Here is a 57671-nt window from a genome sequence, read left to right as displayed (position 1 = left end):
TAGTTTCCATGACTCACTGAAACCCAGTTCTAAAATTTCTTGAGCACCTATGGCATAGAGGGCCCAAAGTCCTGCTCCCATTATCAAAGCAGTAGCCGCTTTATTGATATGAGTATTGTGTTCTAACACAATTAATAGATAACCGAAAACAAATATTTCGATCATTAAATAGTACATCATCATTAATAGGTGTTTAGATTAAAATGAAAGCAATAGCCAAATTAGTTGAAGATTTTTGATTGAGGTAGTTTTACAATAAAAAACTCTTAATGCTGCAAAATTACTATTAAATAATGCATATCAATATTTATTCAGTACAAATCTTAAAATTTTATAAAAAAATCCTCACAAGGCATTACTGCAATGTGAGGATTTTATTGACTCAATATTTATTAGGTAAGTGGTTTAAACTTCAAATCCAACCACTAGAATATCATCTACCTGGGATGTGAAATGGTCTTCCTGACTCATCCACTTTTCAAGGGTATTTGTGATCTTATTCTTTTGGTCTTCCATAGAAGCTCCTAATGACGTATCTCTTAGCAACTCTCTGAATTTTTTCACCATGAACTTCTTATTTTCACCTCCACCTGTCTGATCTTGATAACCATCAGAGAAGAGATAAAACTTAGTGCCCTCGGTTGGAATTACATGAGATTTGAATTGAGGTGTTGTTCTCTTATAATTTCCACCAATTGAGAAACTATCACCTTTCACTTTTATTACTTTACCGTCTTTTACGTAAACTAACGGGTTCTTTGCTCCAGCAAAAGTAAGTTCACCTTTCTTCTTATCAATACGCACCAAAGAGACATCCATACCGTCCATATTGGCATTCATTTTCTGTTTCAGAATTTCAGAAACTTTTTTATCAGCTTCCAAAAGAATGTCTTTTGGATCACTTACTCCTTCTAAACTTACAATTTCTGTCAGCACTTCATTTCCCAACATACTTAAGAACCCACCTGGTACACCATGTCCTGTACAATCACAAGCGGCTAAGTATAAGATATCATCTTTCTCATGCGACCAATAAAAGTCACCACTTACAATATCTCTTGGCTTATAGAAAATGAACAAATCTTTCAGTACTTTTTTCAACTGGTTTGTATTAGGAAGCATCGCATCTTGAATTCTCTTTGCATAATTGATACTTGCCTTTGTATTCTCATGGGCTTTCTCAATTATGTTAGACTGCATTTTTACAGTTTCAAGTGTCGTAGACAACTCTTCTGTAAGAGCCGTCAGCTCTGTATTAGCCTCAGAGAGTTCATGTGTTCTTTGATCTACTCTTCTTTCCAACATCACATTTTGCTCTTTGATCAAAGTTTCATTCTGTTGTAAAGCTTCCAATACATCTAATTGAGCTTGTTCTTTCTCTTCTTTTAGTGTTTTCAACTTATCTGCTAAAGCAAAAGAAAGGAATAATACTTCTATACCTGAACCTATTTGCATAGGATTTAAATACATACTCACTTCCAAAATATTCACGCTTTCTAAAATGGCTGCAATAAAACCAGCATTCAATGCACCCCAAGCTATTAAATAATACTTAGCAGGTTTGTATCCTCTCTTATAAGAAATTAAACTCGCTATTAGTAGTAAAAATCCTAAAGTAAGAAGTCCAGCCTGAGACATCATCAGTGCTTCTACTTTATAGCCTAAGAGAATACTTGCAATAATAATGAAGCCCCAGATGATATAAAGCGTAAAACCTTTGTTGACAAAAGAAGGCAACGTATCTCCTTTGATAAACTTCTTTGTGAAAATTACCGCAGTGATTTGTGTAAATGCAGAGCTAATGACCACAAACTCATTAATGATTGGTGTTTGAGGCCATAAATATTCAAACATATAACCAAATACAGCGGCCATAAATACGGTGATACTCAACACGTAACAAACATATACTAAGTAAATGTTATCTCTTGTAGAGTACCAAACAAAAAAGTTATAGAAGAACATCAAGAGCATAAACCCAAAGTAAATACCTTGGTAAAAGTCAAAGTCGTGCTCAAATGCCGCGAAATCTGTAATTGTTCCTGCTCTTAATGGAAAGAATAAAGGCTGAAGAGATGACACTTTTAGATAAACAGTAGAATTTTGTGGTTCGGTTAATCGAAATACAAAATTTCCCATATCTACTTCTCTTGAAGCAAAAGAATACGCATCTCCTGTTTTTACTGTTTTCAGCAACAAACCATCTTTACTTACTTCATAAAAATGCAATGTATCTAAAAAGGCACTACCTACTTCAATATAATTATGCTCAGGGTCCAACACATCCGTCTCAAACTTGACCCAATAAGCCGACTTTGTAGACTGGAAATTCGGAATTTCCTGATTATAAAATTTGAATAGGTGATCCTTATTCCCTGAAATTACATCCATTTCTGTAAAAGAGTGGGATGCATCTTCAAAGATCATCACTCGAGTACCAATATTCTCAAACGTTGGCTGTTCTGCAGAAGCATCATAGCCGATTAAAATTAAAAATAGTAGTAACAAGTAGGTAAATCGTGCTGGTAAAAACATAAAAAGAGAATTAAAAAAAATGAGTGCGTTGCGTTATTCTTCAATAACTCCTAAGAGAGCGTGTTGTCGTTCTATGGACTTTTGTAAACTATTTGTTAGTATTTTATCTGCAGCTTGTATACCTGAGATAACTGTTCCTTCCATATAGCCTACGTTCAATCCAAAATTGATCCAATCTCCCGTAAAGTAAAGGTTTTTATATTCGGTTTCATCCGTTTTCAACCTATATTTATTGGTTCCGGGCTGTGCTAACACATAATGCATGCATGGATCCATGTTGGTTACAAAACATTGGTTGTCATATTTCACCATCGGATCAGCATCCATGTTCTTATCACATAACAATGAATAATCAAATTTGTTCCCCTTCATTGCTTTTGGCCAGAACCAGCCCATGTAGTTATCCATCCAGTCTTGTGAGACTTTTTTCAATAGAGCGACCTGCTCCTTTGGATAATTGGTATTGCTTCTAGGAGGTTCAGGATAATTGGTTGGCCAAGTTCCACACCAGTAACTAATTTGCTTAGCTTCAGATTCTGGCTTCCAATTTTCATATGGAGCAATGTATGTCATGGATGTCCATGAATACAATGGGTCTTCGTAAATAACAGTATTGGCATAAGAGCCTTCCTTCATACCCCATTCTCCAAGGTCCATTCCTAAACCTTCAATATCTTTATTCAACCAGAATTGAACGTTGAGTGTAGCGGTAGCTTTTACCTTCTCCACCATATTTTTCCATTTTGGTTTCTTTTCCATGATTTCTGAACAGATATACTCTAATGGCTTTATAGATGTAGCCAATACAGCAATGTCGAAATCTTCTCCTTTCTTCAGCTCAAGAGACTCAACGTTTTCCCAACCTGACCAATGTGATTCTATATCAATATTTTTCTCTTTGATCTCTGCCGCCTGTGCTTCATTAATCTGAGATAAGTCAGGGTGAAGTGTCCATTGGAATAATCCTTTCTGCTTCACTAATGGTTGATACTTTGTTAGACCATCTTTCAAATCCACTTGCTTTCCAACAATAATCTCTTCGATTTCATCCGTCTCAGAATATTTTACTTCATCTAAATGATGGAAGAAATGGAAATTGACTCCTCTGTCTTCTAATGCAACATAAAGTGGGGCTGTAAAAGTTCCCCCAGTACCACCTCTTAAGTTCCAAACGAAGCTTCCTTTGTAGCTTGGAATCATCAACATCATTCGTACTGATATATCTGCTGCCACAGTTCCTTTTTCTCCATTGTACTTATTGGCAAATGTACCTTTGTACAAGAACCTCACGATAGCAGAGTTAATCACCTGCTCACTTGCGCCGTTCATTCTCAACCAGTCTGAGAAATCATAGCTATTGATGTTTTCCCAATCGTATTTTCCTGTCTCAACATTGTAAACGTCCTTGAAAACACCTTCAATACAAACGAGCGACAACTGTACTATTTCTGAAATTCTTCTAAGATGATTTCCTCTAAAAAGAAATTTGAAGAACCATGTGTTCAACAGCTTTACTATTCTATCTGAATATTTAATCAGATCATCTACAAGGTCTACTCTGTCATCCAGGCGTTCTAATTCATCTATTTTTTCTTCTAGTGTTTTAAAACGTTTTGTATGATTATATTTTCCTTCTTTGATACTTAATTTTTTAGCAAAACGCAATGCAAGCTTTTCTAAAGCTGAATACTTCTTAACTTTCTCTGCGGCAATCGGTTGATCAAAGAAAAGATGAGCAAGCAAGTCATTCCAGAATCCTACCTTTCCTGATGCATTCTCTTGATACGGTGACCCAATCAGCACTTCCAACCCCAAAGCCACAAACTCTTTAATCAAAACAGAAGAACTTACCGGTGCACCTGAACCTGGTACTCTATCATTATTAGGAAAAACAAATGGCCAGTCAATCCAGTTCCCATTTTTATCTTTTTCCACCATAGAAGTCACAGGGTTTGGATTAAATCCGTCTCTCCATGTCTGAAATGCACCATCAGGGTTCAGATTATGTTCTGCTATGTACTCATAAACTTCTTGTACCATTCTGAAGGCGTTGTCGTACCAGCCTTGGAACATATGAATACCTCTCTCTTCTACTCTTCCTTCTTCACCCAATCCTGTTGTAGCTTTTCCTCCACATCTCCATCCAGATTGATAAAGATGAATCTCATATTGGTCTTGCCAGTTTTTAATGCTTGATAGTTCCCAAGCTGTTGTTAATCCAGAGATACCTCCTCCGAAAATTGCAATTTTCTTTTTAGTCATAGTATTTAAATTTGGGGATAGGTTACCTTATTGTCGACGATAAATTTTTCGAGTTCAGGAATGTCTAATAATTCTGATATATATGAATAGATCTTTTTAAGATTTCTCTTTATGATCAGTTTATCCAAAACATAGGACATCAGCGTACCAATATCAAAACCGATATCAAGTACGTTGAGCATATCTTTGAACTTTAAAGGGTAATTTTCAGGGTATAAATCTTTTATCTTCACCAAAATATCAACAGCAGGCAAGCGAGGATTAGCAAGTATTTTACCAATACTTCCAAAGATTTCTGTTTCTCCCTCTACCATTACTTCAGCATAGAGCAAACGATCCAAAACTTCATTTATAAAGTACTGTTCAATCCATGACTCTTTCTCAGCCATGTCTTTATATTCAATATATCCATGAATAATACTTGTATTGTGGGCTTTATACCAATTGCTTGAACATGGATTTTTGAGATAGTCCACCCACCTTTGAACAGGCTGAGGAAGCTCAACATTTTCTAATTTTTGTTCGAAGACGTAGGAACCTAATACAGAATAATAGATAAATTTAAGATTAACGTTATACCACCAACGAGCGTGATATTCCGCTGCCAGTACTCCTCTTTCTACTTCCCACTCTAAAAAATCAATTTCAGAATTACCGAAACCGTATTGATTTCCATCAGCAAAACCATATTTTAAGTAATACTCCTTTCTTGAGGTTAACCTTTCTTCAGGACTATTCTTGATAGTATCAATATAGGCCATCGCTTTTAGCTCCAAAGATTGAAAGTCAGAGAGTTGGTGCTCAGTCAAGTTCATGATAAGTTAAAAAAAGTAGTTCATAGTCTGAATGTAAGTCTAATGTAAGCATATTTCTGGAATTATTTAAGTCCTACAAAAAACTTCTTTCAAAATCCACGTGTTTTACTACTTCTTTACCCCTCTAAAAACAATCAAAAACCTGACAATGAACTCCTTGAAAAAGGTTATCCTACGGCATTCAATAAAAATGCAGTGGCTAAGCTAAAATAAATTAATAGTCCCGTAACATCCACTATAGTGGTTATGGCTGGACTGGCTACCACAGCAGGGTCTCCTTTTAGTTTTTTTACGATAAGCGGCAAGCCTGCTCCAATCATTGTGGAGGTTACTACCTGTAGTGCTAAAGCTAAGGAAATAATAAACGCTACATAGGATAACGTCAATTCTCCCGGTAATAACGTATTGAAGGATAATAAGGTCACTTTTATGAAAGCTATACTAGAAAGGCAAACCGCTAAAAGCAGTGAAATTCTCATCTCCTTGAACGTTATTTTCCACCAATCTTTTGTCGTAACTTCACCTAACGATAGTGCTCTAATTACTACTGTACTGGCTTGACTACCAGCATTTCCTCCTGTATCAGCAAGCATTGGCATATAAAGGGCTAATATAACCATCTGATCTAGAGCATCTTCAAAATGATGAAGGATTAAACCGGAAATCATACCTATCACGGCCAAAGAGACAAGCCATAATACTCTTTTCTTGAAATGTCGGAAAACAGAGATGTCCATATACCCTTCATCATCATCCTCATCAGCAGAAGAAGTAATACCCATCATTTTCTCCATATCCTCTGTCTGTTCGGCTACAATGACTTCAATGGCGTCATCATGACGTACAATACCAACCAGCTTTCTCTCCTCATTAAGAATTGGCAATGCCACTAAATTATACTTATCAATCCTTCGGGCCACCTGTTCTCTATCTTCATCCACCGTAGCAGCAACAAAATCAACTATCATCAGATCTTCGATTTTATCATCAAGATCAGCAAGAATAAGATCTTTCAAGGTCACAAAACCCAGCAAAACTTTCTCATCATCTACCACATACACGTAATAGATCATCTTTTTGCTTGGTGAATCTTTCTTTACCTTATCCACAGTTTCACGGACTGTCATCCAATTTCTTGCTGTTGCAAAGTCAGTGGTCATAATACCACCTGCAGAATCCGCATCGTACCCACTCAACTCCACTACATTGCTTCTCACCTGTTTGTTAAGATAAGGCAATAAAGCAGACTGTTCATCCACTGTAAGTTCTTGATAGAAATCGGCTCTTTCATCAGAACGCATGGCTTCAAAAACTTTAGAGAACAACCTCCTCTCAAGGTTATTGAAAAGATAATATTGAAGGTCTCTATTCAGCTCACCAAAAATTTGAGCTTTCTCTTTGTTAGGAAACAGCGTAAAAGCGACTAAAAGATCTTTCTCTTCTAGCTTTTCAAGGATTTCTGCAATTTCTACAGGAGGAAGTTTTAATAAAACCTCTTCTAATGCATTCCAATTTTCATTGTCAATCAATCCCTTAACAATCTCATATCTTTGTTCTAAATTGGTAACAGTCATAAACAAGAAATGTAGGTAGGTACAGTAATTTGGAATAAAATGAATTCAAGTAAGTTTGAAACACACACTCTATATCAACTATAAAATATGATTGTTCTCTGTGAGTACTTTTTTGTCATCACTTAATACACAAAAGTAAAACTTCTATTCGTAAATTTGCCTAACTTGTATCGTAATAATAATTAAACCATAGTCATAGAATGTTTACAGGAATTATAGAGGCACTAGGAACCATTGTCGATATCCAAAAAGATCAAGAAAATACAATATTTACAGTTGAATCTTCTATTTCAAACGAATTGAAAATAGACCAAAGTTTAGCACATAATGGTGTTTGCTTAACTGTAACTCATATTGAAGACAACAAACATCAGGTTGTTGCTATTCATGAAACTTTACAAAAGACAAACTTGGGTGACTGGGCTGTTGGTGATGTGGTGAACTTGGAAAGAAGCATGCCTTCTCACGGTCGTTTTGACGGACATATTGTTCAAGGTCATGTTGATCAAATTGGAGAGTGTATTGATGTGGTAGATGAAAAAGGCAGCTGGAGATTCACATTCCAATACGATCCTTCTACGAAAAACTTTACAGTTGAAAAAGGTTCAATCTGCGTAAACGGTGCAAGTTTGACTGTAGTAGATGATGCAAAAGGTCAATTCAGCGTAGCAATTATTCCTTATACTTTTGAGCATACAAACTTCCATAAAATCAAAAAAGGTACTAAAATCAACCTAGAATTTGATATATTAGGAAAATACATTCAAAAGTTAAAAACATTAGAACTATAGTATGGCCGATTTACAATGTGTCATAGTTGATGATGAAGAGGTGTCTCGTATGGTAGTGAGAGACTTTATCAAAAGAACCAATGGATTACAATTAATTGGTGAATTTGATAATGCCGTTTCTGCTTACGAAATGCTTAAGGATACAGCCGTTGACCTTCTTTTTTTAGATATTGAAATGCCTCAGATGACAGGGATTGAACTCGTTCAGTCGCTGGAAAAACTGCCTGAAGTAATTCTTATCACAGGGAGAAGAGATTTTGGTGCTGAAGCCTATGAATACAACCTTACGGATTATTTGATCAAGCCTATCACTTATCCTCGTTTTCTTAAAGCGGTAGAAAAAGGGAAAACATCTATTGAGGAAAGTGATCAGAAGTTGGTGGAGAATAGTGAGGATGATACTTTGTATGTAAAAGCCGATAATAAAATCATAAAACTTTCTCTGAAGAATATTTATTTCGTAGAGGCTTTATCAGATTACATGCTGATTAATACTATTGACAAAAAGTATGTCATCCACTCTACCATGAAAGCTTTGGAGAAAAAGTTTCCTGATAATTTTATAAGAGTTCATCGTTCCTACATCGTCAACCTCACAAAAGTAGAAACAATAGAAGATTTACAGATTGAAATGCCTCAGAAAAGTATTCCAATAGGTAATTCCTATAAAAACAATTTTCTATCGAAGTTGAACTTCTTATAAGAAAGATTCTCTTAAAACCATAACTAAGAAAGGCCACATCAATTTAATTTTTGATGTGGCCTTTCTTGTTTTATCTTAAGCTGTATTATTCTACAGGGTAGGTCACTTTGAAATTATAGGTTACGTCATCTACTTGACCTTTAATATCCGTGGCAGTAATTGTCAATGTATAGAACACATCGCCTGTCACTGGAGGGTTAGCATCTATGGTAAATGCAGTGTTGAGCGTTGTACCTAAATCAACAGGATAAGAAGTAAATGCTGAAGGATCATCCAAAGCACCACCTACAGATGGTATTTCTTCTCTATCACAAACAAAACTATATTCAATAGAGGCTAAACCTACATTTTCTTGTACTTTACCTTCTACGGCAATATCAATGCTATTTTTACCGATTAATCGATCTGTCAATTCCAATTCCTCATCTTCTGGAACATATTCTTTGGTACCGTCAATAACCAAATCTGCGATTCTGATGATTGGCGCCAAATCTTCTTTAGCTACCAATGAGAACCTGAAGAAGGTTGCTTCCTCCCAAGTTTGCTCACCATCTTTCACTGTAATGTTGATAAATATCGTTTCGCCCGCTTGAGTGTCAAGTAAATCAAAGCCAAATTGGAAGTTATCATTAAATACCTCAGCAAGATCTTGTTCGTTGACTCCTTGAAGGTCTACTTCTATTGGAGGGTCATTTGTAACAGGAGCAGGTTCTCCAATAGATGGTGCTACACCAATTCTTGATACTTCAAGTCTTGCTGAATCTAATCCACCCGCATCAGTAAACACCAAACTATTGAGTTTGAACTGCTCACCAGGGAAAAGAGTTACAATTCTATTCGAAGGAATTTCGATACCATTCTCTTCAGTATACGAAACAAAAACTGCAGGCTGATCATCACAGTTTACATCCACTTGTGTTGTCACTTCAGCAGCATTTCCAAAAACATCCTCTGCAATTAATTTTAAATTATAAGTTCCGTTTGTCAAGCTATCAGAGATGAATAACTGTCTTTGCACAATATCTGCAACATTTACAGTATCACTGCTGTTGACTTGAAAGTATCTAGGAGTGGCATCAGCAATACTGACACCAATTCTCTTTACCGCTACATTATCTAAAACTGAAGCATTGACTACAATTCTTTCTCCTCTACAAAATGCATCATTTTCCAAGTTTCCTTCCACTACAGATGTTACTGAAAGGTTTTCAATAGTTGGAGCTTGAATATCTGTGCCAATGTAAAAATAAGATGTATCTGCAATGAAGTTTTCACCTGCATCCAAGTTACTCACCTCCATCATGTATTTTCCTGTTCTGATAAATGACGGTATAATGAAAACACTGTCAAACTGCAGTTGACGTGCCTGAACATCAGTAAACGTTCTTTCATATTCAAAAACCACCGTATCATTAGCAACGGACTGCGGATTATCGAACTGAAATTTTACTTTTCCCTCTTGAATCAATGCATTATCCTTGAATGTGATACTCACTGGAAATGAATCATTATAATAGTAGATCTTATCAGTTAAAACATCAGTAGTAACAGTAGGATCAAATTCATCCTCTAAGGCGATGCAGGAGATAAATGTTGAAAAAGCAAAAAGATATAAGGCTAGATTCTGAAGTTTCATAAATTATTACCGTTAGTCAATCTGCAAGTTAGTAAATGTTAATCATAGTTAATAGATTTTTTACTCAGAATGAAAGTTTTTTGTTGAATTTACAAATAATTACATACTTGGTATCCGTTGGGTAACACCTCTACATTTTTTAAGTAATTTTTTATTATAACTCTTAAAATATTGGTAAACTTTCCATTTTTAGATTAAAAAGCATAAATACCTTCAGTAATCCTTCTCTAAACAGCATATTTGTAATGTACCAAGAAGGAATTAATGACTGCGTTGGACTACTTGAGTAGTTGCAACAAATCATTTAAAGAAAAACTATGTTAAGCAGCATAGAAGTCAGATGAATAGATTGAAGAGAGAGCTTGGAGAAGGCTAGTTTTTTTGAGACTAGCCTTCTTTTTTTGTCTAAAATTTAATCTTGCTTTTCTATCAGATCTTTCCCCCATTGATCCATCAGATTTAAAATTCCTTTCAGAGAATAACCTAGTTCCGTCAACTCATAATCTACCCTTGGTGGCACTTCAGGATACACCGTCCTTTTGATCAATCGGCATTCCTCTAATTCTCTTACTGTTTGTGTAAACATCTTATTTGAAATCTCAGGAATTGTCCTCTGTAGCTCCCCTGATCGCATTTTTCCTTCCAATAAATGAAATAGCACCAATGGCTTCCATTTGCTTCCCACAAAGTCCATGGTGAGGTGAAGGGAACATTCATATTTTTTATTAATCATCTAATTTTTATTTGTCTAATAATCAGTATTTCACACCTTTTGGTAACTATAGCACTAATTTGTAAGATATTGATTTACAGAATACTTATATTTAATATTGGACTCAAAATAAAAGAAAAATATATTATGAGTAAAGAACAAAGTTACCCAAGATCATTTTCACACATTGGTATCACCGTACCTGATATTGAAAAAGCTGTTGAATTCTATTCAAAAATCATGGGATGGTATGTTATAATGCCTCCTTCTGATGTTGTTGAAGAAAACGAAACAGCCATCGGTCAAATGTGTATTGATGTGTTTGGTAGTGGTTGGGGCACTTTCAAAATTGCACACCTAGCCACTTCAGACGGTATCGGTATTGAGCTGTTCTCATTCCCGACAACAGAAGCTAAGAAACCAGAATTTAACCCCTTCAATGCTGGCCTTTTTCACTTCTGTGTACAGGATCCTAACATTGAAGAATTGACACAGAAAATAGTAGATGCTGGTGGGAAGCAAAGAATGCCAATCAGAGAGTATTATCCGAACTCTAAGCCTTATAAAATGGTGTATGTGGAAGATCCGTTCGGAGTAGTATTTGAGATTTATACACACAGTTATGAGCTTACGTACTCTTCTGGTGCTTATACGGAGTAAAGGAGGGATGAATTAAGAATGAAGATGTAATACTTGGTATGATTCCTAAACTAAACTACATCCCTTTTTCATTCATAAAAACACAAAAAGGTCAGCTCTCTAAAGAACTGACCTTTTTATTTTATCTCTATATTTCAGGATTATACTAGAAGCTGATTGCTGCTTCTAACATGAATCCGTTGAATTTACCGTCTTCGTAGATTGCGTTACTTGATCCACCCATTGCACCTTCTGGAGCAGCTTTGTGTGTATCAGCATAAACATCATATCCACTGTAAGTATGGTGTACGTAACCAGCTTTCATCATTACGTTTCTAGTCATGAACCAACCTGCAGCTACTTCAAGTCTAGTTTGACGTAAATTAGCGTTCTCAACTGACCAGAATTCACCTACACCGTTTCCTTCAGCATCAAAGTACTCACCACCTTCGTTTCTGTTAGTACCCCAAGCTGTGTTGTATTTACCACCAACATAGAATTGCTCAGTGCTACCAAATCTGTAGATTAATTCAGCATTCAATTGGTTCCAGTTTCTTGACTCGATATCACCGTTCTCGTTGAATTCGTTTTTACCTGAACCATTTGAAATTTCATAAGTACCGAAGAACTCTAAACCTTTGAACTTAACGAATGGGTTAATCATGAATGAAGTGATTTGACCATTGAAACCTGGATCTACACGACCATTCTTGTAAGAAGAAGTAGTTGAGTGACCTGGTACGTCCATTACAGAGTAGAATCTTGAACCAGCTCTATCACCAGCATACAAGTTAGCGTTTGCTAAGTTTGAGTTGTGGTATAATGAACCAGTCAAACGAGCTCTTAAATCTTCATTGATTTGCTTATCAAAACCTAATTTACCGTATACTGACCAGTTACCTGTTGAAGTAACGTTTTGGTTTAATTTACCATTTGAAACACCACCAACTGCAAGGAAACCGTTTTTCTGTGCCATTACTTCCATTGCCATTTCAGTAGCAAATGCATCCATGATTGTGTTACCGAAGAATGCGTTACCAACAGCATAAGCATTATTTGTACGACGGAAATGTTGATCACCATAGTTCAACTCCATTTGACCTACTTTAATGGTTAAAACGTCCATTAAGTTATCAGCGAATTGGCTGTTAAGGTTTAAGAAGTTTAAGTTATCGATTTGCAAATAACCACCCATTACCCATGCGTCATTGTGGTGACGAGATGAAAGGTAAGTTTGTAAGTGAACTCTCACACCATCTGCTAATTGAGCATCTACGTTTAAGTTCGCAGTTGGTAAGTTAAAACCTGGGTGAATATCAGCTAATTGTACTACACCACTGTTAGAATGAGACAAACCTTGCATTTGTAAAGCGAAATCTGCACCTACACGTACTTTCATTCCGTCAAAACCTACAGTATCTTCTTTAGTAGTCTCAAACACATTGATTCCACGTTGATCATTGTAACGCATATATTGCATGTCACGATCAAAAACTCCGTTTACTTTTTGGGCCATAGCATTCCCTGCAAGCATTGTTAGAAGTAAAGCGAATACTCCTGTAATCTTGTATAGATTTTTCATAATAAATCTGATAATAAAAATTAGATATAAATATTAGGTAGGTAATTGAGAAAGGAGATTGAGACGGTTATCTCATAAAATTCCTTTCCAAAATTTCTTGATTTTAGTTGAATGAAGCCGAATAATCGATTGTCACTTCATCACCTGTAGTAATTGTTCCAAACATTGCTGTAGGAGGGTCAACATTGTAAGAAGACATGTTGAAAGTAGTTTTACCTTCAAATTTCACTTTTCCGCCTTCTACAGTAGCGTCAGCTAAAAGTGTAACGTCTTTTGTTGTTCCTGCAATTGTCAACTGTCCTTCTGCTTTTACAGCTCCGTTAGCATCAATTGTTGCTGAAGTTGACTTGAATGTTATAGTAGGATTACTTTTTTCTTTTAAAGCCGAATAGATGTTCTTATCCATGGCTCCTTTGCCAGATTTGATACCTTTTACAACGAAAGTTAAATCTAAACCGTTTACAGCTGTTACTTTGTCACCATCAATTGTAACATCAGCATTACCAGTCACATCATTTACATCACAGTGCCAATCATGAAGTGATGAAGTCCCCTCAATTTTAATTGCACTGTTATCTTTTGAATAATTCTTCGATTGTGCAAATACACTAAATGTAGTAAAAATTGATAAGATGAAAACTAATAATGGTTTTAGTAGTGATTTCATGTTTTTCAAAGTTTGATAAATATGGATAATTATTTTGTTAGGTGTCTATCTTCTTAATTATAAAGTAGATGTCTGCGTCGTTGATCATCGAATGCATGTGCAATGTAGTAGCTAATTTTTGATTTATATCAAGTATTATCGTTAGTAACAGTGAATAAACCACAACAAGTGTAAACAAGGGTTGCATTTTACAAAAGTCTTCTACAGATAATGACAATGGTCATTTATTTAAAGTGATTAACATTATTAACAGCCTAAAAATTAGATGACTTAAGTCGAAAAGACTTTTCAGATGAAAATATTTATTGCAAAAAAAAGAGTAACAGTTTTAACCATTACTCTTTTTATAAATATCTATTTAGCAAGCCCTAAACTTTTATTCTCATTTGTATTTAGTCTTGACTCTCATGTGATTTTTCAAACTCAGTAAACTTATTCTGGAAAATGAGAATAAATGTCACCCCCAAGAATATAGCGGAATCTGCAATATTGAAGACAGGACTGAAAAATAAAAAGTGATCTCCTCCTATCATTGGTATCCATGCTGGGAAGTTCCCTTCTATCATTGGGAAATACAACATATCGATGACTTGCCCATGGAACCAAGGTGTACTAGAACCCGGTATAGCGTTTCCTTCAATTAATACACCATAGAAAATACTGTCAATGGCGTTTCCAATTGCTCCACCCAATATCATGGCAATACAAATGAGAAAACCTGGATGTGTGGGCTTTTGATACAAACTATAAATAGCATATACAATACCCCCAGATGCAATGATCCTAAATACAGTCAATAAGAGTTTTCCATACTCATTTCCGAACTGCATACCAAATGCCATTCCTGGGTTCAGCAAGTAATGCAAACGGAACCAATCACCAATCACATGAATTTCTCCAAGCGTACCCATTTCCATAAAATTATGGACAAGGATTTTACTGATTTGATCTATAATGATGACTAAAATGGCCACACCATAAATAGCCGACAAACTAATTTTCTTTTTATTTTCTTTCACTACTTCTAACTCCACTATTATTTATTTAAAAAATTGCTGTTTAGAATTATTTTAGAATCTACTCCAAAAGTATGGTGTGAAGATAATCATTACTGTAAACAATTCTAATCTTCCCAGCAACATTAAGAAGGATAAAACCCATTTTACAGCATATGGCAAGTGTGCAAAGTTGTCCACAGGCCCTACTGATCCAATACCAGGACCAATGTTGCCCAATGAAGTTGCCACAGCACCTATAGATGACATCAAATCTACACCCAAGGCCGACAATACTAAAATACCAATTCCGAAGATTAAGAAATAAGCCATAATAAAAGCGAGCACATTAAATGTAATTCCTCCTTTTACGGCTTTATTGTTGAATCTTACTGGAATAATTGCCGTTGGATGCAACTGTCTTTTCAACTCAAGGAATGTATTTTTAAAAAGGATAATATGACGGACAATCTTTACACCTCCGGCTGTAGACCCTGCCATACCCCCGCAGAACATCAACACAAAAACGACCATTGTGGCATATGGTGCCCAAGCTGTATAATCGGCAGAGACGTAGCCTGTGGTAGTCATTATAGATACAACTTGGAATAAAGCATCTCTAAATGATTTTTCTATTCCCAGGTTTGTGGTGAACGTTAAAACTCCTCCAATGGAAACTGTTGCAAGAAAAATAATTCCAATATAATACCTGTATTCTTCGTTGGTCCAAATGGCTTTGAACATTCTTTTAAACAGGAAGTAATTCAACGTAAAATTGGTTCCTGCTAAAAGCATAAAGAAGATCAATATATATTGAATGTACGGGCTCATTGATGCCGCACTGTCGTTGTACGTTGAGAAACCGCCTGTAGCCATTGTAGTTAATGCATGATTGAGGGCGTCATAAAAACTCATACCACCCGTCATCAGTAATATTGTCTCTACAACTGTCAAGCCTGCATATACCCACCAAAGTCTCTTGGCTGTTTCTTTGATTCTTGGTTGCAATTTATCTGGTGAAATACCTGGCGCCTCTGCTACAAAAAGCTGCATACCTCCAATTCCTAAGAAAGGTAGTACTGCTACAGCCAATACGATAATACCCATACCACCGATCCACTGTGTCAGGCTTCGCCAGAATAAAATTCCTTTGCCTACTCCTTCAATATCGGTAAGAATTGAAGCACCTGTTGTAGAGTATCCTGAAATAGTTTCAAAATAAGCGTCAGTCAAAGAGGGGATTTCATGGCTGAACAAATAAGGTAAACTACCAAAAAATGCCATTAAAGCCCATCCTAGAGACACGACGATATATCCATCTTTTTTCTTAATTTCTCTTTTGTATCCTCTATGTTCACCATAAAGAACCGTCAGTCCTCCTGCCAGAATACTAATTACTCCTGATTGCAATAATGCAAACCAATCTTCTCCTCCAAAATAAAAAGAGAAAGGCAAACATGTAAACATGAAAATACCATTGATCACAATCAGAATACCCATGATTCTAGCAATCAACCCAATATTGAATTGGCTTTTACGTTGTTGAAGTTGTTCTCCCATAAAATTTCAGCGCTTAACGGAAAAATGCTTCTACTTTAGAAATACATTCCGGACGTGTCAATACCACGGCTCTGTCATAAGGTTCAAATTGGAAATCACCTTTAGGAATATAAGCTTTTCCTTTTCTGATTGCTCCACCAATAATAGCGGATTTAGGGAAGCCTAGTGCTCTCAATTCCTTTTTAGTCACTGGAGAATTTTCGTTGACTACAAATTCTAACACTTCTGCGTCAACACCATGAACGTTTGTTAGTGATATAATTTCCCCTCTACGGATATATCTAAAAATAAAGCTTGCTGCTATTAGTTTTTTATTGATCAATGTGTCCACACCCATATTTTGAGAAAGGTGGATATAATCCATATTCTCTACAAGGGCAATTGTTTTCTGGACACCGTGCTTCTTCGCCACTAGAGAAGTAATGATATTGGTTTCAGAGTCACCTGTTACAGCAATAAACGCATCTGCTGTATCAATTCCTTCTTCCTCCAATAAGTCTACATTCCTACCATCACCATGAATGACCAAAGTATTTGGTAGTTCCTCCGCCATTTCAATGGCTTTATCTCTGTCTTTTTCAATTAAGACCACATTGTATTTGTGGCTCAGCGAACGAGCAGCATAGAAACCTACTTTTCCACCACCTAAAATAATTAATCGCTTAATTTTCTTAGACAGCTTTTTCCTTGTCAATTGCAAAACACTCTCTACACCCTCTGGCTTGGCGATATAATAAACGTGATCACCGAGTTCAAAACGTGTATCTCCTCTTGGAATGATTGTTTCATCATTACGAAGAATGGCTACGGTTAAGAATTTGAAATCTTTGTTCAAATATGCCGTTTCCTCTAGTGTTTTTCCACAAAGTGGTCTTTCCTCATCAATGGTAATACCAATCAGAGATAATAACCCCTTCTCAAATTCAAATGTATCAGTAATTGCCGCCTCTTTCAACAGGCGCTTGATCTCTTTTGTTGCCAGCAATTGAGGTGAAATCATTTCGTCCACACCCATTCGCCTCATGTCTAGAACCTCACGAGAATGCAAGTATTCACTATTGGTGATTCTTGCAATAGTCCTCTTTGCTCCCAACCTTTTCGCTACCATTGCAGTGATAAGGTTAGTTTCCTCTGATGAAGTGACTGCTATTAGCATGTCAGATTTACTCACATTTGCATCATCCAATGTTGCAAATGAAGTAGACGAACCCTTGATTGTGGCAACATCAATATGATTTGCCGCATGGTTTAAACTATCCTCATCAGTATCGATAAGGGTAATATCGTGATCTTCGTGTGCCAGTAGTTTACCTAAGTGGAACCCTACATCTCCTGCACCTGCGATTATGATTTTCACAAGTTAAATCTCTTAATTGATAGTATGTATCTTCTATAATAGTCGGAAGACAATGCAAATATAATGTGATTTTTCGGATAGCGATAATTTTTAGAGCTTGTTTGGAATATCCTCATTGAGAGGAGCAATACTCCACTTTTATCCCTCTGCCCAACTCTCTCTATCTAAACTTCTATATTGAATTGCTTCCGCAATATGCTCTGCTTTAATGTTCTCACTTCCTGCAAGATCTGCTATTGTCCTACCAACTTTCAAAATTCTGTCGTAAGCTCGTGCTGAAAGACCTAAACGGTCCATTGCAGCTTTTAATAAGTTCTTACCTAATGCATCCAGCACACAGACCTTTTTGACCAATTGAGAAGGCATCATAGCATTGCAGTGTACTGCGTTCGTAAAATCCTTGAACCTTTCTTCTTGAATTTTTCTCGCCTCAATTACTCTCTCTCTTATTGCCTCACTGCTTTCTGCAGGTTTCACTTCCGTCATTTCTTCAAAAGAAACAGGCGTAACTTCCACATGCAAATCTATTCTATCCAAAAGTGGGCCACTCACTTTATTCAGATAACGCTGTACCGCACCTGGAGGACAAGAACACTCCTTTTCTGGATGGTTATGATAACCGCATGGACATGGATTCATACTTGCAATCAGCATAAAATTAGCAGGAAAATCTACAGACATTCTCGCTCTTGAAATTGTGACTTTTCTTTCTTCTAAAGGCTGACGCATTACTTCCAACACTGTTCTTTTGTATTCTGGCAATTCATCCAAAAATAAAACACCATTATGTGACAACGAAATTTCTCCTGGCTGAGGAATTCCGCCACCACCAACCAATGCAGCATCACTGATAGTATGATGCGGTGCTCTAAAAGGCCTAGTGGAAATCAACTGTCCATCGGCACCCAGTTTTCCTGCTACAGAATGAATTTTAGTTGTCTCCAACGCTTCCTGCAACCCCAATGAAGGCAAAATTGTTGGTAGTCTTTTTGCCAGCATTGTTTTTCCTGCTCCTGGAGGGCCTACCATAATGACATTATGACCACCGGCAGCAGCAATTTCCATGGCTCTTTTCATATTCTCCTGACCTTGTACCTGTGAAAAATCCACCTCATAATGGTCAAGTGTATCATTGAAAAGCTCTCTAGTATCTATTTTTAATGGCGTAATTTCTTTATCTCCTTGGATGAATTCAATAGCTTCCAGCAATGTGGTTACTCCAATCACATCAAGATTATTGACTATTGCCGCCTCCTTTGCATTTTCTTTGGGAAGTATAAAACCCTTGAACCCTTTTTTACGGGCTTCAATGGCTATGGGCAAAGCTCCTTTGATGGGTCTTAATTTCCCATCCAAAGACAACTCTCCTAAAATGACATATTGATCAAAGTCTCTCGCTCCAATCTGTCCTGAAGATTGAAGAATAGAAAGAGCAATAGGCAAATCAAACGCTGCTCCTTCTTTTTTGGCTTCAGCTGGTGCCAAATTCACTACCACTTTTTGTCTTGGTATAGCATAACCGTAGTGTTTCACAGCAGATTCTACCCTGTGTTCACTTTCTTTGATGGCACTATCAGGCAATCCTACCACATAAAGGTTCTTGCCATTAAGCACGTTCACTTCTATTTCAATCAGTGTAGCATCTACTCCATATACGGAGCTTCCAAAAGTTTTTGAAATCATAGTTTACTCGTAATTTTTAGAATCGTCAAACGATATCGTTAAGGATTTATGATTGCACTTCTCCTGTTGTAGAATTTTCTGTATTCTCTTCAACCGGTGGTGCATATAGTCTTCTTAAAGTCGCCTTTAAATTAACTAATGCCAATCGGGCGTCTTTATAAGTTGGGTCTATTTCTAATGCTTTCTCGTAGTTTTTTCTAGCTTCAGCATAGTTTCTCAACACATACTGATTGGTTAGTCCAAGTTCATACCAAAGTTCTTTTGTCTCTGGTGTATGTTTTAATGCCTCTAAAAATATTTTATTAGCTTCCAAAGGTTGTTTTCTTCTTCTGAAAAGTTTGCCTAACTGTCTTGAAGATTTCCAATGAGCAGGATTTTCTTTCAGTACTTCCTCAAAGACAAGAATAGCACTATCATATTGATCTTGTTCACTTAATATCATACCATAAGAATATTCCATATCAGGAGAAGTTAAAGACATTTTTTTTGCTTCCTGGAATATCAACACAGCTTTATCTAAATCATTCAGAAGGATGTTTTCCTCAATGATCCCCGCATAAGCAATAGAATCTAAAGGGTCTAAATCAATGGCTGTTTGATAATTGATGATTGAAAGTTCTGAATTTTCCATTCTAGCATAAGTTTTACCCAATGCTCTATACGTTTTACTGTTTTGAGGAATTTCTTTAAGAGAGTTTTCTAAAAAATAAATGGCACTATCAAATTGATTCAAGGCAGTATACGATGAGCCAATAAATGTTTTCAGCTGAGGGTGCCTGTAACCCAACGCTATTGCTTTTTTACCGTTGGAAATTGATTCCTCCATATTTCCTAGAAAATAATGAGAAGAAGCAACACCAAAATAATACATCCCTTGCGTAGAATCCAGTTTAATGGCTTGTTCAAGGTCTTCCAACGCTCCAGTATAATCTTTCTTTCTCACTTTTACTCCGCCTCTTTTGGCATAAAGTGAGGCATCATCAGATTTCTGTGAAATAATTTCGTCTAGAAAAGAGATTTGTTTCTCATAAAATTCATCTTCATGTGCAGAGGCATCCACTAAACCTTCTAGCGTGTTTTGTTTTTTCTGACAGCCTAAAAGGCAAATTAAAAGTACAAATGGAGTAAAATATCTTCTGAACAACATTTTTATGGAATGCAATTGATGAATTTTAAAAACTTAGCAAATCGTTTTACTAAATGATGAAAATGCAAAATGCACAAAAAAGCTCACTTTGGGGAGGAAGTGAGCTTTAAATGTATAGTATTTTGATAAAAGAATTATGATAACTTATTCTCTCTTTTTCTTAGAGCGCTTAATTCTTTCTGTAATTCTTCACCTTTATTTCTTTCAGTAACTAGTTCTCTACGCACCTGCATTTCTCTTTCCTGTGCTCTAGTTCTGAAATCATCAAACTCTGTCTGTAATGAATCATGATCTTTTTTGATCACGCTTACTGCTTGATTATTAGTCTGGAAACGAATTAATAAAACGATCACTACAATAATTAAAACAGCAATAACAGCAAAGGCAGTATACATTACCGAATACTTTGGTATATCCATACCAATGAGGTTAATGTAATCTCCCAGTTCGATTAATCTATCTTTTTCTCCTAAACGAGATTGCATTTCTTTTACTTCCTGCTGTGCTAAAGCTGTTTCTTTACGAGCGTCAATAGCATCAGAATAGGCAGTTTGAAGAGAATCTTCCACCAACACCCAATAATCATCCAACCAAGATTGTTTGATCATTCTATATTCTTTCCAACGTCCACCTCGTTTAGACATGAATTTATAACCTTCTAACAGGGTATCATCAGCAGGACCAGTCGGTTTAACTTTTGTAGTTGTATTAGTGGATGTCGTTGTTGTACTAGTAGAAGTACCTGAACCTGCAGTCTCTTGTGCGTAAGCTGTGGTTAAAGTCACCATCAGCACAAAAGTTGTAACTAATTTAATTATTCTTTTTAACATGCTAGTAATTTTTTTTAAGCTATCATTTTACAAATATAGAAATAGCAAACAAAAAAAAAGCCTTATAGCGAAAAACTATAAGGCTTTTGTTGTCCGACCAGGTCTCGAACCTGGACTCTTCTGAACCAAAATCAGACGTGTTGCCAATTACACCATCGGACAGTGTTTCAAAGAAAGGTCTCAAATATTTTCGGTAGTTGTCCGACCAGGTCTCGAACCTGGACTCTTCTGAACCAAAATCAGACGTGTTGCCAATTACACCATCGGACAATCTTCTGAGGCCGTTTCTCTGAAATGCGATGCAAATGTAGAGGGATAATTCTTACTATCCAAATTATTCTGAAAAATATTCCACAAATAAATGTAAATATTTAAAGATTCATTCGGGAGTGCTTACTGTTACCCATTACAATTTCCGTATTAATTTGTTGAATAAAATATTGTATATCAGTCTTTTCAACCTCTATAAAAAATTGATTTTGGGTACCATTCTTAAATTTCACCTCTAATTGAAAATTTCCTACAAATCCGAAATAAAATAACAATGATGCCCCCAGAAAAAGAGATAATCCAGTAAAAAGCGAGACACTTCCTATGTTGGCTGCTACCAATGATAAAGGTCCAACTATTCCTCCAACAAGCAGAGGAAGTATGAGTTTCTTTTTCTTCAAAGCAACAGACTGAATCATTTTCCTTTCGAATTTCCGATGGGTAGTGGGCAAAGAAATCTCTAAAAAGAAGCTAGAGAGTTTTAAGAAAAAATAGGAATCCAACTCATACTTTAAGTCTTCATTTTCCTCCATCTTCACCCAATTGTATTGGTAACTGTAAGAATAATAATAGCCATTGTTATCTTGAGTTAGATCACTTACGGTATAATCCTTTTGTACTGAAAAATATGGTTCTTCTTGAGACAATGCTTATTGGTGGACTCTAGTTACTAAAAAAAGATTTACAATCTACTTTACACCTAAATATACAATTGAATCTTGGTGCTTGTTCAAATAGTATATTTATTCCTATAAATTATTATTCCAAAAGTGACTTATATAAAATCTTTCTTCTACTTACACAACTTCTCCATTGAATTCACTCTTCCTCCACCTCTTACTGGGCTTCCACCAAAAACATAAATGCTTCCTTTATATAAAATAGCATTTGTACCATGTCTTCCTTCAATCATATCAGGCATAAGTGACCATTTATGAGTAGTCAGTTCTAAAATCTGTGTTTTATTAGATGCTTTAGGCTGAGCATTTTCACCTCCCATATATATCAGATAATTATCTAATTTCACAATACCTCCTGCGGCACTTGGATAAGGAAGGCGGTCTTCCAGTGTTACCCATTGCTGTGTATTAAAGTCATAAACATCAACAAAAGGATTTGTATACTTAAAGAATGCCGTAAAGTTATTTTTATAATGTACACTACTATTTCTTCCCCCAATAAGATAGAGCTTATCATTGGCCACAACTGCGTTGAAGTGATCTCTTAAGTGAGGAGCAGAAGTTAATTGTTTCCATGTCTTGGTCATTAAATCATAAACATCAAAGCGGTTGGAACAGCCTGAAGTATGGCCGTTGGTGATACCACAAGCAAGGTAAATTTTATTCTGATATAAAACGGCTCCACCACCACCTCTTCTTACTTCTTTAGGAATGACGCCTTGTTTTTTCCATTCATTTTTTTCAGGCTGATAAGTCCAAATGTGCTCTAAAGGTGTTTCTACTGGATAGTTCCCTTTCATGGCTCCCACAAAATAAATATGGTCTTGATAAGAAACCGCTTGAAAATGATGCATAAAAAAAGGAGCTTCACCTATCTTTTTCCAAGTATTAGAAGACGGGTCAAATACTTCTACTGCTTTTGATTCACGACCACCTATCAAATAGAATTTATCTTTATGAAGTACAAAAGAAGTTTCGTGCCTTCCTTGAACTATCTGATTTTGAGTTACGGAAGACCATTGATATTTTTCTAATAATTGACTTTGAAGGTCATTTTTCTGAGCAAAAACACTCAGTGAAACAATGAATAAATTGATAGTAATTAGAAGCTGTTTCATGTTCAATACTTTGATTAAGTTGAAAGAAAATCTGTCACTATGTCAATATGATCAAAAATGTCTGATTTAAAAAAAACCATCTTCACTGTCAATGCTTAGTATTTAGTGATCTGTTTATGTCTATATTGAAAGGTTGATGCATTTTCGTTTTTAATAGTAGTCCAATCACTCTTTGCAATGAATAAAAACGACATTAAAATCATCAAAACAAACTCTGAATCAAATAACTAAATCAAAAATAAACAATAGCTTGAAGACATTCCACGAAGTTTGAGTACTTAGAGAAGAAGATGACAGTGCTAACAAATTCGAAATTTGAATCAAATTGCTTGTAGAGAAACAATAATAAATTAATGAAGTATTGTAAATTTACTTCAAATTAGATTCAATGCATGCAAGAACTAAATTTACCTAAGTCAAAGGTCCGCTTAGAAGAAAAAAACGGAAAGCAGTATATTTTTGATCCAATACGGAAGAAAATGCTCCAACTTACTCCCGAAGAGTGGGTGAGACAGCAGTTTCTACAAATGTTGCTTTCCATGGGTGTTTCCAAAGGATTAGTAGGGATTGAAAGTGGACTAAAGGTAAATAAAAAAGCAAAGCGTTCGGATCTTCTCTTATATGATAGAAATGGTCAGCCATATCTGCTGATAGAATGCAAAGCTCCGTCTGTAAAACTAACGAATGAAACTTTTAAGCAAGTGGCCGCTTATAATGCCACACTGAAGGCTCCATTCATAGGTATCACCAATGGTCTACAGCATTATTTCTGCAAGATAGATTTTGAAAATTCTTCGTATCAGTTTTTAAAAGACTTACCATTACCTCCATACGTTAAAAAATAAGTTGTTCATAAAATATGGAATACTATAAATATACTTTTGTTCTACTTTTCTTGATTGCTTTAGGCTGTGGTGTAGAAGAAATCACGGGGCCAAGATTAGAACTGACTATTGTTTCTCCTAAAGTTAACCCTGTTACGGCACAAGCATTAGTCACAACACAGGACACAGTAGTCTATGAAGCAAGAGTAAGAGGCGGCGACACTACTTCTTATCAATGGATCGTTGACGGTGAAGTAATTGCCAATGGATTAGTCTCTGAACCAATTATGTATACGGAAGAAGGACAGCATATTGCAAGATTCTTTGCTTCAAATGAAAACTATGAATCTTTTGCTGAAATTCTCATCAATGTCATCAACAAGATTGCCACTTTTGAAGATTTGCCATTAGAAGATTATTCATTTTGGATTGGCAGTGGAAACACAGAACCTACTACGTTCAATTCTGGAGGTATCGACTTCCTCAATACCCCTCCTTCAGACACAACAGAATATGCCAACTTTGGGTATTCCAATATTATAGATTCTACCAAAACTGATTTTGTAGAATATGGAGCATATATTCTAACACAAAGCCGAAATCAATTTGGTATTGCTAGAATGGATACTTTACAGGAAGATATTAAAATCACTTTTGATACTTTATATTCTCCACTGAGTATTTCGCTGGCCAATAGTCCAAAAGTGGTTCGCTATGCAAGAGGTGATATATCTCCTGATTCGGCTTTCACAAACGGAGATTATTTTGATGTTGTCATTAAAGGTATAAATAATGACGGATCTATTACTTCAGACTCTGTTGCTACACGTATGATTGATAGAAGTGCATTTTCTTTAACCGTAGTAGGAGACTGGACTCCAATCGACCTCTCCGCATTAGGTAAAGTTAGAGGGTTGCAGTTCAGCATCAATACAACTGCCGTACATGAGAATACGGGTATTGAGTACATTGACAAGCGTTTCTGTATTGATGACCTTGTATTGATAGAAAACTCAGAGAGATTTAACAACACACCTTAAAAACTAAACACATGCTGAAAGTAATTGACTTGAAAAAATCTTTTAAAAGTTCAAAAGGAGAACTTGAAGTCATTAAAGGTATTTCTTTCGAAATCAAAGAAGGAGAAATTGTAGCAATTGTAGGCACTTCGGGTTCTGGCAAAACGACTTTACTTGGCCTTACGGCAGGCTTGGATGCACCTACTTCTGGACAAGTGATTTTAGACAATATCGACCTGACAACTCTTTCTGAAGATCAAAAGGCTGATATCAGAAACCAAAAGATCGGCTTTATCTTTCAAAACTTTCAGCTTTTACCTTCGCTTACTGCACTGGAAAATGTTTTGACGCCATTGGAATTAAGAGGAGAGAAGAATGTTAAAAATAGAGCGAAGGAAATTTTAAGTGAAGTAGGATTGGAGGGAAGAGAGACACACTATCCGCATCAACTTTCTGGTGGTGAACAGCAAAGAGTGGCTTTGGCTAGGGCTTTTGTCAGCAAGCCAAAAGTATTATTTGCTGATGAACCAACGGGCAACCTTGATGAAGAAACAAGTAGTCATGTAGAAAACCTTCTTTTTGAATTGAATAAAGACAAGGGCACAACGCTTATCATTGTTACTCACGATCAGGAATTGGCTAAAAAAGCCGACAGAGTGATTAGAATTAAAGATGGGTTGGTGGTTTAGTTTTACAATCATCCACCCCTGTTATTCCTGAATTATCACTTCTAGACTTCTATAACTTCAACTTTTCTAATTGCTATTTTTTTGCTGTATGTAACTTTACTTTTTTAACTGAATGAAATGAAATTTACTATACCATTATTATCACTTTTCTTGCTGATTAATTTTCAATCCTTAGGAAATACTGTTGAAGTAGATTCCTTATTAAAGGAACTTAAATTGGTGATGGAGAAAAGGGAACAGTATGATGAAATAAAAGAAAAAAGGGTATTTGAAATCAAAAAACTGCTGAAAGAATCAAATGTAAACCTTAATCATCAGTATGTTATCAATAAAAATCTGATCAAAGAGTATTATTCTTTCTCTTTTGATTCTACACTGCATTATATCAAACTTAATCAGAAGGTCTCCAAAAAGATGGAAAATGAAGAATACATCTTTGAGGCCAATTTGGAGTTAGCTTACCTACTTGCTTCCTCAAGACATTATAAACAAGCAGAAGATATATTGCAGGAAATTGCATTGGGCCGCCTGACGCCTGAGTTAAAGCAGAAGTACTACAACTGTTATGTAAAAATCTATTCTGATTTGGATTATTTTGCTTTAGATGACTCAAAAAGAATTTCTTACAGAGAAGAATATCTGCATTATGCTGATTCTATTGCTCAATATATCGATGAAAAATCAGATGAATTTCTTTATGCGAAGGAATGGAAGTATCTGGAAGATAAAAGATATAAAAAAGCGTTATCTGTCAACGCCGTTCGACTCGCAAAAACATATTCAGGAACTGAGAAATATTCCTATATCACATTTCAAAGGGCGATGATCTATGAAATGAGCCGTAAAAACAGGGATAAACAGAAAAAATATCTTATCCTTTCTGCAATTTCTGATATCAAGTCTTCAAGAAAAGATAATGCTTCACTAGCTAAACTGGCTTACCTAATTTATAATGAAGGTGATGTGGAGAAATCATATGAATTGATCAAGTTTTCTTTTGAGGATGCTCTATTTTATAATTCAAAAGTGAGGTATACTGAAATCGGAAATATCTTTTCCATTATTCTTGATACTTTTCAGCTTTATAAAAAAGAGGAAGATACACAGCTGAAATATGTGATCATCATTATTTCAGTGTTGGTAATCGGTCTTATTATTCTATCTGTATTTCTTTTCAAACAAATGAAAAAAATCATTGGGGTGAGGGATGAATTAAAGGAATCCAATGAAAAGATGGCTGTCGTAAATGAAAGACTGGAGAACACCATGGAACAGTTGAAGGTTTCTTATTCTAAAATTGCGAAAGCCAGCAGTATTAAAACCACTTATATTGGCAACTTCGTAAATATCTATGCTCAGTTTATTGATAAATTAGACAATTACAGACTGGATGTGAAAAAGCTGGTTACAGGTAGAAAGTATCAGCAATTATTAGAATTAGCCAAAGACAAAGAAAATATCAATGAGGAGATCAAAAATTTCCATCAGATGTTTGATACGACCTTCTTGAATATCTATCCAAACTTCATTGAAGAAGTCAATAAACTGTTGGAAGATGATCAGCATATTGTACTTGAAAACGGTGAGATCTTAAATACTGAATTAAGAATTTTGGCTTTGATCCGATTGGGAATTAAGGACAGTGCTCAAATTGCTCACCTTCTGAAATTCTCTGTCAACACCATTTATAATTATAGAGCCAAAGTGAAAGGGAAAGCTAAAGGGGACAGGAAAGAATTTGAAAAACAGATCCTGAAAATTGGAGCTTCAACCGACTTCAATGAATTACCTGCTGTAAAATAATTTTTAAGAGCATGAGGTTTAGAAAAAATCCCTCATGCCTCGATTCTTTACCAAATCCAAGATAATAAAAGTGTTCATAATACATATAAACCTAATTATTAAGGTCAATAATTACTGTAATTGATCCACTTTATGAAGTCAACAAAATCTCATTAATCAACTAATAATCAATGTTTTAAATATTACAACGATCCACTTTTTAACTGTATGAAGTATTTTTTGATTTTTTAGCCTTCTACATTTGTAATGATCAAAACAACCAAGGTTTCGTCGGAACTTAAAGTATCAGAGTAAAAGAAAATAAAGCTTTTGCTTTAGTACTTACATCGTAATCTATTTTTAGTATTACATTTTACAAAACAATCTATGGAAAATCTGTACTATTCACTTAAAGTAGTTAACAAGAGAACTATGGCCATAGGTATTTTATTTTTTCTGAGTCAAATCCTTTTCGCTCAAGAAAAAAGTTTAACTGGAGTTGTCAAAGATGATTCTGGAATGGAAATACCAGGCGTAAATGTATTTATTAAGGGAACAAAAAAAGGTTCTATTACTGGCTTTGATGGAAAATTCAAGATACTAGGGTATGAAAAAACTGACGTTCTTATTGTCAGTTATGTTGGAATGAAAACAAAAGAAATTCTTATTGGAGAGCAAACGCACATTGATGTAGTTCTTCAGGAAGACGCCCAACAACTAGATGAACTAATTATTGTTGGGTATGGTACTCAAGATAAAAAAGACATTACAGGGGCTGTAGGTCTAGCCACAAGTGAAGACTTTGAAGACCGCCCGAATCAACAGATCGGTAACCTGATACAAGGCAAAGTGGCAGGTGTAGAAATTGCATCTTCTTCAGGTAGCCCTTCACAAGGGTTGAGTTTGAGAATACGTGGTACCAACTCGTTTAAAGGTAGCAGTGAACCGTTATATGTAATTGATGGAGTTCCCACTACAGATACTCGTTCGCTAAACCCTGCCGATGTTGAATCAATTTCTATCTTGAAAGATGCCGCTTCTGCTGCTATTTACGGTGCACAAGGTGGTAATGGTGTAGTACTCATCACTACAAAACAAGGTAAGGTAGACGGTATGCATGTAAGCTTAGATGCTTATGGTGGCGTTTCTCAGGTCTGGAAAAAAATGGATGTTCTGAATGGTGATCAATATAGAGAATTGATGACTGAAATGGGACGAAATACAGACTGGGATCAATACAATGCCAACACTAACTGGCAAGATAAAGTATTCCAAGATGGAACCACACAAAACTACCAACTGTCGCTTTTAGGAAAATCCAATAAGACAAAATATTATGTTTCAGGTGGATGGATTGATGTAGTAGGTGCTGTAAGAAGTTCTGAAATGACAAGATCCAACTTCAAGATGAACTTAGATCAAGAAGTCAATGACTGGCTGACTTTAGGTACTAGAATCACTTATTCAGATTACAGTGATATATCTGTCAATGACAACTCTCCTGCTTCAAACGGCGGTGTTTTAATCGGCGCAATCAATACACCTCCTGTAATTGGTGTTTACAATGAAGATGGCACTTTCACTAGTAACCCTTTCCAGAACTGGGAAAACCCTCTCGCAAGTACTGATGGTTTAGATAGAAATTTCAATAGCAACAGAATGCTCGGTAATGCCTTTGTAGAGATCAAATTTCTTAAAGACTTTTCTTTCAAAACAAACTTAGGTATCGAGCAAAGTACAGGTATTTACGAATCATTCCTTGATCCTTACAGAACAAGTTATGGTAGAGCACTTAATGGAGAATCAATCAGTAATGTAGGCCGTTATTCTTATCAGATTTTTGATAACATACTGCGATACAACAAAGTGGTTAACAATCACAATATTGAAGTGATGGCGGGTCATGTTTATCAAAAATACTACTGGCAAGACAACTATGTCACAACAAGAAACTTTGCCAGTGATGGTATTACAACACCAAACGCAGGTTCTGAATTGATCACCGCTTCAGCAAGTGCCTCAGAAAAAGCCAACCTTTCTTATATCAGTAGATTGAATTATGCTTACAACGATAAATACCTTTTGACAGCCAACTTTAGAGCAGATGGTTCTAGCGTATTTGGACCTAATAAAAGATGGGGATATTTTCCATCAGTATCAGTTGGATGGAGGTTAAGTGAAGAAGGTTTTCTAAGAGACTCGGACTTGATCAGCAACCTAAAACTTCGTGCAGGATGGGGTATAGTTGGTAACGATAATATTGGTTCTTATGCCTATTTAGGTAGAGTTGGATCTGGTGCTAATTATGTTATTGGAGGGCAAGTTCTTCCTGGTATTTACCCTTCAACAGTTGAAAACCAAGACTTACAGTGGGAACAATCAGAACAGCAGAATATTGGTATTGACCTTGGTTTATTTGATGGAAGATTAGAATTCAATGTTGATGCTTATATCAAAAGAGCAAGTCACTTATTAGTAGATGCACCAATCCCAACTACTTCAGGTTTTGATAGAGCTGTACAAAACTTAGGTGCACTTGAAAACAGAGGTATGGAATTCAACATCAACTCTACAAACATTGATAAAAATGATTTGAAATGGACTACCAACTTCAACATTTCTTTCAATAGAAATAAAGTTATAAGCCTGCAAGGTGAAGAGGTATTCGGAGGCTATATCAACGATAGAGATAATGCAAGTATTGCGAGAGAAGGCCTTCCTTTAGGAACACTTTACGGTTATGTTTTTGACAAAGTTGATCCTGTAACGGGTAGAGCTTTATATCTCACTAAAGATGGAGAATCAACAGATAATCCTTCTGCTGATGACCGCACAATCATTGGAGACGCCAACCCTGATTTTATTTATGGTATGACCAATACCCTTACTTACAAAGGGTTTAGCTTAACAATTTTCCTTCAAGGATCACAGGGCAATCAAATGCTGAATGCCACTCGAATTGAAGGTGAAAGCATGAACACACCAAGTAATCAACTGACCACCGTACTGAACCGCTGGCAAAAGCCCGGTGACTTTACAGACATTCCTGCAGTTGAAGCTAGTGGAGGGGTAAACAACTCTAGAGTTTCGACAAGGTTTATCGAAGACGCCTCTTATCTAAGATTAAAAACGCTTTCATTGGCTTACACTTTACCTCAAGATTTATTGGATAAAGTACATGTAAAAGGTGCTAAAGTATATGTGACAGGTGAAAACTTATTTACCATCACCAACTACTCTGGCTTTGACCCTGAAGTGAACACTTTCGGTGGTGACAATCTTGCAAAAGGAATTGACTACGGTACATACCCTCAAACAAGAACCTTATTATTGGGTGTAAATCTCAAATTCTAAAATGAAGGATAAAATGATAAAGAAATTATTAATATCACTCGCTGTTATTTTGGGATTTACCCAATGTCATAGCGTATTGGACCTCAAACCAATTTCGGAAGAAACCAGTGAAACGGCTTATGAAAGAGGAAGTCAGGTGGAAGCAGGGCTAGTAGGGGTTTATGATACATTTGGCTCTTTGGAATACTATGTCTGGGACAAGTTGAACTTCCAGGATATGAGGGCAGACAATCACTACGCAGGTGGTGATACACCTGAACTTTTTGCCATTGATTTACTTGAAGTTGCCCCTACTAATGTAAGGCTTTTCGATACTTGGAAAGGTTTATATGATGCCATTTCCAAAGCCAACAATATTATTGAGAAAGCAGAAGAACTACAAGATCCTACCTTCTCAGATGAAAGAAGAGAACAGGTCATTGGGGAGGCGAAATTCTTAAGAGCATACCATTATTACAACCTTGTAAATATGTTTGGCGGTGTGCCGATCACATTAGAATTCATCAAGTCTGTAAGCCCTGAAGCATTGCATATTCCACGTGCTTCGGTAGATGAAGTATATGCTCAGATTATCACTGATCTGGAAGATGCCGTGAAAGTATTGCCTGATACATACGGTGGTGATCCTAGTGTGAATAAAGCTAGAGCTACTGCCGGCGCTGCCAATGCAATGCTAGCAAAAGTATACCTCCAAAAGCCTAATCCTGAGTATCAGAAAGCATTGAATCACATCAATGCAGTAGAGCAAAGCAGTGCAGGCTATAGATTGATTGACTACACGCATCTTTTTGATGGAATTCACCCTAACAACGCCGAGTCAATTTTAGAGATTCAGTTTTTAGGTCCTAATGCCGGAAGTTTTGGTCCTCAATTATTATTACCTCCTTCTATTTCAGGTGATACATGGAGAAAATTCCTCACACCATCACATGACCTTATCAATGCTTATGATGCTGAAGGTGATGCGATTAGAAAAAACGCTTCCACACTTTTTGAAGCTGTAGACTGGGTAGATGAATACTGGGGTAATGCTGTAGGCAGTACCATTCCTTTCTCTTATAAATGGAAAAATGCCAACGGATGGCAAAGTTCTGATAACGCTTACTTGATTCGTTTTGCTGATATCTTATTACTGAAGGCAGAAGCACTCGCTCATTTAGGACAACTCGGTGAGGCCGTCAATGAGGTGAATAAAGTAAGAAGAAGAGTAAGCTTGCTTGGATTGACAGCAGATAAAGTAGCCAACAAAGAGGTATTGCTTCAAGCTATTCTAGACGAAAGAAGATTGGAACTTGCCGCTGAAGGACACCGATGGGATGACCTTGTACGCTTCGGAAAAGCAGTAAGCACCATGAACGAGTTAGTTGAAATTGACTTGAGAACAGGAGAGAAGGTCAATTACAATATGACTGAAAATAAAATATTACTTCCTCTGCCACAACAAGAATTGGATCGTAATCCAAACTTAGAGCAGAACCCATTGTAATGAATTGAATAAACAACTAAGAACATGAAAATTAAAAATTATTACTTGATCGGAGCTTTTCTTTTTGGTTTAACAGCATGTAGTTCAGATGACGAGGGTGTCACTGCAACAGCTCCAAAAGCAGACTTTAGTTATACAGTTTCTGACAGCCAAGATGGTACGGTTACATTCACAGAATCTTGTGAAAACACCAAAGACTATGTTTGGGACTTCGGAGACGGTTCGGCAACTACCACAGAGCCTAATCCTACACACAAATATGACGAAACAGGTAATTATGATGTGTCACTAACAGCCATCGGAGAAGCTTCTTCTGATATGATTACAAAAGAAGTAGCCGTTACCATTGAGGCAGGAAGCGGAGAACCAACTTATGGTGAAAACTTAGTGAAAGGCAGTGAAATGGACAATGAAGCAGACTGGACTTTCAGACAGGTTTGGGATGGAGAAGGTAATGAAGTACTTCATCAATTTAAAGACGGAAAATTTGTTTTCAATATCCCTGAAGGCAACGAGTATTCTCAATCTTACCTTTATCAGGAAATTACAGGTCTTGAAGCTGGTAAAACATACAAATTCAATGCTCATGTAAAAGGTGCTGGAACAAGTGCAATCTGGTTTGAAACTTATTTCACCAACTTAAACCCTGCGGATTCTGATTTAGAAGGACAAGCAAGAGTATACTTATCTAGCTTCGGAGAGGAAGGTTCTACTTGTATTGTAAGTGAGTTTGATGGTGATATCAATGAAGTTTCTCAACAAGGATGTGCTAGTGCTGATGAAAGCCCTGTATTGATCAATGCTGACGGAACGTTCACACTTACTGCTGAAGAGTTAACTGAAAGTGGTTCATTCTACTTGGCATTCAAAGTGGGCTCAGGATGGGGTGAAGTCAGCTTCGGTAATGGAGTGGAACTAGACAACATCAGTATAGTAGAAGTAATGCAATAAATTATTTAAGAGGTTGCCACAAACAACATGTGGCAACCTTGAATATTAAACGAAACAACCTTTTCTATGACTCGCTTAGTACTGTATTTTTCAATCATTATAATGACTGCCTATCAAGCAGTTGGGCAATCAAAAGTAATTTTTTCAGAGAACTTTGAAACTAACAATCAGTTTTGGCTTCCATTATCCCTCGACGGATCTAATGGAAATTCTGTCATTAAAAATAACTCGCTTATTATCACAGCTGAAGAAAGCGGTAGGTTTGCCTCTTACTATTCTGATCAAACTTTCAGCGGACATTTTCATGTTGATATTGAGTTTTCAGAAGACAATCATATCGGGCTAGCTTTATTTAAAAATAAAAATGGAGCCCCTGACTTAGAAAATTACACTTTGCTTCAGGTAAAAAGTGATGAAAATAATCTTGTGACTGTTAACCTTAAAGATGTTCAAAACGGAGAGAAAAATGTACTGGACAATACAGGAAAAGTTAAGAGTGAACTATACAAACACACACTCACAGGAACAACGTATTCTAATCCTTTTACAGCAACTTCAAAAAAGCTAAGAATACTTAGACATGAAGGAGAACAATTTTTCCACTTTTATTATGGTGTAGGCAAAGAGGTGTATGGAAAATATGCTGAAAATTGGATGGAATTGCCTCCTTCAAAACTATGGGGAGAGGACAGCGAGTATTTTGTGGGGTTAGTAGGCGTGCATGGAGAGGCTGTTTTCAATAAAGTAACGGTCACTCAAGCTCCTTTACATGATCAAAGTGACTTGGAGACAGGTTTTAAAGCTACATGGAGAGAATACAATTGGTCAGGCTATTCTGGAAACGCACTTGTTGTCTCATTTGATGACAACTTTGAATATGCAAAGGAGGATAAGAAGTTTATCTTGTGGGAACAATCTAATTTTGTACCTGCATGGCATATCAACAAAGACACACATTATTCTTATGAATTTGTAGAAACATGGTGGGATGGTTCAGTAGGATGTTTTGAACCTATGTCAGACCGTTTATTAAGTCATTCAAAAGTAGAATTATTAGAAGATAATGCAATCCGTAAAGTGATTCACTGGCACTATGTTTTAATGGATCCTGATTATAAAATTCCTGACTACGAACACGGAACTCAGCTTCCTGAAGTGGACGAGTATTATACGATTTATGCCAACGGTACGGTCATCAGACGCATTGAATACACTCCTAAACTGGATACTAGTTTTAGAAAATGGCATGAATTAACGGAACCTATGTTGATCGCTGGAAACAATCATAAGCCTATTGACTTATTAAGTGTTCCTGCAGTAAGTCTTTATTCTTCTTTTGAGGATAAAATGACCTCATTTGACATTAGAACCAACAAAGATTATAAAAACGACGATAATCTAGGCCCAACGATCATATATGGACATATCAAAGATGAGCCAGATGCTTTCAACGTATTTTCTGATGATGCTAGCGTTCCTGAAACTTTCGGAGGGAACAAACTCAATTATAAAATTGACTGGCATAATGCCAACTTAAGGTTCGCCCATTGGCCTATAAATAAAGAACCTTACGAAAAACCACATAAATCATGGGCGAGATGGCAAGAGCAAATTGCACATACGTCACTTGTTGGGATGGGTGTTTACGGAGGAACTGACTGGAAAAGTAACTACTTGGAAAGAGAAAACGGTAGAAAATACAGAAAATGGTTGATGATGGCCGGCCTATCTCCAAAAAATAATACGGCTTATGCTAAAGATTTAACGCAGTCATGGTTGTACTCCGGTTTTGTCATTATGCAAGATGACTCCTGTCAGTTCAAAGGATATTCTTATGATGACCGTTGGTTTGAGTTTACTGCTTTGGAAGAAAAAGCGAGTGCTTACTTTAACCTTTCTCCGGATAAGAAAATGGTACAGCCTCTTTTCAAAATCAACGAATGGAAACAAGATGAGGTGTATATTAATATCAATGGAAAGAATGTCAGTTCAGAAGATTATTACTTCATCAAAGAAGACAATTATATTATAGTTCAATTGAAATTAGACATCAACGAAAGCTCTAAAATCAAAATTTCAAGCAGTACCATCAAAGAAGAAAATCCCATTACAGATCTCCCTTCTAATGATTTGGGACAAAAAGTAAAAGTGATCCCTAACCCTGTACTTGGGGATCACTTTTCAATAGAATCTCAACTTCAAGGCAAACAGCACCTTCAAATTCTAAATTTAAGTGGCAGTGTATTATTAGAAAAGGAACTTCATTCTGTAAAAAGTACAATAGCAGTAGACGGATGGACGAAAGGAATATATATCGTAAACCTAATACACGACAGAGGTATGGTCTCTAAAAAAGTCGTCATGAAATAATCATTAAAGTAATTAATAGAGATGTGTGACCTCTTTTTCAAAAAGAGATAGGGCGGTTACACCCTTCAAATAAAAAATCAACTACAGAAATCATGAAAACAATCTTATTTTACCTGGTCAATTTACTCTTGATCGCTCAAGTAGCATTAGGAAGTAATAGTGAAATAATACAATTACATAAAGGTTGGAGTTTTAAACAAGTCAATACTACCAAATGGCATAAAGCGTCGGTACCAGGAACGGTACATTCTGACCTTATCAATAACAAAATTATCAAAGACCCTTTCTACAGAGTAAATGAAAAAGCCGTGCAATGGGTAGGGGAAAAAGACTGGGAGTACAAAACGAACTTCACTGTCAGCAAAGTAACTTTAGCAAAAGATAATATCTCCCTTAATTTTGACGGATTAGATACTTACGCAGATGTCTACATCAATGACATTTTGGTCTTAGAAGCCAACAATATGCACAGAGGTTGGAAAGTGGACTGCAAAGAATTACTGAGAGAAGGTGAAAATACGGTAAGAGTTTATTTTCACTCTGTCTTCAAAAAAGATATGCCCAAGTATTTAAATGCTCCTTTCAAACTTCAAGCATGGCCAAATAACGATCAAAACTCTGAAATTTGGTTGAGTCTTTATTCAAGAAAAGCAGGTTTCCACTTCGGTTGGGACTGGGGACCTCGATTAATCACTTCTGGTATTTGGAGACCTGTTTATTTGGAAGCATGGAACAACTTCAAGCTGGAAGACGTCCAAATTACTTCAGAGAAAGTAAGCAAGAAACAAGCTACAGTAAAGGCTGTTTATGAAATCATTGCAAGTAAAGCACAAAAGGGAGCAAGCCTTGAAATTGCCCATAAAGGAAAAGTATATGGCACTAAAACTTTTGATTTAAAAGAAGGACAAAACTTAATTCCAGTAACATTCAATATTAAAAACCCAAAACTTTGGTGGTCAAAAGGCTTAGGTGATCCGCATCTTTATACTTTTGACTGTACTGTAAAATCTGCCTCTAAATCTGTCACTCAAAAGGTAAGAACAGGTATCCGTTCTATCAGAGTGATTAAAGAAGAAGATGCTATCGGCAAAAGCATGACAGTGGAGTTGAACGGAGTGAAAGTGTTTATGAAAGGGGCAAACTATATTCCTCTACACAATTTACAAGATCAAGTTACGGAAGAGAAATACAGATACTATATACAACAAGCTGTAGATGCCAATATGAACATGTTGAGAGTTTGGGGTGGCGGTATTTATGAAGAAGATATTTTCTATGATTTGTGTGATGAAAATGGCCTATTGGTTTGGCAAGATATTATGTTTGCATGCGGAATGTTCCCTGCTGATCAAGACTACTTACAATCTGTAACAGAAGAGGTAAAATATAATGTCAAAAGGTTAAGAAATCACCCAAGTATTGCTTTATGGAATGGTAATAATGAAAACGAAATCTCATGGCATGAGTGGGGATGGAAACATAAATACACTGATGAAGAGCAAAAAATTTATATCGGAAACTTAAAGAAATTGTTCTACAATGTCATTCCTGATGCTATTGCCACAATGGATCAAACGAGACATTATCACCCTACTTCTCCAAACACAGGATATAACAACATTTCAGAAAATTATGGTGATGTTCACTTATGGCATACCAAAGGGGATACACCACTTACGGTTTATGATGAAGTAGTAGGGCGTTTTATGTCTGAATACGGTTTTCAGTCTTACCCTGAAATGAAGACGATCAAGAAATTCACTCAGAAATGGGAGAGAAATAAAACATCGGAAGTGATGTTTGCACACAATAGAGCCAAGCAAGATCAGACAAGAGATCCAAACTTTGGCAATCAAGCCATTGAAAGAAAAATGGAAACCTACTATGGTATTCCAAAGGATTTTGAAACTTATGTGTACCGAAGTCAGATCCTTCATGCCAAAGCAACAAAAATAGCGATTGAGGCACACCGTAGAAATATGCCGAAATGTATGGGTACGTTATACTGGCAATTGAACGATTGCTGGCCTGCGATCTCATGGTCTACCATTGATTATTATGGTAATTGGAAAGCACCTCATTATACGGTAAGAGATGTTTATCAAGAAGTGATTGCTCCAGTGATTATCGAAGATGGAAAATTGAACATCTACTTGGTTTCTGACCGTTTGAAGGACATCAAAGGAGAATTAGTTGTGACTTTAATGAAACACGATGGAACGGTATTAAATGATCAGAAACTAAATGTTCTAGTCGAGAAAAATAATAGCAAGATCTACTTTGGAGCAGATGCTGAAAAATTCTTGAATAGAGCACAAAAGAATGATGTTGTACTTCAAGTGCAGTTGCTTGAAAATGATAAAGTCATTACTGAAAATCATTTTGACTTTGTGGTTGAAAAAGAAATGAATTTGAAAGCTGATGTTGTAAAAAGCAGTGCTAAAAATATGAATGGTACGATCACTATTACACTTTCTGCTTCAAGTTATGCGAAAAATGTATTCCTATCTTATAAAGAAGCGGAAGGTCATTTCTCTAACAATTACCTTGATCTTCTACCCAACCAGGAAGTAGAAATCACTTTTACGCCTAAAGAAGGAAGCACTCCAAAAGATTTGATTATCAGATCTTACGCAGACTTCAACAACGACAATATTCTGAACCAATGATAAATCGAAATATATTGAAAGGTTTGCTGGCTATTTTACTGGCAAGCCTTTTCTCCTCTTGTGTTTCAAAAGCAGTCGACAAAGATCATATCACACTCCAAAATGATTTTTTAAAAGTGATGGCGAAAACACATGGAGCCGAACTAACAAGCATTTATTCTGACAGCAAAAAAGTAGAATACTTATGGCAAGGCGACTCCATATCATGGGCAGATCATGCCATATTACAATTCCCAATAGTTTGTGACTTAAAAGACGGATTCTATAAATACAACAATAAAGACTACCCGATGATGTCGCATGGTTTTGCACGACTCAGTATTTTCGAAACAGTACAATCGAGCAATACGTCTGTCACTTTTCAATTAAAAAGTTCTGAAGAAACCAAGCGATATTATCCATTCGATTTTACGTATGAAGTGTGCTACACATTGCATCAGAATCAATTGAATGTCGCTTTTAAAGTAGTCAATGAAGGAGAGGAAACCCTATACTTTTCATCCGGCTATCATCCTGGGTTTAATATTCCATTACATCAGGATGAAACATTTGAAGATTATCAATTAACCTTCAGTAAAGTTGAAAATTTAAAGAGCTTAACGTTGAAAAATGGATTAATCAGTGATCAAGAAAGAGATTTCCTTAACAATTCATCTTCTCTATCACTTTCAAAATCACTTTTCAAAGAAGATGTTTTTATTGTTGAAAATCCTCAATCCTCCACCATCAAACTTTCAAATAAAAACAATACAAAAGACAGTTCTTCTATAGAAATGACCATCGAAAATGTTCCTTATTTAGGCGTTTGGTCACCTTCTAATGAAAGTCCTTTTGTTTGCCTAGAACCTTGGTATGGTTTACCGGATTATGAAGATTTCAATCAAGATATCACCAACAAAAAAGGTATTAAAGCATTGGGAGCGGGTGAGGTTTTTAGTTGGAGTACAACAATGACTTTCAATTAAATCATATAATGTAATAGATGCGTGTCTTCCTTCATGGAAGTTTTTAGAGGAAAGGGTTGTTTTCAGCTCTTTCCTTTTTATACATTCAACTTCTACTAAAGTATTACAAATGGGTTACTTAACAAGATTTGATAATGACCTAGGTATTTCCACATTAGCTATATCTAAAATAGAGTCAACATTTATTCCTACACTATCAACAGATTCTAAGGTTACATAATAATAGACTATCTCATTATTGATATTCAATATACTATCAATATTAAGAATCTTAGTAAGGTGCTTTCCCCCGTTAATATGAGACATTTCTACATAGGTACTCGTTTTTTCTGAAATAGTTTCGGATAGACCTAGTGGCATTTTCAATTTTGCTTTATATACGAAGTCTGCTTTTTTATGTAACTCAATTTTCGCTTCAAAATTAGAATCCCATTTTCTTGTGATAAAGAACAAACTGCAAAACAATACAAGTATCAAAATTATCAATATCCCTAACCTCATCATCCAAGGTAGTTCTTGATCTAATAATTCTTGAACTTTCTTACTTCTTAAAAGATGGTTTTTATCAAATGTGTTCATTAATCTCCTAACTCTAATTGGTTTTTTACAAGATGATAATATGCTCCTCTGACCATTGTTAACGATTCATGATTACCTATTTCTTTTACCTTACCTTTTTCTAAAACAACAATCTGATCAGCATATTTTACAGTACTAAGTCGGTGTGCAATTACAATAACAGTTTTTCCTTGATAAAAACTTTCGAGATTTTCGGTGATTTGTTTTTCATTATTTGCATCTAGAGAATTTGTAGCTTCGTCTAAAAATAAAAAATTAGGATTTTTATAAATGGCCCTTGCAATTAATATTCTTTGCTTTTGCCCTCGGCTAAGCTCTTGTCCTTCTTCTCCAATAACAGTGTCATATTTCAGAGGTAAACTATCAACAAAAATATCTATACAAGCCATCTTTGAAGAATATAATAACCTTTCAGCATCAAACTCTGAACCTACAATAATGTTATTCGCTATTGAATCAGAAAAAATAAAACCTTCTTGCATTACTGCTCCACATTGATTTCTCCATATATCAGTTTTAAAATTTGATAAGTTTGTATTTCCAACTTTTATTTCTCCTGAACTCACTTCGTAATACTGAAGCAATAATTTAATTAATGTCGTTTTACCACTTCCACTAGCTCCTACAATTGCTGTCACCTTCCCTTTAGGAATAAATAAAGAAATATCCTCCAGTGCAAATGATGAGTACTTGTTATATTTAAAAGAGAGATTATTAAGGATCAAGTTATCATTGTCTATTTTAATACTTCTATCTTCTTGATCATTACTTCTATTCTCGTTTTTCTTTAAATGAATATCATTAATTCTTTCTAAACTGATTTGTGTATTCTGGAAATCGTATATAAAACTTATTACCTGATCAATCGGTGCTTTAAGCTGTCCTATTATATATTGAATGGCCAACATCATACCCAAAGTTATTTCTCCATTAACCACTGAAGTGGCAGCGATAATAGTAATCAATATATTTTTAGATTCATCGATAAGAACATTACCTGAGGTTTGGATCTGTTCTAACTTTAAAAAGCTAATATTAGTTTTAAAAAGGTCTGTCTGTAAATCTTCCCATTCCCATCGTTTTTGTTTCTCGTAGTTTTGAAGTTTTATTTCCTGGATACCAGATATCAATTGGTAAGTTTTACTTTGACTAAGTGCTTTTTGTTCAAACATTTTATAGTCAAGTTCTCTTCTCTTTCTCAAAAAGAAAAAAATCCATAGGGTATATAAAAAACTACCAGCTAAAAAAATTGAGAATATTTTAAGGCTATAAACAGCTAATACAGAACCAAATGCAATGAATGTAAAAAATGAATAGACAATGTTTTGAATATGGAAAGATAAAAATTGTTCAACTCTATCATGATCACTTATTCGCTGTAAAATATCACCTATTAATTTTGTATCAAAAAAGCTCATAGGTAGCTTCATCAACTTAATAAAGAAATCTGAAACCAATGATATATTAATTCTTGTACTGATATGTAGTAAAATCCATTTCTGAATAAAATCTCCAAACATCCGACTTATTATTAGCCCCATTTGAGCTATCAATATCAAATATATAAAATCGATGTCATGGTTTTTTATTCCAACATCAACAATTGATTGAGTTAGTAAAGGAAGAAGAATCTGGATAAAACTTGTAAGAAGGATACCAAAAAATAGCTGTAGAAAGTATTTCTTATACTTTTTTAGATACAGTAAAATATACTTCAAACTCATTGAAAAAGATCCTTCTTCTTCTATAGATTCAAAATTTTCAGAAGGGGTAGCCAATAGAACAGTTCCAGAATGAAGTGTGTCATTTGCTTTTTCACCCCAATATTTTAAAAAATCATTTTTCTTAAAGCTTTTATAACCCGCTCCAGGGTCTGCAATGTAGAACTTAGATGTATTTGAAAATGTATCTTTCTTAATCTTATATAGAACGACAAAATGGTTTTGTTCCCAATGCAAAATACATGGTAAAGGAACATCCTCTTCTAGTTGATCAATACTAACATTACAACCTATTGTAGAGAAACCTAAAGATTTTAAAGCATCGTCAATACCTAGTAAAGAGACCCCATCTGTAGCAATCGAACACAATTCCCTCAAAGAGTCTAATGAATAATTTTTCCCATAATATTTAGTAAGCATCCTAACGCAAGCTGGCCCACAATCCATTTGGTCATATTGCCTATATAATTTAAATTTTCTCAACATTTTCAGATAAAAACATACTTAAAATAATATCATCTTTTTTAGCCTCGTCAAAATCATTTACACAATAATCTTTGTCCACGTGTTCTATCATATTTTGACTACAGCCTCCTCCACAAATAGGTAATATTCTACATTCAAGGCATGCTTTATTTTTAAGCTTATGTTCCATTCTAAATGTTCGCTTTTCATTCCACTCAACAACTCCCTCATCATTTAGTATACCTTCTTTATTCTCATCTGTGAAATCTCTGGCATTGCATTTATAGACATTCCCATCATAATTTATCGTTGCCTGATTAAATTTATCAGCATAACATGAATTTTCAACACGATCAGATAATAAAGCATCTGGCAATGAAAATCCTTTATTTGTAGCTAAGGATAAAAATGTAGAAACTTTTTCACCTAAATTATTATTACTCTCCTGCCATACTTTATTCAAAGAGAAGGTAATCAATGACCTGTACTCTAATTCTAAATCTTCAAGGTCTTCAAAAACTAAATCTAATTCTTTAAGGTTTTTCTCAGTGTAATTGATTCTCAATACAACTGACATTTTATTACGGACTATCTTCTTAATATTCTCAACGATTTTATCATATGATCCTTTGGTCTTTGAAACAAAACGAACTTTATCGTGTTCATCCCTATTTCCATCCAAAGTGATTTGAAAACCATTAACCTTATACTTTAAGAAATCCTGAATCATATCATCACTAATGAGATAACCATTCGTTGTGAAATTTAATAATAATATAATACCTCTTTGCTGAGCTTTTTTAAAAGCATAATCCATAATTGGCAATACACTTTTCTTGTAATCAAGTAATGGTTCTCCTCCAAAAAACTGAATAGTATATTTTGTTATTTTCTTATTTTTTTCGAGGGTATTTTCTATAAACTTTTTTATTTTTTGTAATGAAGCATCTGAAATATGGGAGTTTTTTTTGTGAGTTTCATAGCAATACCAACAACCAAAATTACAGTTCATAGTAGAATTGATTATCAAATAATATTCTTCTTCATTATAGTTTACTTCATCAATTCTTTGTCTAACTTTTTCTATCTCATTATCAGATTGTTTTACAAAGAATCCTAGTTCCACTAATTGTTGATAGAAATCAGGGTGAATTTCCCTCAAGCCTTCCAAATTGTCCTCATTCTTAGCCGCTTCAATCAACTCTTTCAAAAGAGGATTAAGATACATGAATTTGTTAGTGAAGGCATTATGCAATATATAGTTGTTTTTATAAGAAAGTATAGAGTTAAATTGGCTGTATAGCATAGTAAATAAATTGATAGAACATCAATGGAGAAGATAAACTTCTCCATTGAAATAGTTAGAAATTAGGCCATTAATTAGTTAAATGGCTTTAATTTAAGAACATGTACATGAACATGAACAATTTCCTGAAACTGATACAGAAACAGAATCTGTTGATGGTAATTCTTTAGCTTTTAAAGAAGAAAAAGCTACGAATCCACCCTTCAATTTTCCTAATTGATTTTCTTCTAATTTGGAAAGTTCTTTTGCAAGTTGTTCTAACGTTTTTTTAGATTTCATTTTAATTAAATGATTTGGTTATGACCTACTCATTGCTGGCTTTTCGGTTTCCGCCATTATAATCTATGTTTATTCTGATTATTCGAAGTGTTACGTTTTTTCTTTGATGATTTATTCTTGGAGTTAATAGTATAGCTTAGCCATAATACAATACTTCTTGTGTTCTTTTTCTGATAGAAATCAAAGTATGAATCTTGAAACTCGGATTCATTTCTAACTCTAATTGAATTCAAAATATCAGTAAGATAGAGCCTTGTATTAAGCTTATTATTAAGAAAAGATTTCTTGATAATAAGATTTAAAGAGTAGTTTTCAGCATTAAAATAAGTTCCGCTTAAAAAGGGGGACATATAATTTCCAAAAAGATCAATAGACATTGTTTTATTCAATGAAAAGCCATTGTACATATAGAAAAATGCTGTAGCTTGATTGAGATTTTGATTAACTATTTTTCTTTCGAAAAGTTCTCCTATCAGTTTTATTTTCCACCACTCCGTAATTTTTTTGTTGTAGTTATATTCTACACCGTACTGCTGGGTAGTCCCATTATTCACATTTTGATGAACAGCAATATCGTTTTCCATACTCCACAACCCTGTAATTACATCTTTCTTGTGATTAAAGTAAAAAGATAAATTATGATTTCTTTTCGAGACAGTAAACTCATACTTATCTAGCAATTCAGGTGTTAAGTTAGGATTTCCAATATCATATCTATAATCATTAATCTTGTTCACGTTATTATTTAATATTCTAAAGGAAGGTCTTGTCAACCTTTTAGAATAACTCAATGAAATAGATATGTCGTTCTTTAGCTTGCTAGAATAATATATAGAAGGAAGCCATGTCAAATAACTACCATTTACCTTTGAACTATTGGTCAGATCATTGTTTTCAAATTGTGTATGTTCACCTCGTAATCCAATTTTTATATAATTCTCATCTAAAGCATAACCAATAGAAGTATATGCAGAGTTTATATATTCTTTATTTTTAGAATGGTTAGTTCTTTCATTAGGCACAAATTGTCCATCAATAACAGTCTTGGAATCTAAAACATTATCTCTTAAAGTCGAAAGATGTTTTATACCTACTAAAAGGTTTAATCCGCTTATAAACTTTTTATTCAAATCAGATTGAATGGAATACATTTCAGTTAAATTATTGGACTTATTCAAATCTTCCACACCATCATATTCAGGCGAGTCATACTCCGATGAATTAAATAAATCATTATTATATGTATGATTTATATAATCACCAACGAATGTAACTTTGCTTCCCAAGGTGTCTAACTTGAAACTATAGTTCAATATGAAATCTACCATCTGAGTCGAAATATCATAAGTAGAATAGGTTTTCCCTTCCACTTTTGGAATATTATTAACATCAGAAATTAAAAGATTATTGTTATTATTTAGTCCTAAATTATCATCCTTAATATAAAATTCTAAACCAGCTTCTTGTTTAGGTGAAATTTTAAAAATTGTACCAAGTCTGCTATTAACATTATTATTAATCTTATGATCATAATAACCTTCAGTAGTTTGATTTTCTAAAGACTCTTTAATCAAAAAGTTAGATTTATAATCTTCTTTACCTAATTCATTTACTAGTCCTAGTGTAAAATAAAACTGCCATTTACTTTTTGCATAATTAAATGACATAGAGTTATTTAAATCATACAAATTATTAAAATATGTACTATAATAAGTTTTCAGGTTTAGATTATAACCAGCACTTTCTTTTTTCAATACTATATTAATAACACTACCAGTTATATCCCCATCGTTTTCTGCCGAATTATTCGTTTGGATCTCAATCCTATCTATATCCTTCGTCAATAGACTATTTAAATAATCGCTTAAAGCATCTCCTTTTAAGTTTAATCTTCGACCATTTATAAGAATAGTTGCAGCTTCTTGCCTTAATAAGATTTGATTGTTATGATTTACCCATATCATAGGTACTTTCTGTAACATCTCAATAGATGAACTTTCTTTTTCTAAAGGAGAATCACTCACATGGAAAATAAATTTATCTTCTTTTTTCTCAAAAATATTCTGATCTCTTACAACTACTTCCTTCAATTTTTGATCAAAAGACAATACTACCTCTCCAAGGTTGTGCGTATTACCAACTTTCATGGTCTTTGTAAGGTAACCTACTGAACTTACCTGTAAAATTACATTCGGTAGATTACTTGATACTTTAAAAAAACCAGTAGAATCAGAAAATGTTCCATTTATAATTGAACTATCTGACTCATTTAACAATACAATATTGGCATATTCAACAGGAGCATTTTCTACATTTACTACCTTCCCATCAAACGTGGATTGAGCGTATAAAAAATTCGTTGTTATTGAAGTAAATAATATAAATTGAATTATTTTAAACATTAGTTAGCTGTTTACTAAATATCCCTTTTCATTATCACGGAATATTTATATTTCGATAGTTAGTTTATTTTTAAATAGAATAGCTTTTGCTATTTACCTTAGAAATTTATAAAATCTACTTCAAGTATAATATTGGTTTTACATACTAAGAGCAATTATAAAACGAATTTCAAATTTCATTAAAAAATAGCCTTAATACTCCTACTGTTTTAGTTATTTAAGTTTAAACATGAATTGAATTGATTATATACTTTTCTTTGGTGTTCGCTATTTAGACCTACTTACTATCTTTTTGCCACCACCAACAATATATTATTTAACTTTTATTAAAAATATAAAGTCAGTCAACTCAATATGAACTACTTTTTTTTCTTCACACTAATCAAATACACCCCAATAAAAATAAAAGCAGCTGCAATCACTTGCATTGCCTTTATTGACTCATCTAAAACTAATACAGCCACAATTGTTGTAACCATAGGTTGAAAATAAATATAAAAACTAGCTGTTGATGCATTTACTACTCGCATTGCCAAAGCATAAAATAAATAAGCGAGGAAAGATGTACACACCACCACGTAAGAGATTGCTATCCAAATAGATGCTGGAATAGCTTCCCAATCTGTAGCTTGCACGTCTGACCATGTGGCTACAGCTACAAAAGGTGTAGCCATGACAAATACCCATTTCATTACTGTAAATGGATGATATTTTATCAAAAGAGGTTTCGAAACCACCAAATAAACACTATAAAATGCGGCATTGACAAAAACCATAAAGTCACCTTTCATAGACCCTGAATGAAAAGCCACTCCGTTAAGTCCTATCATCATAATTGCACCTATAAAACCCATTGCTATCCCTGTTATTTTCAAGGGAGTCACTTTCTCTTTTAAGAAAATAAAAGACAGTGTAAGCACTATTACGGGAGAAGAAACTACAATAATAGAAGCATTGATGGGACTTGTCTGAGATAGTCCATCGAAGAATAATAATTGATTAATACAGGCTCCAAAAATAGCTGCGGCTAAAAACCGAGGTAGATCTTTCTTATCCTTGATTTTTTCTTTTACAGTAAATTGATGTAAGAGCGTAAAAAGAATTGCTCCACCTGTTATTCTTAAAAAAATAAAGGCGTAAGGGGTGATGTAAGCAGGCATTGCCAGCTTAGAAATCACAAAATTGCATCCATAAATTACAGACGCACCCATCAAGAAGAGGTGAGCATGAAGTTTTGTTAGTTTAGTCATTTTAGTCTTCCAATTCTGCGATTGGCTCAAATTTGTCGAAAACAAAAGCAGTATGAGGAGCGTCTTTCATTTCTGGTGTCAGGTCTTGCCCTGCCCAGTGCTGATAGTGCTTTCCATCTCTCCACAACCTTGATTTGGTCATATCATAGATTTTCCCTTCAAAAGCTACCCAGATCTCCTCTTTGTCCTGACCGTTTCTCAACGCTAACTGTTGTTTTGTATATTTTTCCATAAGGATAAAAATAATGGCTTTGTTAAATCGAATATAACAAAGCCATTGTGAAAAAGTTTATGTCATTTGAATTAAATCGGCACATTTACGTGACGCTCAGCATGGTATGATGAACGTACTAATGGGCTCGACTCAACGTATTTGATACCTCTTTTTAAACCTTCTTCTCTGTACATCTCAAACTTGTCTGGGTGGATGTACTCAATTACCTCATGGTGCATTTTAGTAGGCTGTAAGTATTGACCTAAAGTCATTACATGCAAGCCTCTTTCTGCAAGGTCGTCCATGATTCTGAATACCATCTCGTCTGTTTCTCCTAAACCAAGCATGATACCTGTTTTAGCACGACGGCCAGCATCCACAATTCTTTTGATATGCTCTAAAGAACGATCGTATTTTGCTTGAGGACGAACGGCTCTGTAAAGTTCTTTCACTGTTTCCATATTGTGTGAAATCACTTCCTGACCACCTTCCATCATTCTATACAACGCATCCCAGTTTTTTCTTGTATCAGGGATTAGCGTTTCAATAGTTGTTTCCGGATTGAGCTTCTTCGTTTCTACTACAGTTTGGTACCAAATTTCAGCACCTCTGTCCTTTAGCTCATCTCTGTTTACAGAAGTAATTACGGCATGCTTTACCTGCATTTTGTGGATTGCATCCGCAACACGTTTGGGCTCTTCTGCATCGTATTCGGTTGGTCTACCTGTTGCTACTGCACAGAAAGAACATCCACGAGTACATATATTTCCTAAAATCATGAAAGTAGCTGTACCTTCACCCCAGCATTCCCCCATGTTCGGGCAGTTACCGCTTTGGCAAATAGTATTCAACTTATGCTGATCTACCAATTTACGCACTTTAGCATATTCCTTCCCGATAGGTAGTTTTACACGCAACCAATCCGGCCTACGTTGAGGCTTTTCTTTTTTCTCCGAAGAGATTACTGGTAGTTCTATCATTTAATTTCTCGTTTTCGTTTTCGATTACAAGAATAACTCATAATCAAGGACAAAGTTACAAACTTGTTTCAGAATTATGAAATCATGTCACTAATTCAATATATTTCCTCTTTTTGGAGGTCGAATTGTTAATTTTGACTGAAAAAGCTGTTTGTTTTCCCTATTTCTTTTGATAAGAATCTGCTAAATGTTTGTTTTGCCAAATATTGTGATTACACACAAAATATATTTGATCATAAAAAAATCAATCACGATGGAAAATTCAACACAACAAGCAGGACGTCCAAAGCAAAATATAACGATATATACAGAAGCGAACCCTAACCCGAATTCCATGAAATTCATGTTGAGTTTTATGTTATTGAAAGGTGGTGAGAGCTATGATTTCCCAAGCATCGAAGAAGCAGAGGTTTCTCCTTTAGCAAAAGAGCTTTTCGAAAAGTTTGAGGAAGTAGAGCGTATCTTCTATATGAGTAATTTTATCACAATTACAAAAAAGGAGGGAAGTACAGACTGGATCGAAATCATTCCTAAGTTCAAAGAGTTCTTATTGGAGTATTTCGAAGCTGAAAAGCCAATCTTCGAGAATATTGATGAGACTATCGTAGAAAAGGCCGAGTCTGAAGCCATCAAAAAAATCAGAGGTGTTTTAGATGAGTACATCAAGCCAGCCGTTGAAATGGATGGTGGTGCTATCAAATTCCACTCTTTTGATGAAGAAACTGGAATCGTAAAAGTATTACTTCAAGGTGCATGTTCTGGTTGCCCTTCTTCTACTTTCACACTTAAAATGAGCATTGAGAACTTACTGAAAAGAATGGTTCCTCAAGTGAAAGAAGTAGTAGCGGAAGGCGTTTAATACAACAGCACTTTTTGAATAAAAAATTAAGAGTTAAGGATGAAGAACTAAAATAACTGTTCTTTATCCTTAACTCTTTTTTATGGTATTGACCCCTGTTATTTTTCTATAGATAATCCATATTTAATTTCGCTCTTAGATCAATCAAAGAAATAATGGAAACTAGAAATATCGTATTTATTGCAAAAAGTTTAGATGGTTACATCGCTGGCCCAGAAGGAGAGCTAGATTGGCTAAACAGTGTACCCAATCCTAACCATGAAGATGTTGGGCTCCATCCTTTAATGGAAAGAATTGATGGTTTGATCATGGGACGAAATACATTTACAATGGTTTGTAATATGGGAGGTGAATGGCCTTACCAGAAACCTGTATTTGTTTTATCCAATACTTTAAAAGAGGTTCCTGAAGAATTCGAAGACAAGGCAATTATCGTCAACGGTCCTTTGCATGAGTTAATCAACGACCTTCATGCTGAGGGATTTTATCAATTGTATATTGATGGAGGTGTTACGGTACAGAACTTCTTGAAAGAAGATTTAATTGACGAGATGATTATTTCAACTATACCTATTTTATTGGGTGGTGGTACTCCTCTTTTTGGAAGCCTTCCAAAGTCGATGATGTTTGATCATGTTGAGTCAAAAGTACTGCTGAATCAAATTACTCAAGATACTTATTTTAGAAATAGAAGTTAAATACTATTTATCTCATCACTTCCACAAATTGAATTAGATAAATAGTATTTAGAAATCAGGAGATTTCTGATGATCTGTAGGACACGAATGACGCTGGCGCTTAACATTCGCACCAGTGGTTCTACTACTTTTCCCTAGCGCAAGAGTTAAGCGATAGCGTCTCTTGTGTTTGGAAGGTCTTTAGAAGTCTTTGACTTCTAGCAAATAGTATATTCTGTCCTAATCATTAATTCTTCAATCAAAGTGCTGTTCACTAGATTAATATTACTTTTCCAAAAGGTGATCATTAATCAAAATAAAATCAGCTCTATCTTTAGGTTTGTCATTTTCAAAATGAAGATGTTGTGCAGGAAAATAAGTAGTATCATATTCTTCCTTTAAAGCCTCTTCTGATAAACCTTCTTGATTCCTTACCAAAGCACGCTCAAAGGCGGTTTCAAAACTACATTCTACCCAAATTCTATAATCAAAATCAAACTGTTCTTGAAAAAGGAAAATACCTTCTACTAATATGATCTCTACATCATTGATATCGTAATGAAAGTCTATCAGTTCTTCACTGTGATCTGGAGCTGAATGCTGAGCGATAAAATCAATTTTACCATCTGATTTTAATGGTTTAATCAATTTCTCGTTCATCTCTTCAAAACGGAAAGACTTTTTATAAAAATGCTCGGCAGGTTTTTCCTTAGAAAAACGACGAGAAGGAGGTTCCAGCCATCCATCAATACCAATCAACTCACATTTTACACTTCTTGAAGTTAATCCATCAAATATTTTTTGACCAATGTAGCCTTTTCCTGATCCATCAATTCCTGATATTCCTACCATCAGAGGTTGATGATATTTTGCTTTTTGTTGAAGTGTATAGAATAGGTTATTCATTATGTATTTTTTTATAAATGTAAAAAGGTTGGCCTGTATAATACAAACCAACCTTTCCTTTAAATGCTATATTAAGAATTAATACTTCGTAGGCATTAAGTCTTCGTATGCTTTACCTTTCGCTTTCTTACCTCCAACAATTGTCATTTCATCAACAATGTTTTTAGCACCATATACTTTGTCAATTGTCCAAAGTACATAACGTACGTCCACGTTGATACAACGCTGTAATTCTGGTTCGAATGCGATGTCACCGCTCATTGCTTCCCAGTTTCCATCAAAAGCTAAACCGATTAATTCACCGTTGCCGTTGATTACTGGAGAACCTGAGTTACCACCTGTAATATCATTATTAGTGATGAAAGCAATACGCAACTCACCATTTTGATCTGCATATCTGCCAAAGTCTCTCTTCACTACTTTCTCCTTGATTTCTTTTGGTAAAACAAACTCATGGTTTTTAGGATCTTCTTTCTCCAATAAACCTTTTGAAGTAGTATAGTAAGAATAGAACATTGCGTCACCTGGAATATAATCTTTTACAGTACCATAAGTCAAACGCATTGTTGAGTTGGCATTTGGATAGTATGATTTATCTGGATTCATTTCACGAATACCTTTCACATATAATCTGTTACCATCTTCTACTTTCATTTCAGCTTCTTGCTCACCTTTCGCTACTGATAAGTAAGACTGGAAGAATTCGTTGTGCAACTGTGTCAACATATCCTCTTCATAAACAGAAGCAGAAGGGTTGCTGATAAATGCTTCCAAACGACCTTGATCCGTAAATACTGAAGTTGTGAATGCTTTTTCCACATATGCTTCATAATCTCCGCTGAACTCTCTTTCAATTAATTCATATACTGAAGGAACTGGAAGATTTTTGTTTTCAGGACGACCTAAAACTTCTTTATACTTCTTCAATAACACTACTGCCAATTCTTTATCTGTAGCGTAGTCATAGTTTTTAAAGAAACCTTTTGCCTGCTCTAAAGCAGTTTCTTTAGCATCTTTGATCACTGTCTCTGATACTTCTTCTGCAGAAACCTCACCTACAAAACGAGCTGCTTTTCTTGCTTGCATCACCGCTTCAATACGGAAACCACCTTGCGTTAAAAGAACCATTGCTACACGGCCGTCTCTTTTACCGTCATAACCTTCTTTCAACATATCAGTCACAGTACCATATTCTTTCTTACGGTTGGCATCTTTTGCAATCCAAGCATTAAATTGACTTTCTTCTGCTTGTTTTTTCTCGATGACGTGTTGACGCTTCAGACCTTTTGTCTGACCGATAAAGTATTTCCAATAGTTAGCCGTACTAGCATATTTTGATGCATACTGTAATCTTACTTTCGGATCTGCATCCATGTGCTTTCTCCAAGTTTTCAAGATTGCATCACGCATTTCAACAAACAATGGGTTAAATACCTCAATTTGTTGTTTTACACCTTCAGAAGTTAAATAACGATCTGTAGACCCAGGATAACCCATGATCATTGCAAAGTCGTCTTTCTGAACACCATTGATAGAAACTGGTAAGTGATGTTTTGGTGTGTAAGGGATGTTATCCTTAGAGTATTTTGCTGGCTTGTTATCTTTGCTAGCGTATACACGGAAGATAGAGAAGTCACCTGTGTGTCTTGGCCACATCCAGTTATCTGTATCACCACCAAATTTACCAACAGCCTCAGGAGGGTTACCTACTAAACGGATATCATCATAACGCTCATAAACGAACATGTAGAACTCGTTTCCTTCAAAGAAAGATTTCACAACAACCTCATAGCTGTCGTTGTTTAATTCACCTTCTTTTTCTGCTTTGATACCTGCCATTACTTCCTGTGCCTTTTTAGCTCTTTCAGCACCAGTAAGACCTTTTAATTCTTTATTCACTTTTTCAGAAACATCATCCATACGCTGTAAGAAACGTACAAACAATCCTTCGATTGGCTTTTCTTCATCGTGACTTTTGGCAAAAAATCCATTCGTCAAGTAATCATTTTCTACAGTACTTACCGATTGAATTCCACCATATCCACAGTGATGGTTTGTAAAAATTAAACCTTTGTCAGATACGATTTCACCTGTACAGAATCCGCCGAAGTGAACGATTGCATCTTTAAGAGAGCTATTATTGACACTATAGATCTCTTCAGCTGTAAGCTTAAGACCTTCTTTTTTCATGTCTGTGTAATTCAGACGTGACACAAACATTGGCAACCACATTCCTTCATCTAGTTGCTTTTTTGGACCTAAATCAGAGGCAATTACCTGTGATGACAACATCAAAACAAGTAAAACTTGAATCCATTTTTTCATTATTCTCGTATGGTTAGTAAATATTCTTAATTATTCTATTGCAATTCTACCAAAATCATTTAACAAATCACATTAGGACCAAGATTTGCATTAAGATTATATACTCTTAATCTCTTAGTTTAAGATAGATTAACTTAAATTTTTAAAAGCATACGTTCTTACGCATGCTCCCGTAGAACTTGTATAATAAATACTTGTCTTTTGTTATGACGAAAATAATCAAATACTTATTATCCTCTGTCGTCTTTTTTATCTTCTTATCCTCAAATAGTTTTGCTCAAAATTTTAATACTTATTTTGCAGACGGAAAAGCAGCTTTTGACCAAAAAAATTATAATAAAGCAATTCAAAAATTCCAAACTGCTAGAAGTGTAGGGAAGGAAACAATAGGTGAGACGCACCCTGACTATATTCTTAACATTGAGTTTCTTGCCAAATCTTATGAAGCACAAAAAGATCTGGGCAACGCCAACATTTACTATACTTCTCTTGAAAAATTATTAGTAAAGTCTGGCAATGCAGTCTCTAATAAAATGGGTGATACTCAAGAAATTATTGCTGACAATAGCCTGGTAATGAAAAACTTTCCTCAAGCTGACGTGTACTATCAAAAGGCATTGACAACTAGAGAGAAAACAAGTGGAAAAACATCTAAAGCCTATGCTACCACATATCACAAGTATGCAAGATTGTACTTGAGAGGTCGTAAATACAAGGAAGCCGAAACAATGTACAGAAACCTTGAAGACCTTGCTGAAAAAACAATGAAAGGCTCTGATGAATATGCCCAAATTCTTTCAGAACAAGCTGAGGTATTCATGGGACTCAAAAGAGTTGATGAGGCAACAATTCAGCTTAGCATGTCCATTGTTGCTTATGAAAAAACAAAAGCTCCTAAGTCAACTTATGTACAGCTTTATCTTCAAGAAGCTTCTTTGTTAGAAAAAACAGGGCAGAGAGATGCTGCAATCAAATCGTATTACAAGTATGTAGATAATTTAGCAAAAGCAATCACAATCCAAAATCCTAAATACATTACTGAGGTTGAACGTTTGGCTATTCATTTGGATGAGAAATTAAGTGCTCCTGAAGATGCTTATAATTTCATCAAGAAAAAGCTTGATGCTAACATCGCGACACATACTGAAAACAGTACCCAAGTCGCTGCAACTTATATTGAATTAGCTGAAATTGAAATTACTCAAAATAATGTTCCTTTAGCTGAACAGTATTCTAAAAAGGCCCTTGAAACGTATCAAAAGTTAGGAAAGGAAAAATCACCTGAAGGCATCATCGCTACTATTACTTTGGCAAGAGTAAACAGTAAGCAAAAGAAAGATACAGAAGCTGAAAAGCTTTATAAGAAAGCCATTGCTGATGCTGAACAGAATTTATCTGACAAACATTCCAGTTATGGTCAAGCCCTAGATAGTTTGGCCTTCTTCTATATTGAGAGAAAAAGATTTGAGGATGCTGAGCAGGAAATCCAAAAAGGACTTGATACCAGAGAAAAAAATATGGGTAAACAGCATATTGACTATGGTAATTCTCTATATAGTTTATCAAGACTTTATTCTTCTCAAGACAGTTTAGTGAAAGCTGAAAAAGCATTGAAAAGTGTAGCTAAAGTAAGAGAAGGGTATTATGGAGCCTTAACCTTAGAGCATGTTACATGTATAAAAGAACTAGGTGATCTTTATGCTAAAATGGGAGAGGAGAAAAAAGTTGTAGCTCTGAAAACTTACCGCAGAGCAATTTCTCTTTATGAAGGCATTGGCATGAAAGACAGCCCTGTTGTTAGAGAAATTTATTCAAAAATTGATGTGATCAATGCTCAATAAATAAATTTGATGAAATAAAAAATGCTTCAATTAATGATTAATTGAAGCATTTTTTATTTCATCTAAATCAATTTTAGATGAATGCTTATCACAATCCATATTCAAGAAATTTAAAAAGGTCCCTCTTAATAATTGGAGTTCTTTAATTTTCTCATCCAATTCCTTTACTTTTTTCAGAATAAATTCTTCGTGAAACCCCTGATCGTATTCTTCATTCTCAATAACTGACAACACATACTTACACTCTTTCAAAGTCAAACCAAATTTCTTCATGGTAAGAATCATCTGTATTCTTTCTACATTTTCATTTGCGTAATCTTTATAGTTATTATACTCTGATGGTCGTGTGATATTTATAAGCATTTCCATCTGCTCATATAAACGTATAGTATCTCTCGACACTCCAGTTTTCTCTGCTAACTGACCTACTCTCATATTTTTTGAAAAAAAAGTTAGAAAAAGATTTGACCATTGACCATAGTCCACGGTTTATATTTGCATAAACTTAATTAATAATACTATGGAAATCAAAAAAGTCATTCTAACAATCATCTTCTTAGTACAAGGGGCTATGTATTCTTCATTCGGTCAAAACATCGACCCTCTAAAATCTGAAGTAAAATTTTCCATCGACAACTTCAAGATCAAAACAGTAACAGGTTCTTTTAAAGGCCTCACGGGTGAGATCTCTTTTGATGAACAAAAACTTGGAAATGCATCAATGAACGTCTGTATTCCTGCAACGTCTATCAATACTGAAAATAAAAAAAGGGATGAACATCTAAGAACAGAAGACTTCTTTGATGTAGAAACCTATCCTCTGATTTGTTTTGAGTCGAAGAAAATTGAGAAAAAAGAAGAAGGATACATTGTCACTGGAAACCTTACATTACATGGAATAACAAAAGAAATCACAATTCCATTTAATTATGATCACCAAGTATTCAAAGGTGAAACTTCGATCAATAGAATCGATTATAAAGTAGGAGGGAACAGTACTTTCACTGTGGGCAATGAGGTGAGATTATCTATTACATGTAAACTTGAAGAGTAAAACAATGCAGAAAACAGCTTTAATAACAGGAGCTACAGACGGAATAGGAAAAGCTACTGCAATCTTGTTAGCACAACATGGATACATTATTCATGTATTAGGTACAAACTCAAATAAAGGTGAAGTTGTATTAAAAGAACTTAGAAACATTAGTGGGGAAAAAGAACATCAATTATTTATATGTGATTTATCCTCAATTAAAGCTGTAAATCAGTTTTTAGACCAATACCTACTACAATTCCCTTCCTTGGATGTACTCATTTTAAATGCTGGTATACAACCCAAAGAAGCATTACTATCAATTGATGGTATAGATAAGTCTTTTACTACAGGTTATATTTCAAGGTATCTTTTTTCTGTGAGGTTAAATCCATTGCTTCAAAAATCACCTATCAAAAAAGTCATTCATATCAATGGATCAATAATAGGTAAGATAAAATATCAACAACTTGACAACCCCCAATATAGTATGATTACAAAGGTGTGGCAAAACTCAATAGGAAGTGCTTTATTGGTTTACAATTGGAAAATGATTTCTCATACAGATGTCTCTCATTTCCATTGGAATCCTGGTATTGTCAATACACAAACTGTACAGAAGGAAGGACTTATTGTGCGTTTACTTTCGAAATTAATGGGTATGATTTCTCCAAAGGAAGCAGGTCAGCAAATCGTGAACCTGATATTATCAGATCACACTATGCATCAATTTTATGTCAAAGGGAAAGGAAAGTCTGTCAATTCAAAAATCAAGAAAGGAGATGTATTGTTAGATGAATTATTACAATACTCTCAGTCTTTTACAGGAATAAAAATCAGTTGAAAATAAAAAGGGTCAGTTAAATAAATAACTGACCCTTTTTATATGGTTACTGTAAAGTCCTAAAATAACGATACACTAAAACAATCGTTATTATGGAAGACAATAAAAGTCAATATGTTAAAAGAACTCAGAAAGATTATTCAATGTCCTTAAAACTTCAAATTGTCTCAGAAGTTGAAAGTGGTCAATTAAGTTTAAAAGGTGCTACACGTAAATATGGAATACAGGGAGATAGAACAGTAAAGGTTTGGTTACAAAAATATGGTAACTTTGACTGGAACCATAAAGTCAGTGCCATGAAAAAGAAAACACCTGAACAAGAACT

46 protein-coding genes, 2 tRNA genes and 1 pseudogene (1 of these 49 running past the window's edge) are annotated in these 57671 nt (G+C 35.1%); 19 read left to right on the top strand and 30 right to left on the bottom strand.

The window, feature by feature from the left end:
• The 5 genes from nhaD to mgtE form a co-directional block, all read right to left on the bottom strand.
• Nucleotides 1-165, bottom strand: partial view of a sodium:proton antiporter NhaD gene (gene nhaD, locus AVL50_RS25500; RefSeq protein WP_253764325.1) — the start only. 1206 nt of this gene lie to the left of the window's left edge; only the first 165 of its 1371 coding nucleotides appear in the window; its start codon is at nt 163-165; its stop codon lies off the left edge, out of view.
• 240 nt (nt 166-405) lie between these two features.
• On the bottom strand, nt 406-2535 hold the full coding sequence (locus AVL50_RS25495) for a 7TM diverse intracellular signaling domain-containing protein (RefSeq protein WP_062619743.1): 2130 nt from the start codon (nt 2533-2535) through the stop codon (nt 406-408).
• A 33-nt stretch (nt 2536-2568) separates the two neighbouring features.
• Complete coding sequence (locus tag AVL50_RS25490) at nt 2569-4797, bottom strand: FAD/NAD(P)-binding protein (RefSeq protein WP_062619740.1); 2229 nt, start codon at nt 4795-4797, stop codon at nt 2569-2571.
• Between the two features lie 5 nt (nt 4798-4802).
• On the bottom strand, nt 4803-5612 hold the full coding sequence (locus tag AVL50_RS25485) for a hypothetical protein (protein ID WP_062619738.1): 810 nt from the start codon (nt 5610-5612) through the stop codon (nt 4803-4805).
• Between the two features lie 167 nt (nt 5613-5779).
• Nucleotides 5780-7186: a magnesium transporter gene (mgtE, locus tag AVL50_RS25480; RefSeq protein WP_062619736.1), complete on the bottom strand. Its 1407-nt coding sequence runs from the start codon at nt 7184-7186 to the stop codon at nt 5780-5782.
• Nucleotides 7187-7386: 200 nt separating this feature from the next.
• Here mgtE and AVL50_RS25475 point away from each other — a divergent pair, with 200 nt between their 5' ends.
• Both AVL50_RS25475 and AVL50_RS25470 read left to right on the top strand, forming a co-directional pair.
• A complete protein-coding gene (locus AVL50_RS25475) occupies nt 7387-7977 on the top strand; it encodes a riboflavin synthase (RefSeq protein ID WP_062619734.1) in 591 nt (196 codons plus the stop codon).
• A gap of 1 nt (nt 7978) precedes the next feature.
• On the top strand, nt 7979-8680 hold the full coding sequence (locus tag AVL50_RS25470; RefSeq protein WP_062619732.1) for a LytTR family DNA-binding domain-containing protein: 702 nt from the start codon (nt 7979-7981) through the stop codon (nt 8678-8680).
• Between the two features lie 85 nt (nt 8681-8765).
• On the opposite strand, the gene AVL50_RS25465 is transcribed toward AVL50_RS25470, so the two are convergent.
• Nucleotides 8766-10316: a hypothetical protein gene (locus AVL50_RS25465; RefSeq protein WP_062619730.1), complete on the bottom strand. Its 1551-nt coding sequence runs from the start codon at nt 10314-10316 to the stop codon at nt 8766-8768.
• Between the two features lie 412 nt (nt 10317-10728).
• A complete protein-coding gene (locus tag AVL50_RS25460; protein ID WP_082796011.1) occupies nt 10729-11049 on the bottom strand; it encodes a helix-turn-helix domain-containing protein in 321 nt (106 codons plus the stop codon).
• A 126-nt stretch (nt 11050-11175) separates the two neighbouring features.
• Between AVL50_RS25460 and AVL50_RS25455 the strand changes: the two genes are divergently transcribed.
• Nucleotides 11176-11688: a lactoylglutathione lyase family protein gene (locus AVL50_RS25455; protein ID WP_062620032.1), complete on the top strand. Its 513-nt coding sequence runs from the start codon at nt 11176-11178 to the stop codon at nt 11686-11688.
• Between the two features lie 145 nt (nt 11689-11833).
• Here the strand turns inward: AVL50_RS25455 and AVL50_RS25450 are convergent, their stop codons facing one another.
• The 12 genes from AVL50_RS25450 to AVL50_RS25395 form a co-directional block, all read right to left on the bottom strand.
• Nucleotides 11834-13249, bottom strand: a complete 1416-nt coding sequence (locus tag AVL50_RS25450) for a hypothetical protein (RefSeq protein ID WP_062619727.1) — start codon at nt 13247-13249, stop codon at nt 11834-11836.
• 103 nt (nt 13250-13352) lie between these two features.
• Nucleotides 13353-13916, bottom strand: coding sequence for a YceI family protein (locus tag AVL50_RS25445; protein WP_062619725.1), 564 nt, complete (start codon nt 13914-13916; stop codon nt 13353-13355).
• A gap of 392 nt (nt 13917-14308) precedes the next feature.
• Entirely contained in the window at nt 14309-14950 is a 642-nt protein-coding gene (locus AVL50_RS25440; RefSeq protein WP_253764324.1) for a lipoprotein signal peptidase, read from the bottom strand.
• 36 nt (nt 14951-14986) lie between these two features.
• A complete protein-coding gene (locus tag AVL50_RS25435; protein ID WP_062619722.1) occupies nt 14987-16471 on the bottom strand; it encodes a TrkH family potassium uptake protein in 1485 nt (494 codons plus the stop codon).
• A 13-nt stretch (nt 16472-16484) separates the two neighbouring features.
• Nucleotides 16485-17828 (bottom strand): Trk system potassium transporter TrkA, encoded by a 1344-nt coding sequence (gene trkA / locus AVL50_RS25430; RefSeq protein ID WP_062619721.1) that lies wholly within the window; start codon nt 17826-17828, stop codon nt 16485-16487.
• Nucleotides 17829-17966: 138 nt separating this feature from the next.
• Nucleotides 17967-19511 (bottom strand): YifB family Mg chelatase-like AAA ATPase, encoded by a 1545-nt coding sequence (locus AVL50_RS25425; RefSeq protein ID WP_062619719.1) that lies wholly within the window; start codon nt 19509-19511, stop codon nt 17967-17969.
• A gap of 46 nt (nt 19512-19557) precedes the next feature.
• Nucleotides 19558-20658, bottom strand: a complete 1101-nt coding sequence (locus AVL50_RS25420) for a tetratricopeptide repeat protein (RefSeq protein ID WP_062619717.1) — start codon at nt 20656-20658, stop codon at nt 19558-19560.
• A 134-nt stretch (nt 20659-20792) separates the two neighbouring features.
• Nucleotides 20793-21488 carry a hypothetical protein gene (locus AVL50_RS25415; protein ID WP_157491544.1) on the bottom strand — a complete coding sequence of 232 codons (696 nt, stop codon included), beginning with the start codon at nt 21486-21488 and terminating at the stop codon, nt 20793-20795.
• A gap of 89 nt (nt 21489-21577) precedes the next feature.
• Nucleotides 21578-21650, bottom strand: a tRNA-Gln gene (locus AVL50_RS25410).
• A 35-nt stretch (nt 21651-21685) separates the two neighbouring features.
• Nucleotides 21686-21758 (bottom strand) — tRNA-Gln (locus AVL50_RS25405).
• Nucleotides 21759-21859: 101 nt separating this feature from the next.
• Entirely contained in the window at nt 21860-22405 is a 546-nt protein-coding gene (locus tag AVL50_RS25400) for a hypothetical protein (RefSeq protein ID WP_062619714.1), read from the bottom strand.
• A gap of 146 nt (nt 22406-22551) precedes the next feature.
• Nucleotides 22552-23556 (bottom strand): kelch repeat-containing protein, encoded by a 1005-nt coding sequence (locus AVL50_RS25395; protein ID WP_062619712.1) that lies wholly within the window; start codon nt 23554-23556, stop codon nt 22552-22554.
• A 392-nt stretch (nt 23557-23948) separates the two neighbouring features.
• Between AVL50_RS25395 and AVL50_RS25390 the strand changes: the two genes are divergently transcribed.
• The 10 genes from AVL50_RS25390 to AVL50_RS25345 all read left to right on the top strand — a co-directional run bounded on the left by AVL50_RS25390 (nt 23949) and on the right by AVL50_RS25345 (nt 39665).
• Nucleotides 23949-24401, top strand: coding sequence for a type I restriction enzyme HsdR N-terminal domain-containing protein (locus AVL50_RS25390; protein ID WP_062619711.1), 453 nt, complete (start codon nt 23949-23951; stop codon nt 24399-24401).
• A gap of 14 nt (nt 24402-24415) precedes the next feature.
• The gene (locus AVL50_RS25385; protein ID WP_082796010.1) at nt 24416-25420 is read left to right on the top strand and encodes a DUF4465 domain-containing protein; all 1005 of its coding nucleotides are present in this window, start codon (nt 24416-24418) and stop codon (nt 25418-25420) included.
• A gap of 11 nt (nt 25421-25431) precedes the next feature.
• Nucleotides 25432-26088, top strand: a complete 657-nt coding sequence (locus AVL50_RS25380; protein ID WP_062619707.1) for an ABC transporter ATP-binding protein — start codon at nt 25432-25434, stop codon at nt 26086-26088.
• 117 nt (nt 26089-26205) lie between these two features.
• Nucleotides 26206-27891: a DUF6377 domain-containing protein gene (locus AVL50_RS25375; protein WP_062619705.1), complete on the top strand. Its 1686-nt coding sequence runs from the start codon at nt 26206-26208 to the stop codon at nt 27889-27891.
• A 366-nt stretch (nt 27892-28257) separates the two neighbouring features.
• Nucleotides 28258-31224 carry a TonB-dependent receptor gene (locus tag AVL50_RS25370; RefSeq protein ID WP_062619704.1) on the top strand — a complete coding sequence of 989 codons (2967 nt, stop codon included), beginning with the start codon at nt 28258-28260 and terminating at the stop codon, nt 31222-31224.
• Nucleotides 31225-31237: 13 nt separating this feature from the next.
• Complete coding sequence (locus AVL50_RS25365) at nt 31238-32710, top strand: RagB/SusD family nutrient uptake outer membrane protein (protein WP_253764323.1); 1473 nt, start codon at nt 31238-31240, stop codon at nt 32708-32710.
• Nucleotides 32711-32734: 24 nt separating this feature from the next.
• The gene (locus AVL50_RS25360) at nt 32735-33661 is read left to right on the top strand and encodes a PKD domain-containing protein (protein WP_062619699.1); all 927 of its coding nucleotides are present in this window, start codon (nt 32735-32737) and stop codon (nt 33659-33661) included.
• A 66-nt stretch (nt 33662-33727) separates the two neighbouring features.
• Nucleotides 33728-36031 (top strand): T9SS type A sorting domain-containing protein, encoded by a 2304-nt coding sequence (locus tag AVL50_RS25355; protein WP_082796009.1) that lies wholly within the window; start codon nt 33728-33730, stop codon nt 36029-36031.
• Nucleotides 36032-36123: 92 nt separating this feature from the next.
• Nucleotides 36124-38700 (top strand): glycoside hydrolase family 2 protein, encoded by a 2577-nt coding sequence (locus tag AVL50_RS25350; protein WP_062619695.1) that lies wholly within the window; start codon nt 36124-36126, stop codon nt 38698-38700.
• On the top strand, nt 38697-39665 hold the full coding sequence (locus tag AVL50_RS25345) for an aldose 1-epimerase family protein (protein WP_062619693.1): 969 nt from the start codon (nt 38697-38699) through the stop codon (nt 39663-39665). Before AVL50_RS25350 ends, AVL50_RS25345 begins: the two co-directional genes overlap by 4 nt.
• Nucleotides 39666-39779: 114 nt before the next feature.
• Here AVL50_RS25345 and AVL50_RS25340 read toward each other — a convergent pair whose 3' ends face one another.
• From AVL50_RS25340 to lipA, 8 genes are all read right to left on the bottom strand, one after another.
• On the bottom strand, nt 39780-40244 hold the full coding sequence (locus AVL50_RS25340) for a hypothetical protein (RefSeq protein WP_062619691.1): 465 nt from the start codon (nt 40242-40244) through the stop codon (nt 39780-39782).
• Nucleotides 40244-42451, bottom strand: coding sequence for a peptidase domain-containing ABC transporter (locus tag AVL50_RS25335; RefSeq protein WP_062619688.1), 2208 nt, complete (start codon nt 42449-42451; stop codon nt 40244-40246). Before AVL50_RS25335 ends, AVL50_RS25340 begins: the two co-directional genes overlap by 1 nt.
• Nucleotides 42435-43736: a radical SAM/SPASM domain-containing protein gene (locus AVL50_RS25330; RefSeq protein ID WP_082796008.1), complete on the bottom strand. Its 1302-nt coding sequence runs from the start codon at nt 43734-43736 to the stop codon at nt 42435-42437. Before AVL50_RS25330 ends, AVL50_RS25335 begins: the two co-directional genes overlap by 17 nt.
• A 93-nt stretch (nt 43737-43829) precedes the next feature.
• Entirely contained in the window at nt 43830-44015 is a 186-nt protein-coding gene (locus AVL50_RS25325) for a hypothetical protein (RefSeq protein WP_062619685.1), read from the bottom strand.
• A gap of 56 nt (nt 44016-44071) precedes the next feature.
• Nucleotides 44072-46417 carry an outer membrane beta-barrel family protein gene (locus AVL50_RS25320; protein ID WP_062619683.1) on the bottom strand — a complete coding sequence of 782 codons (2346 nt, stop codon included), beginning with the start codon at nt 46415-46417 and terminating at the stop codon, nt 44072-44074.
• 359 nt (nt 46418-46776) lie between these two features.
• The gene (locus AVL50_RS25315) at nt 46777-47667 is read right to left on the bottom strand and encodes a DMT family transporter (RefSeq protein ID WP_062619682.1); all 891 of its coding nucleotides are present in this window, start codon (nt 47665-47667) and stop codon (nt 46777-46779) included.
• A 1-nt stretch (nt 47668) separates the two neighbouring features.
• The gene (locus AVL50_RS25310) at nt 47669-47899 is read right to left on the bottom strand and encodes a cytochrome b5 domain-containing protein (protein ID WP_062619681.1); all 231 of its coding nucleotides are present in this window, start codon (nt 47897-47899) and stop codon (nt 47669-47671) included.
• 71 nt (nt 47900-47970) lie between these two features.
• Nucleotides 47971-48861 (bottom strand): lipoyl synthase, encoded by an 891-nt coding sequence (gene lipA / locus AVL50_RS25305; protein ID WP_044207577.1) that lies wholly within the window; start codon nt 48859-48861, stop codon nt 47971-47973.
• Between the two features lie 253 nt (nt 48862-49114).
• Here lipA and AVL50_RS25300 point away from each other — a divergent pair, with 253 nt between their 5' ends.
• Both AVL50_RS25300 and AVL50_RS25295 read left to right on the top strand, forming a co-directional pair.
• Nucleotides 49115-49720 carry a NifU family protein gene (locus AVL50_RS25300; protein WP_062620029.1) on the top strand — a complete coding sequence of 202 codons (606 nt, stop codon included), beginning with the start codon at nt 49115-49117 and terminating at the stop codon, nt 49718-49720.
• A gap of 155 nt (nt 49721-49875) precedes the next feature.
• Entirely contained in the window at nt 49876-50418 is a 543-nt protein-coding gene (locus tag AVL50_RS25295) for a dihydrofolate reductase family protein (protein ID WP_062619680.1), read from the top strand.
• Between the two features lie 264 nt (nt 50419-50682).
• On the opposite strand, the gene AVL50_RS25290 is transcribed toward AVL50_RS25295, so the two are convergent.
• The gene (locus tag AVL50_RS25290; protein ID WP_062619679.1) at nt 50683-51303 is read right to left on the bottom strand and encodes a hypothetical protein; all 621 of its coding nucleotides are present in this window, start codon (nt 51301-51303) and stop codon (nt 50683-50685) included.
• A 78-nt stretch (nt 51304-51381) separates the two neighbouring features.
• Entirely contained in the window at nt 51382-53628 is a 2247-nt protein-coding gene (locus AVL50_RS25285; RefSeq protein ID WP_063850917.1) for a S46 family peptidase, read from the bottom strand.
• 206 nt (nt 53629-53834) lie between these two features.
• On the opposite strand from AVL50_RS25285, the gene AVL50_RS25280 reads away from it, so the two are divergent.
• The gene (locus AVL50_RS25280) at nt 53835-55469 is read left to right on the top strand and encodes a tetratricopeptide repeat protein (protein WP_062619675.1); all 1635 of its coding nucleotides are present in this window, start codon (nt 53835-53837) and stop codon (nt 55467-55469) included.
• A gap of 30 nt (nt 55470-55499) precedes the next feature.
• On the opposite strand, the gene AVL50_RS25275 is transcribed toward AVL50_RS25280, so the two are convergent.
• A complete protein-coding gene (locus AVL50_RS25275) occupies nt 55500-55904 on the bottom strand; it encodes a MerR family transcriptional regulator (RefSeq protein ID WP_062619672.1) in 405 nt (134 codons plus the stop codon).
• 85 nt (nt 55905-55989) lie between these two features.
• Between AVL50_RS25275 and AVL50_RS25270 the strand changes: the two genes are divergently transcribed.
• The 3 genes and pseudogenes from AVL50_RS25270 to AVL50_RS25260 all read left to right on the top strand — a co-directional run.
• Complete coding sequence (locus AVL50_RS25270) at nt 55990-56523, top strand: YceI family protein (RefSeq protein ID WP_062619670.1); 534 nt, start codon at nt 55990-55992, stop codon at nt 56521-56523.
• A gap of 4 nt (nt 56524-56527) precedes the next feature.
• A complete protein-coding gene (locus AVL50_RS25265) occupies nt 56528-57346 on the top strand; it encodes an SDR family NAD(P)-dependent oxidoreductase (RefSeq protein WP_062619668.1) in 819 nt (272 codons plus the stop codon).
• Nucleotides 57347-57438: 92 nt separating this feature from the next.
• A pseudogene (locus AVL50_RS25260) lies at nt 57439-57671 on the top strand (helix-turn-helix domain-containing protein); the annotation flags it as partial.

It is taken from the genome of Flammeovirga sp. SJP92 (assembly GCF_001583495.1).
In the GTDB taxonomy this organism is placed as follows: Bacteria; Bacteroidota; Bacteroidia; order Cytophagales; family Flammeovirgaceae; genus Flammeovirga.
This window is presented reverse-complemented; position numbering and strand designations above follow the sequence as displayed.

What these genes read in the sequence shown, in the direction of transcription:
- AVL50_RS25370 (WP_062619704.1), top strand. Translation starts at nt 28,258, where the DNA reads ATGGAAAATCTGTACTATTCACTTAAAGTAGTTAACAAGAGAACTATG.
- AVL50_RS25485 (WP_062619738.1), bottom strand. Translation starts at nt 5,612, where the DNA reads ATGAACTTGACTGAGCACCAACTCTCTGACTTTCAATCTTTGGAGCTA.
- AVL50_RS25420 (WP_062619717.1), bottom strand. Translation starts at nt 20,658, where the DNA reads ATGTTGTTCAGAAGATATTTTACTCCATTTGTACTTTTAATTTGCCTT.
- AVL50_RS25330 (WP_082796008.1), bottom strand. Translation starts at nt 43,736, where the DNA reads ATGCTATACAGCCAATTTAACTCTATACTTTCTTATAAAAACAACTAT.
- AVL50_RS25375 (WP_062619705.1), top strand. Translation starts at nt 26,206, where the DNA reads ATGAAATTTACTATACCATTATTATCACTTTTCTTGCTGATTAATTTT.
- AVL50_RS25355 (WP_082796009.1), top strand. Translation starts at nt 33,728, where the DNA reads ATGACTCGCTTAGTACTGTATTTTTCAATCATTATAATGACTGCCTAT.
- AVL50_RS25395 (WP_062619712.1), bottom strand. Translation starts at nt 23,556, where the DNA reads ATGAAACAGCTTCTAATTACTATCAATTTATTCATTGTTTCACTGAGT.
- AVL50_RS25445 (WP_062619725.1), bottom strand. Translation starts at nt 13,916, where the DNA reads ATGAAATCACTACTAAAACCATTATTAGTTTTCATCTTATCAATTTTT.
- AVL50_RS25280 (WP_062619675.1), top strand. Translation starts at nt 53,835, where the DNA reads ATGACGAAAATAATCAAATACTTATTATCCTCTGTCGTCTTTTTTATC.
- AVL50_RS25300 (WP_062620029.1), top strand. Translation starts at nt 49,115, where the DNA reads ATGGAAAATTCAACACAACAAGCAGGACGTCCAAAGCAAAATATAACG.
- AVL50_RS25455 (WP_062620032.1), top strand. Translation starts at nt 11,176, where the DNA reads ATGAGTAAAGAACAAAGTTACCCAAGATCATTTTCACACATTGGTATC.
- AVL50_RS25385 (WP_082796010.1), top strand. Translation starts at nt 24,416, where the DNA reads ATGGAATACTATAAATATACTTTTGTTCTACTTTTCTTGATTGCTTTA.
- AVL50_RS25275 (WP_062619672.1), bottom strand. Translation starts at nt 55,904, where the DNA reads ATGAGAGTAGGTCAGTTAGCAGAGAAAACTGGAGTGTCGAGAGATACT.
- AVL50_RS25320 (WP_062619683.1), bottom strand. Translation starts at nt 46,417, where the DNA reads ATGTTTAAAATAATTCAATTTATATTATTTACTTCAATAACAACGAAT.
- AVL50_RS25295 (WP_062619680.1), top strand. Translation starts at nt 49,876, where the DNA reads ATGGAAACTAGAAATATCGTATTTATTGCAAAAAGTTTAGATGGTTAC.
- AVL50_RS25290 (WP_062619679.1), bottom strand. Translation starts at nt 51,303, where the DNA reads ATGAATAACCTATTCTATACACTTCAACAAAAAGCAAAATATCATCAA.
- AVL50_RS25425 (WP_062619719.1), bottom strand. Translation starts at nt 19,511, where the DNA reads ATGATTTCAAAAACTTTTGGAAGCTCCGTATATGGAGTAGATGCTACA.
- AVL50_RS25450 (WP_062619727.1), bottom strand. Translation starts at nt 13,249, where the DNA reads ATGAAAAATCTATACAAGATTACAGGAGTATTCGCTTTACTTCTAACA.
- AVL50_RS25415 (WP_157491544.1), bottom strand. Translation starts at nt 21,488, where the DNA reads ATGTTAAAAAGAATAATTAAATTAGTTACAACTTTTGTGCTGATGGTG.
- AVL50_RS25465 (WP_062619730.1), bottom strand. Translation starts at nt 10,316, where the DNA reads ATGAAACTTCAGAATCTAGCCTTATATCTTTTTGCTTTTTCAACATTT.
- AVL50_RS25285 (WP_063850917.1), bottom strand. Translation starts at nt 53,628, where the DNA reads ATGAAAAAATGGATTCAAGTTTTACTTGTTTTGATGTTGTCATCACAG.
- AVL50_RS25495 (WP_062619743.1), bottom strand. Translation starts at nt 2,535, where the DNA reads ATGTTTTTACCAGCACGATTTACCTACTTGTTACTACTATTTTTAATT.
- AVL50_RS25470 (WP_062619732.1), top strand. Translation starts at nt 7,979, where the DNA reads ATGGCCGATTTACAATGTGTCATAGTTGATGATGAAGAGGTGTCTCGT.
- AVL50_RS25490 (WP_062619740.1), bottom strand. Translation starts at nt 4,797, where the DNA reads ATGACTAAAAAGAAAATTGCAATTTTCGGAGGAGGTATCTCTGGATTA.
- AVL50_RS25360 (WP_062619699.1), top strand. Translation starts at nt 32,735, where the DNA reads ATGAAAATTAAAAATTATTACTTGATCGGAGCTTTTCTTTTTGGTTTA.
- AVL50_RS25390 (WP_062619711.1), top strand. Translation starts at nt 23,949, where the DNA reads ATGCAAGAACTAAATTTACCTAAGTCAAAGGTCCGCTTAGAAGAAAAA.
- AVL50_RS25475 (WP_062619734.1), top strand. Translation starts at nt 7,387, where the DNA reads ATGTTTACAGGAATTATAGAGGCACTAGGAACCATTGTCGATATCCAA.
- AVL50_RS25265 (WP_062619668.1), top strand. Translation starts at nt 56,528, where the DNA reads ATGCAGAAAACAGCTTTAATAACAGGAGCTACAGACGGAATAGGAAAA.
- AVL50_RS25270 (WP_062619670.1), top strand. Translation starts at nt 55,990, where the DNA reads ATGGAAATCAAAAAAGTCATTCTAACAATCATCTTCTTAGTACAAGGG.
- AVL50_RS25340 (WP_062619691.1), bottom strand. Translation starts at nt 40,244, where the DNA reads ATGAACACATTTGATAAAAACCATCTTTTAAGAAGTAAGAAAGTTCAA.
- AVL50_RS25325 (WP_062619685.1), bottom strand. Translation starts at nt 44,015, where the DNA reads ATGAAATCTAAAAAAACGTTAGAACAACTTGCAAAAGAACTTTCCAAA.
- AVL50_RS25310 (WP_062619681.1), bottom strand. Translation starts at nt 47,899, where the DNA reads ATGGAAAAATATACAAAACAACAGTTAGCGTTGAGAAACGGTCAGGAC.
- AVL50_RS25380 (WP_062619707.1), top strand. Translation starts at nt 25,432, where the DNA reads ATGCTGAAAGTAATTGACTTGAAAAAATCTTTTAAAAGTTCAAAAGGA.
- lipA (WP_044207577.1), bottom strand. Translation starts at nt 48,861, where the DNA reads ATGATAGAACTACCAGTAATCTCTTCGGAGAAAAAAGAAAAGCCTCAA.
- AVL50_RS25350 (WP_062619695.1), top strand. Translation starts at nt 36,124, where the DNA reads ATGAAAACAATCTTATTTTACCTGGTCAATTTACTCTTGATCGCTCAA.
- AVL50_RS25365 (WP_253764323.1), top strand. Translation starts at nt 31,238, where the DNA reads ATGATAAAGAAATTATTAATATCACTCGCTGTTATTTTGGGATTTACC.
- mgtE (WP_062619736.1), bottom strand. Translation starts at nt 7,186, where the DNA reads ATGACTGTTACCAATTTAGAACAAAGATATGAGATTGTTAAGGGATTG.
- AVL50_RS25460 (WP_082796011.1), bottom strand. Translation starts at nt 11,049, where the DNA reads ATGATTAATAAAAAATATGAATGTTCCCTTCACCTCACCATGGACTTT.
- AVL50_RS25435 (WP_062619722.1), bottom strand. Translation starts at nt 16,471, where the DNA reads ATGGGAGAACAACTTCAACAACGTAAAAGCCAATTCAATATTGGGTTG.
- AVL50_RS25315 (WP_062619682.1), bottom strand. Translation starts at nt 47,667, where the DNA reads ATGACTAAACTAACAAAACTTCATGCTCACCTCTTCTTGATGGGTGCG.
- AVL50_RS25335 (WP_062619688.1), bottom strand. Translation starts at nt 42,451, where the DNA reads ATGTTGAGAAAATTTAAATTATATAGGCAATATGACCAAATGGATTGT.
- AVL50_RS25345 (WP_062619693.1), top strand. Translation starts at nt 38,697, where the DNA reads ATGATAAATCGAAATATATTGAAAGGTTTGCTGGCTATTTTACTGGCA.